The organism is Acetobacter sp. AN02 (genome assembly GCF_029759835.1).
Classification (GTDB): domain Bacteria; phylum Pseudomonadota; class Alphaproteobacteria; order Acetobacterales; family Acetobacteraceae; genus Acetobacter.
In genome coordinates, this window is record NZ_JAJJND010000001.1 from 1 (window position 1) to 57671 (window position 57671).

A 57671-nucleotide genomic window follows, 5' to 3' on the forward strand; every position below is an offset into this window, starting at 1 on the left:
ACCTGAACTCGCCTGAATACCTCTTCCGCGTAACCTTGCCCATAAACCCGTCCTCTCTCAGGCCGGTCTATAGCTTAACCCCCTGTCCAAAAAACCGGGGCCACCTCTATACGGCCTGGTCTCGCCCCATGCGCTTCGACATGATCTGCGACGCTCACGAGATCGGACATCGTCTGACGAAACCCAATCATTCCTGGACGAACGGTCAGGTTGAACGGATGAACCGGACAATCAAGGAAGCAACCGTCAAACGCTTCCATTACGATAGTCATGAGCAGTTAAGGACACACCTCAATGACTTCATGGCAGCCTATAATTTCGGGCGAAGACTCATGACCCTGAACGGCCTCACCCCTTACGAATACGTCTGCAAAATCTGGACTTCAGAGCCAGAAAGATTCATCATAAATCCAACCCATCAAAACACGGGACTAAACACCTAGGCACCTGAACGGAGCAGGGAATGTTTCTGGCTCACAGACCCGGCACCCCGGGGCATACCATCACATCCGCGGAAGAGGCAGACAAAGCCGTATGGCTGGATCTGATCACACCCACGGACACCGAGCGCGCCATGGTCTCCGCCCTGTGTGGAACACCGATCCCCTCACGCGCCAGCCTGGAGGAGATCGAAAGCTCCTCCAGACTCTACACCTCCGAAAACGCCGTATTCCTCTCCTCCCCCCTGGTCAGACGCTCGGGAGAGGATTTCGCCTCCTTCCCTCTCGGATTTGTCCTGACACAGACCCGCCTCATCACCATCCGCTATGCGGACTACAACTCCTTCGATATCACGGCCCGCCATATCTCCGAGGCCACAAGCCCCATGGCCCCCAACGAAATCCTCGTTATGCTCCTTGAAGCCATCGTGGAACGCCTCGCCGATAACCTCGAGCATATGGGCCACATCCTGTCCCGCCTCTCCCACGACATCTTCACCGGAGGCCGGCCCTCACGCGGATATCTCGCGTCCTGGCAAAAAGGAATCCTCCGCCGCGTCGGACAGGCGGAAGACACCGCCTCGCTCATCCGCGACAGCCTGCTCGGCCTAGACAGAATAGCCATCTTCCTGTCCGACACACAGGCGGAAGACATCCCCGGAGCGCTCGTTCAGCGTATCGGAACCGTCAGCCGGGACATCGCATCGCTCAAGGATTTCGTTCAGCAGATGTCCACCAAAGTTCAGTTTCTTCTCGATGCCGTCCTCGGATTTATCAGTATCGAACAGAATGACGGCATGAAGATCCTCACGATCGTCAGCTTCATCGGCGTCGCGCCCACGCTGATTGCCGGAATCTACGGCATGAACTTCAAGGACATACCCGAACTCTCCTGGCGCTACGGATACTGGTACTGCCTCACGGCCATGGCCTCCTCAATCATCATCCCGCTCATATGGTTCTGGCGCACGGGATGGATGGGCCGCTCGGAATAAAACCGGACCGGACTCCGCAGGCAGCAGCCTCACACAGCCTCAGGGGTTATGAAAGCGGTCCAGCTGCCGGGCATTGAGATCATCCGCAGACATCTCACGCCGCACCTTCGCAGGTTTCTTCTTCGGGCGGAAAGCCGGAGCCGGATCAGCATGTGGCGGCGCACCCTCATCAGGTGACGGAGACAGAACCGCCCCGGTCACGGGATCAGTCACTGCAGGAACGGACGGCAGGGACGGAGCGGAAGGCGAATCGGAAACCGACTGCACCGACGGCATTCCCGCCAGCGTGCCGTCACGCAGGGACTCCGCCGTCACCTGCACATTCCGCCTGACCGCGCCCGTCCGACCCAGCGGCGGGGAGATCAGCGTGCCGTCCGTCACTTCCAGGCCACCGGCATTGCCCACCGTCAGCGTAAACGGCCCGCCCTCATCCGGCAACGCCCAGGTGTCCCCGTCCTGGAACGTATGCTCATAGGCCACATGCCCGTCCGCCGCGCGCACCTGGACCCAGGTCGTCCCGATCGCCTTCAGACCCAGCTTCGGCGGACCGGACGGCGGCAGCGGAGAGGGCGCCGCCTGTTCAGACGGCCCCGGGGGAGCACCGCCCGCAGGCAGCCCGTCCGTACCACCGGACGAAGACACATCGGCAGAGGACCCGTCCTGCTGAGACACCCCTGACCCAAGCGCGGCATCCGGGGAAGGCTCCGGCACACCTGACAGCGCCGCATCCGCCGCAGAAGCTATTTTCTGCTGCCGCTCCGGATCATTCCCCGCTGCCGGACCGGGAACAGAAGGCCCGGAAGACGGCATCACGGACGCAACCTGAGGAGACGGCGTGGTCGCATCCTTAATCCCCGGTATGACTGAGGCAACCGAGGGAATCTTCTGCACGGGCATCGGGTCCGTCCCGACATAGCGGTACCACCCGACATAGGAGGCAACCACAACAACCAGACCCGTAATCACAACCACACTGGCCGGCAGCGTCCGCTCCGGCTTCGGCTCGGGAAAAACCAGCTCCGGCGTCCGCAGACGGCTGCGGACATCCCGGCGATACAGCGCCACCATAGCCTCAGGACTGAACCCCAGCCCCTTCGCATAGCCGCGCAGAAAACCAAGCGCATAGATCCCCGCAGGCAGCAGGTCGGAACGGTTATCCTCAAACGCCCGGAGATACTCCTCGCTGATCCGGAGCCAGGCCGAAACGGACTCCAGACTCCACCCCAAACGCTCCCGCCGCTGGCGCAGCGCCTCCCCCACCCCCAGACGCGCGGCATCCGGAAGAGGTGCGGTCCACGCATCCTCCTGCACCAGCGTCTGCTCATCCGAAGGCGGGGAGGTCTCGTTCATCAGGACGGACGGGCGTCTTTCCGGCGGAGAATCGCCTGCTCCGCCTGCTCCAGCAGATCATCAATGATCTGCTGCACAGGCTCGACCGCCCGGACCATCCCCACGGACTGCCCCGCCATCACGGAGCCGTTCTCAACATCCCCGTCAATCACGGCCCGGCGCAGCGCACCCGCCCAGAAATGCTCAATATCCAGCTGCGCCGCCTCCTTCGTCAGCTCACCCGCATGGAACCGGCGGATAACCTCCGCCTGATGCGCCACAAAACGATGGCTGCCCTCATTCTCCAGCGCCCGCACCGGAATGACCGGAAAACGCGGATCAAGCTGCGGAGACGTCACCGCATCGCGCGCCGCCGCACGGACAAACGCCTTCTTGAAATTCTCATGCGCGATGCTCTCGGCCGCCGCCGCAAAGCGCGTCCCGAGCTGCGCCCCGGCCGCCCCCTGCTCCAGACAGGACAGGATCGCATCACCCCGGCTCAGTCCCCCGGCCACAAAGACCGGAACAGCCGTGACATGCGGCAAGATCTCCTGCATCAGAACCGTCAGGGACACCGGCCCGATATGGCCGCCCGCTTCCGCACCCTCGATCACGAGCGCATCCACGCCCATCTTCACAAGCCGCTTCGCCAGAACCAGCGCCGGCGCAAAGGCAATCACCCGCGCACCGCCGTCCTTAAGAGCACGGATCGCCGTCGAGGGCGGAATCCCGCCCGCCAGCACCACATGCCCGACCTTATGCCGCAGACAGACCTGCACCAGCTCATCAAGCTGCGGATGCATGGTGATCAGGTTCACGCCGAACGGCCTGTCCGTCAGCGCCCGCGTCGCACGGATCTCCTCATCCAGACGGGCAGGCTCCATCGCACCGCAGGCAATCACGCCAAATGCGCCCGCATTGGAAATCGCAGAGACAAGCGTCCGCTCGCTCACCCAGGACATCGCCCCGCCCAGCACGGCCACCTCGGTGCCCAGGAACTCCGTCCCGCGCGCCCACAGGCGGTTCAGCTCAGCCCGGGCCTCGCCCCTGAGAGCGGCAGACACCTGCACGCCCTGATGTTCCGTCTCAGACAGCATCGAGACCATACGCCGTATGGAGGGCACGGATGGCAAGCTCGGCATATTCCGCCGCAATCAGGACAGACACCTTGATCTCGCTGGTGGAGATCACCTGAATGTTGATCCCGCGATCGGACAGGGTGCGGAACATCATGTTCGCCACACCAGCATGAGACCGCATACCGATCCCCACGACACTCACCTTCACGACATTCGTATCCGTATGGAGCTGGCCATACTGAATCTCCGGATGCGCGGCCTCCATGATGGCAATCGCACGATCCAGATCGGTCCTGGTCGTCGTGAACGTCATGTTGGTCATGTCGTCCTCACCGGTGCTCTGAACAATCATATCAACATTGATGTTCGCATCCGAAAGCGGCCCGAAAATGGCAGCGGCAATGCCGGGACGATCCGGAATGCGACGGATGGCAACCTTCGCCTCGTCCCGCGAATAGGCAATGCCCGTAACCAGTTCCTGTTCCACGATCTCGTCCTCATCCACAACCAGTGACCCGGGCAGGGCATCATCCGCCGCCGGCTCGTCATCAGCAAAACTCGACAGCACCTGAACCCGCACCCGCTCCTTCATGGCAAGCTCGACACTGCGGGTCTGAAGCACCTTGGCCCCGACAGACGCCAGCTCCAGCATCTCCTCATAGCTGATTCTGCCAAGCTTGCGGGCCGTCGGCACGATGCGCGGATCCGTGGTATAAACCCCGTCCACATCCGTATAGATATCACAGCGATCCGCCCGGACCGCCGCCGCAACAGCCACGGCAGACGTATCGGAACCGCCGCGCCCGAGAGTCGATATCCGCTCATCCGGACCGATCCCCTGGAAACCGGCAATCACCGGCACCTGCCCGTGGCTCATGCAGGCAATCAGCTTCTCGCCATCAATCCCGGTAATCCGCGCCTTGCCATGCGCGTCATCCGTCCTGACCGGAAGCTGCCAGCCCTGAAAGGAGCGCGCATCCACACCCAGCCCCTGCAGCGCGATGGCCAGAAGACCGCTCGTCACCTGCTCGCCGGTCGCCACGACAGCATCATATTCCCTCGGATCATGCAGCGGAGACAGTGCCTGACAGAAACCGACAAGCCGGTTCGTCTCCCCGGCCATGGCGGAAACGACAACAGCCACCTCACACCCGGCCTCCACCTGCTTCTTCACACGCGCCGCCACAGCACGGATGCGATCGAGATCACCGACCGAGGTGCCCCCGAACTTCATGACAATGCGTCTGGTGCTGCACGACATAATCTCTGTATAACTCCGCCTGAGACCCCGATGTCAGACCGCAACAGCACGGCCTGCCTTCCCTGCCCTGCGCCGGACTCCCCCGGGACAAGGCCCGTTGCAGAAGACGGCAAACCGCGTCACATACCTCTCACCCTTGCCCGCGTCCAGCACCGGACCCGCAATCCCGCTACCGGAATACAGGCAGCAGAGCCGGTCCGGAAGGACAGAAAAGAGCCGTTTCGATGCCTTCAGATCAGTTCCCCCCGGATATTTCCTCCCCTGCAGACAGCACGCCCCCCCCGCCTGCCTCCGTTTCCGAGGAGGAAATCGCCCGGTTCGGATCCATCGCCGCACAGTGGTGGGACCCCAAAGGCCCCATGCGTCCCCTGCATGCCATGAACCCGCTCAGAATCGGCTGGATCAGCCACTTCCTGCCCCTGCGCGCGAAAAAACAGCCCCCCCTGCGCCTCCTCGATATCGGCTGCGGCGCAGGCCTCGCCAGCGAGGCCCTGGCCACCGAAGGCCACGACGTGACAGGCCTCGACGCCTCCGGCCAGGGCATCAGCGCCGCACGCGCCCATCTGGAAGCCTGTCCGCTCCCGCCAGGCGCAGGCCCCCTCACCTACCGCACCGGCAGCGCGGAGGAACTGGTCAGCAAAGGCGCCGCCTTCGATGCCGTGGTCGCGCTGGAAGTCATCGAACACGTCACGGACCCCGCAGCCTTCATGGACCTGCTGGCCCGCCTGACCCTGCCCGGCGGGCAGGTCTTCATCTCCACCATGAACCGGACCCCCAGAGCCTGGCTGTTCGCAATACTGGGCGCGGAATACATCGCCCGCCTCCTGCCGACAGGCACGCATGACTGGAACAAGTTTCTCACACCCGCCGAACTCGCCGCCGCAGGCCGCAGCGCCGGACTGCGCATGACAGACATCTCCGGCATGGTTCCGGGGATCGGCGGGTGGAAAAAATCACGAAATCTGAACGTGAATTACATCACCCGCTTTACAAAAAGCTGAATACAGCCCGCCTGCGCGGAAAAATATTTCCGCGCCTCCTCCGCGCAGGCAGACCACACATCTGACAAACCTTTATAAATAAATAATAATTTAAAATAACTGTTTAATTTAGTTATATAAATCATTATACCTGTTTTTATGTTTTTATATTGACTCCCACGATTCCCCGTGTATGAATGAGGCCGTATTCCTGACGGAAGACATCCGGGCATCAGCCAGAGGCACACATCATGTCAGACCGAATGCGCAGCACGGCCCGATGTCGGGCCGGACGCTCCCCCGCCCCGCAGGGCACCCTCCCGAACTGAAGTCCGGCGATCATCTGCCGGCAGATTATGCTCAGAAGGCAGACTGATCATGTACGAATCACACACGCTGGAAGTCGACGGAGTTTTCGTCGGCACGATCATTCTCGAAACAGACCGGGAAAAACACCGGTTCCATGCCGTGCACGAAAGCGTGCGCCCCCTCCATAATCAGAGCCTGCAGGACCGGCACGAACTCGTGCGCCAGGCCGAATCACGCTTCCGCCGCTCCCGTCAGCTCCGGAGCCTGCATGCTTGACACGCTGCACGGGGACAGAGGCACGCCGGAAACAGCGTCTTCTGAAAATACAGGCGTTTCCCGGGAAATTTCTCTATCCCTTGAAAAACTGTGGCGCATGATGCAGAACGAGGCCCGGCTGTACGGAGATCCGTTCCTGGCCGGGCTCGTCAGAAGCTGCATCCTGGATCAGCCCGATATCGCCACAGGCCTGGCCCGGCTCCTGTCGTCAAAATTCGACAGCAGCCTCATGCCCGGCCGGTCCGTCGAGGATCTGATACAGGAATTCTACAGAACACATCCCGATACTCTGGAAAAAACCGCCGCAGACCTGGTCTCGGTGCGCGAACGCGATCCCGCAGCCTCGGATCTCATAACGCCTTTCCTGTTCTTCAAGGGATTCCACGCCCTGCAGGCCCATCGTGTCGCGCACTGGCTGTGGCATGACAACCGGACCGTCGCCGCACGCTTCATCCAGGGACGGGCCTCAGAACTGTTCGCCGTGGATATCCATCCCGCCGCCCGGCTCGGGCAGCGGATCATGTTCGATCACGGCACCGGCATCGTCATAGGCGAGACAACGATCATCGAAGATGACGTCGCCCTGCTCCAGAACGTCACGCTTGGCGGAACCGGCAAGGAAAACGGAGACAGGCACCCGAAAGTACGAAAGGGCGCACTGATCGGCACCGGAGCCAAAATCCTCGGCAATATCGAGATCGGGGAAGGAGCCCGCGTCGGTGCCGGAGCCGTCGTTCTGAAATCCGTTGATACCTACACAACAGTCGTTGGAAATCCGGCCCGCCCGGTCGGAAAACGCCACGAGAACCTTCCCTCCCTGACGATGGACCAGGCCCTGCCCCCGGAAGACTACGTCATCTGACACGGTCATAATATCCCGCGTAAAAACCATAGAAAATCCCGGACCACACACCGTCCGGACACCCGCATCCCGAACACAGCCTCCAAGGACAACCCCGGACCATGACCGCACTCCCCCCGATCAGCCGCCGCACCCTGCTCAGAACCGGCCTCGCCGCCGGTGCGGCAGCCCTCACCACGACACATTCCGCCCGCGCCGCGGATTTTTCCCTGCTGAACGTGTCATACGATCCGACACGCGAGCTTTATGCCGAAATCGACAAAACCTTCCGGACATTCTGGACAGACGGACATCCGGGCGATCATGTCGCGGTCCGCAGCTCCCATGGCGGCTCAGGCGCTCAGGCCCGCTCAGTGCTCGAAGGGGCCCCCGCCGATATCGTCACGCTCGGACTGGCCTGGGATATCGACGTCCTGGCACAGCATGGCCTCCTTGCGGCGGACTGGGAAAAACGCCTGCCCCACAATTCAACCCCCTTCACCAGCACGATCGTTTTTCTCGTCCGCAAGGGCAATCCGAAAAACATCCATAACTGGCCTGACCTGATCCGTGATGATGTGTCCGTCATCACACCCAACCCGAAAACATCCGGCGGCGCACGCTGGAACTATCTCGCCGCCTGGGGATGGTCCCTGCGGTCTTCCGGAAACTCGGAAGACAAAGCAAAGGAGTATCTGAAAAAACTCTTCGCGCGCGTCCCCGTTCTCGATACCGGCGCACGCGGCGCGACAAACTCCTTCGTGCAGCGCCAGCTCGGAGACGTCCTGCTCGCCTGGGAAAACGAAGCCCTGCTCGCAGTCCACGATCTCGGACCCGATCAGTTCGATATCGTCGTCCCCTCCGTCAGCATTCTTGCCGAACCCCCTGTCGCCGTCGTGGATAAAAACGTCAGGGCACACGGCACCGAAGCCGTTGCGAACGCCTATGTGAATTTCCTGTTCACACCCGAAGCACAGAAAATCGGGGCAAAACACTATTACCGCCCGGCCGATCCCGCGATCCTCGCCGCCAGCCAGTCAGTCAGTCTTTCCGAAAGTCGATACGTTCGATGTCGCAAGCCTGGGCGGATGGAAAAGCATCCAGAAACTCCATTTCAGTGACGGAGGAATTTTCGATCAGCTCTACAGGGGATAACCACTCCGCCGGGCGGCACGGAAAAAACGGATACGGATAAGAAATCATCCACAACAGAACCGCAGTGTTCTGAAATATCTCCTGCCGTATCCGTCCGGCCATATATAAAGGGCTTTCCGGCTGACTATCTCTGCACAGATATGTACGGAAAGCAGATATATACAGAACAAAAAACGATATTTCCGATCACGATATCGCCCGCATCCGCCCCGGGCCACCACAGATATCACGAAACCGTGAAAGCATATCCGCCTGACGCCCGCCGGAAAACATTGACCTGCCATCCGTGCAGAGTCTTACTGAAAGTCCTGCCACCAGAGAGAAAGGATACTGCCATGTCCTGGACAACACCGAAAATCACTGAGGTACCTCTGGGTGCCGAAATCAACAGCTATGTCTGCGGCCTGAAGAAATAATCCGGCCCGCAGGCCCGGCCCGGAACGCCGCCGGTCTCGCACCGGCGGCGTTTTGTGCATATAATTTCTGCCATGATTGATCTCATCGTCCTGGGCGCTGCAGCAGGCGGCGGGTTTCCCCAGTGGAACTCCGGAGCGGATGCCTGCAACAGAGCCCGCGCCGCAGACCCTCTCGCTCCCGCCCGCACCCAGGCCTCCATCGCCATCAGCGGAGACGGAACGCACTGGTTCATCGTCAATGCCTCACCCGATCTGCGGCAGCAGATCACACAGACCCCCGAACTCCACCCGAAAACCGGCCTGCGCTCCACCCCGATCCAGGGCGTCATCCTCACGGGTGCTGAGGTGGACACCATCACGGGCCTCCTCACCCTGCGCGAACGCCAGCCCTTCGACATCCTCGCCAGCCGCCAGGTGCTGGACCAGCTCGACGCCAACCCGATCTTCGAAGCTCTGAACCGCAGCATCGTCACCCGGTCCGAATTCCGCACCACAGAAACCATCGCGCTCAGGCACACCGACGGCACCCCGTCCGGACTGCAGGTGACGCCCTTCACCGTCCCCGGCAAGGTTCCGCTTTATGCCGAAGCAGGTGAAAATCCCGGAGAAATTCTCGAAAACGGAGAAACGGTCGGGCTGGAGATCGCCGACGGACAGCACCGCGTTCTCTATATCCCCGGCTGTGCGGACATGACCCCCGGCCTGCGGACCCGGCTGCAGAATGCCGATCTGGTCCTGTTCGACGGAACGCTGTGGACCGATGACGAGATGATCCGCGCAGGAACCGGAGTGAAGACGGGACGCAGAATGGGACATATGTCGGTTTCCGGTCCGGATGGCACGATTTCCGCGCTCAGAAATCTGAATATTACCCGGATGATATTCATCCATATCAACAATTCGAACCCCCTCCTGCTCGCCGATTCCGCCGAACGCGCCGAAGCCGCTGCGGCAGGATGGGAAGTCTCTTACGACGGTATGAGGATCACGCTGTGAGCGCTCCCCTTTCCCCCGACCAGCTCGAAGCCGCCCTGCGCGCCATCGGCGCGGAGCGCTATCACAACCTGCATCCGTTCCACCGGGCACTGCATGACGGACACCTGACAAAGGCCCAGGTCCAGGCCTGGGCCCTGAACCGCTACTATTACCAGGCCCGCATCCCGGCCAAGGACGCAACCCTGCTGGCCCGGCTGCCCACGGCGGAGCTGCGGCGGGAATGGCGCCGCCGGATCGAGGATCATGACGGCACAGAGCCCGGCACCGGCGGGATCGCCCGCTGGCTGCATCTGACGGACGGGCTCGGCCTTGATCGCGGCTATGTCGAATCCCTTGAGGGACTGCTGCCCGGCACGCGCTTTGCCGTCGATGCCTATGTGCATTTCGTCGGGGAACGGACGATCACGGAAGCCATCGCCTCCTCCCTGACCGAACTGTTCTCTCCGCAGATCATCTCCGAGCGTGTCTCGGGCATGCTGCGCAACTACGATTTCATCACGGAAGAGACACTGGCCTATTTCACCCCGCGCCTGACCCAGGCCCCGCGCGATTCCGATTTCGCCCTGAACTGGGTGCGCGAACACGCACGCACGACAGAGGAACAGACAGCGGTTCTCAATGCCCTGAAATTCAAATGCGGCGTGCTCTGGTCGATGCTGGATGCGCTGGATTACGCCTATGTCGCGCCGGGACATATTCCTCCGGGCGCTTTCCGGCCCGTCTCATGACCGGCATGTCGGAGCAGACGGTTCCGGCCTTTGCCCGCGGGACCCGCCTGCAGCACGACCGCGTACGCGATCAATGGATCATCCAGGCCCCGGAGCGGGCCTTCCTTGCCGATCCTGTGGCGGCGGAAATTCTCCGGCGGGTTGACGGCCATACCTCCCTGGGCGGGATCATCGACGCTCTGGCGGAGGCTTTCAGGGCCCCGCGCGAGGTGATCGCGCGGGATGTTCTGGCCATGGCCGGAGATCTTGCCGGACGCCAGGTTCTGGTGAGCGTGACATGACTGCCGCGTCGCCCCCGATGAGCCTGCTGGCTGAACTGACCCATCGCTGCCCGCTGCGCTGTCCCTACTGTTCCAATCCCCTGGCCCTGGAGCCGAAAGCCCGCGAACTGTCCACGGCGGAATGGTGTGACGTGCTCGGCCAGGCGGCGGCGCTCGGCGTATTACAGGTGCATTTCTCGGGCGGAGAACCGATGGCGCGGCGCGACCTGCCCGAACTGGTGCGCCATGCCTCCGCCGCCGGACTTTACACCAATCTGATCACCTCCGGCGTCCTGATGACACCGGAGTCCCTGACCGCTCTCTCCGATGCCGGACTGGATCACGTGCAGCTTTCCTTCCAGGATTCCGACGCGGACACGGCGGAAGTGATCGGCGGAATGAAGGGCGCGCAGCTCCGCAAGCTTGAGGCCGCACGGCTGATTGCGGAGGACGGCATGCCGATGACGTTCAATTTCGTCATCCATCGTCTGAATGCGGAGCGGGTTCCGGCCATGCTGGATCTGGCGGACGCCTGCGGGGCGCGCCGGGTGGAAATCGCCCATACGCAATATTACGGCTGGGGCCTGCGGAACCGGGCGGCTCTGCTGCCGACGCGTTCCCAGCTTGAGGCAACCGAGCGGGCCGTTGCTGCCGCACGGGAACGGTTCGGCAGCCGGATCGCCATCGATTTCGTCACGCCGGATTATTACGCCGATGAGCCCAAGCCCTGCATGGGCGGCTGGGGCGAGCGGTTCCTGAACATCACACCCGCCGGGCGCGTTCTGCCCTGCCATGCGGCCGAGACCATCCCGGGCGTGACGTTTCCGGACATCCGGACCTCGTCCCTGAAGGAGATATGGGAGGAGTCGGAGCTGTTCGGGATGTTCCGCGGCACGGACTGGATGCCCGAACCCTGCCGGTCCTGCGATCGCCGGGAGGCGGATCGCGGCGGATGCCGCTGTCAGGCTCTGGCCCTGACCGGGCGGGCGGACACGACGGACCCGGTCTGCCGCCGCTCCGCGCATCGCGGGCTGATCGACGCGCAGCTTCCGTCCGGAGATCACGAAGCGGCACCGTTCATATATCGTCCGGCCCCGTGAACGGCCGATGCAGAATGTTACATTCTGCCGAGACCCGGGGATGCGAATGTGGCGTCAGGCCGGGATATCGCCTGATCCCGCCGCCTTTTCCGGACAGGTGGCCTGTTTTACTGCTGGACAGATGACGCCCCGTATCGTCTTTGATCTCTCATGATGTCCGAGGATCTCTACACTCAAAGGATCAGTGCACTGCTGGCCCGTCTGCCCGAAAGGCTGCGGAAGGGTATTCAGTGGCTTCTGGAGCCGTCCCGGAAATGGGTGCGGATTCCCTCCGGACTGCTGTTCTGTGTCGGGGGGCTGCTCGGATTCCTGCCGGTTCTCGGGTTCTGGATGCTCCCGGTCGGAATTCTGCTGCTGTCCGAGGATTTTCCTCCGTTCCGACGCCTCAGCATGCGGGGGCTGGACTGGGTGGCCCGTAAGCGCCCGGGCTGGCTGGAGCCGCCTGCGGGCAGTCCTCCTCCGGGCAACCCGCCGGACGCGTCATCGGGCGGACCGGCGTGATCCCTGTGCATATTGAAAGAGTTCTGATCGGTGTTTGACGGCGATATCTCCACCCGAAACGGTCGTCTGCGCGCGTGGAATGACAGTCTCTTTGTCGATCATGCCGTATTCCGCCTGGTCTGGACGAATGTCCGGCCGGTCATTCCCGGCAAGGTCTGGCGCTGCAATCACCCGACGCCCGCCCGCCTGGCCCGGGCGAAGGAACGGTACGGGCTGAAAACCCTGGTCAATCTGCGCGGGCACCGGCAGTGCGGTTCGGACGCGCTGTCCCGCGATGCGGCCCGGCGGCTTGGTCTTGAACATATCGATATGGCGTTCGAGAGCCGCGGCGCCCCGCATCGCGACCGTATCCTGCGCTTTGCCGGGCTGTATGAGACCATACAGTTTCCGATGATGATGCACTGCAAATCAGGGGCGGACCGTGCGGGTCTTGCCTCCGGTCTGGCAGTTCTTTTTGAGGGTGGGAGCGCGACGGAGGCGCTCAGGCAGCTCTCCTGGCGCTACGGCCATTTCAACCGGTCCCGGACAGGGATTCTGGATGCATTCTTCCTGCGCTATCGCAGCGAGGCCGAGGGGCGGATGCCCTTTCTGGACTGGGTTCGCGACGAATATGACGAGGCCGCCCTGAAGCGGGATTTCGTTTCAGGAAAGCTTGCCTCTTTCGTGAACGACACCGTGCTCCGTCGCGAATAATTCCTTACCGTTCTGATACATTCCGCAATACCGGAAGGCATCATTCGTTTGTCCGGTCTGCCACGATCCGGTAAAATCGGTTCTTCCTTCTGACTGCTCCGGAATCAGTTCTTGCCCGCCTGTCATGGCCCGTCCGCCCTGCCCGCACTCTCCTTTCCGGCTGTCGTCCGGGCGCTCGGTGCGGCGGCGGTCTTCCTGTGTCTTATGCCCGGTGCCGCACGCTGCGCCGGGACGCTGCCGTTCACGACGGCGGTGGCACGCGCATGGGCCATCGATCCGGTCCGTGACGAGCTGATCACGAACCGGCATATGGCCGGAGAGCGGGCGGATGCCGCAAAATCATGGTTCGCGGGCGGCCCGACGCTGAACGGCACCTATCTGGACGATCATTTCATCGGCTCCAAGCAGGGCTACACCACCTATCAGGGATCTGTTTCCGTCCCGCTCTGGCTGCCGGGCCAGGCAACCGCGACGGAAAAGGTTGCGGAAGCCGAGGAAGCTGCGGCTGAAACCCGTCTGCGTGTCGAGCATATGGCGGTCGCGGTGCGCGTTCTGGATGCCACCGGCGCCATTCTGATTGCACGGCGGAATCTGGAGATTGCCAGCTCCACCGCATCCGACCTGCAGCGTCTGGAAGATCTGACCCGCCAGGGCGTTCAGTCCGGAGAGCTTCCGTCATCCGATCTCCAGGCCGCCGTGTCGGAACATGCACGGGCGCAAAGTGCCGTCGGAGAGGCCCGCGAGAAGATCATCACGACCGAAGAGGCCCTGCGCCAGCTGACGGGCAGCGATCTGGTGCCGGATATCCTGTCCTGGGACGAGGCGGCGGGTGCCGTTGCCCTGCGGCGGCTGCCCGAAGCCATCGCACGGCGGGACCCGCGTGTCCGCAATGCCCGTCAGAACGTTCTGACGGCGCGTGAGGGGATGAAGCTGGCCCGCCGGAGCTACATGCCCAACCCGGAGGTCGGGATCGACGTCCTGCGTCAGGCACAGTGGGAAAGCCCGATGGATACGCAGGTCGGCGCGCATTTCAGCGTAGCGCTTCCGAGTGACGTGCGTAATGCCCCGATCATGACGGCGGCCGCGAACCGGCTCGCGCTGGCCGGACGTGAGGAAATCCAGACGCAGCGCAACGTGCGTAATGAGGTGGCGCAGGTTCGCGCCCGGGTGGATGCCGCGAGAATCACGCTCGAGAATGCCCGGAGTTCCGAACGGGCCCTGAGCGAACGGGCCGGAATTACGGAGAAGGCATGGCGTCTGAGCGAGATGCCGCTGATCGAGGCCCTGCGCGCCCGTCAGGCAGCCTGGGAGGGCGCACGCGCCCTTAATGAGGCGGAAGTGAGCTGGCATGCGGCGCTGATCCGCCTGATTATTGCCAGTGGCGATCTCCCGGGTGTCGGCTTCCTCTGAGGCGTCAGTTCCGGACGGAGCGGCGTTCGCTGACGGCCAGGCGGCGTTCGGCCATTTTTGCAAGCCGGACGAACGGCAGCCCCAGCAGCAGATAGGCCGCACCGACCATCAGCCCCGTCCCGAAATAGTCGAAATAGGTTGAGGACAGGCGCACATAGGTCTGGCTCAGCTCCGTCAGCGTGATGATGGAAACCAGAGAGGAGTCCTTGAGCAGGGAGATGAAATCATTGGTCATCACCGGCACGACGACACGGAAGGCCTGCGGCACCACCACGTAGCGCAGGGCCTGAGTGTGCGTCATGTTCAGGGCCGTGGCCGCTTCCATCTGCCCGCGGGCAACGGACTGAAGCCCGGCCCGGTAATTCTCCGCCTCATAGGCCGCATAGTTCAGCCCCAGACCAAGTACGCCCGCCACAAAGGGAGACAGGCGGACGCCGATCGCCGGAAGCCCGTAGAAGATGAACAGGATCTGGATCAGCAGAGGCGTGCCGCGCACGACCTCGATATAAAGCCCGGCCAGAAGACCGGCCCATCCCGGGCCATAGCGGCGCAGAAGCGCCAGGATCATGCCGAGCAGCACGGCAAGGCACATGGCGCAGGCGGAAACCGCAAGCGTCATCAGTGCGCCCCGGAAGATCAGAGGCAGGAACCCGACATAGCGCTCCATCCGCGCCTTCATGCCCTGGCTCTTGCGGATGGCATTCAGATATCGCGTCCACTCATCAGGGCTGATTGCCGGTTCCGCATGATCGCCCGTCCATTCGGCCATCTCCGGCGTCCAGAGATTCCAGCGCGCGAGAATCCGGTGCAGGGAACCGTCCCGGACCATGGACTCAATGGCGGCGTCCATCTTCTGCCGCAGCAGCACGTTGGCCCCTTTACGGAAGGCGATCCCGTAGGACAGCTGCCCCACGGGAGGCCCCACGAGGCGCAGCATGGGATCGGCCTCTCCATAATACAGCGCGATGGGGCCATCGATCAGCACGGCATCCAGACGCCCGTCCCTCAGATCAGCAAAGACATTGGATTCCTCGTCATAGGTCCGCAGGGTGACGTCCGCGCGCTCACGCAGCATGCGCTCGGCCAGCGTGTCCTTCAGTGTCCCGATGGTATGCCCGCCAAGACGCTCGAACGAGTCCAGCCCGGCCTGGTCACGCCGGACCACGATACGCTCTGACGTGACATAGTACGGCTTGCTGAAATCGAGCGCCTCCATATGCTCGGGCGTCATTTCGATGCCGTCGATCACCATCTCGTAGAAACCGCGCTGGAGGCCGGGGATCAGGCCGTCCCAGTCGTTCTGCACGAATTCGGTATCCCTACCGATACGCCGGCCCAGCTCCGTGACGATATCATTCTCGAACCCGGCCATACGGCTCTGATCCGCCGGATCGTGAAAGAGATAGGGCACGTTGGACGTGCCGTCAGAGGCCCAGCGTACCGGGGCGGACCATCCCGCGGCAGGCAGCAGGCTGGCAAGACACAGGGCCAGCCGGATCAGAAAGGAGATCATCGCAGGGAAGAGCCCAGAAAGGCGCGGGTGCGCGGGTCTGTGGGGTTGTCCCACATCAGATCCGGATCACCGCTTTCCACGATCCCGCCTCCTTCCATGAATACGGTGCGGTCCGAGGCGGCACGGGCAAACCGCATATCGTGCGTTACGACGATCTGCGTCATCCCCTCCTCGTCCAGTGCCCGCATCACGCCGAGCACCTCCTCGGACATGCGGGGATCGAGGGCCGAGGTCGGCTCGTCATACAGCATCACCTCGGGCCGCATCGCGAGCGCACGGGCAATCGCGGCGCGCTGCTGCTGCCCGCCTGAAAGCGTGCCGGGATAGCGCAGGGCCGCCGCACCGAGCCCGACCTTGTCGAGCAGGTCTCTCGCCTCCGCCTCCGCCACCGGGGCCGAGGTCCGTTTGACGACGCGGGGTGCGAGCATGACGTTGTCCAGCACCGTGCGGTGGGGAAACAGGTTGAAGGACTGGAACACCATCCCGACATGCGCCCGGAGCTGATGAGCCTGGGCCTCGTCCTTTGCTTTCCACGGCCCGCGGTTCCGGCGGATCGTGTCATCGGCGATCGTGACGACGCCGTCATCGGGAATCTCAAGAAAATTCAGGCAGCGCAGGAAGGTTGATTTCCCGCAGCCGGACGGGCCGATGATGGAGATCAGCTCACCGCGCATGACGCTGAGGGAGACATCGCGCAGGACGACATGGCCGTCGAACGCCTTGCTGATATTTTCGGCCCGGAGAACCGTCTCAACGGAAAATGCCGGCCCGGGAGACCCCGGACCGGCATTCTGATCATCAGACTGTAGAATGATCTCAGGCAGCTTTGAGCATCCCGCGAAGAACATACTGGAGGATGCCACCATGCCGGTAATATTCGACCTCATCCAGAGTATCGATACGGCAGAGCAGCGGAACCTCGTCCTTCTTACCATCAGCGCGGGTGATGACAAGGGTCACGTCCATGCGCGGCGTGATTTTGTCCAGACCGACAATGTCCAGAACCTCGTCACCCTTGAGCCCGAGGGTCTCGCGGGTCGTGCCCTCCTTGAACAGCAGCGGCAGAACGCCCATGCCGACCAGGTTGGAACGGTGGATACGCTCGAAGCTCTCCGCGATCACGGCCTTGATGCCAAGCAGCAGGGTGCCTTTTGCGGCCCAGTCACGGGAAGAGCCCATGCCGTATTCCTTGCCGCCGATAACGACGAGGGGCGTGTTCTCTTTCTGATACTGCATGGCCACATCGTAGATGAAGCCCTGCTTGCCGTCCGGGAAGTGCTTCGAATAGCCGCCTTCCGTGCCGGGGCACATCTCATTCCTGATGCGGATATTGGCAAACGTGCCGCGTACCATGATGCGGTCGTTACCACGGCGTGAACCGTAGGAGTTGAAGTCCTTCGGCTCCACACCGTGCTCGATCAGATACTTGCCCGCGGGCGAGTCCTTCTTGATCGAACCGGCCGGAGAGATGTGGTCGGTCGTGATGTTGTCACCAAGCAGCGCAAGGATGCGTGCACCCTTGACGTTGCCGCTGGCCGCACCCGGCTCAGCCGTCATATCCTTGAAATACGGCGGGTCCTGCACGTAGGTGGATTTCGGATCCCATTTATAGGTCTCCGAACCGGTCACGACGTTCAGATCCTGCCATTCCTTCGGCCCTTTGGAGGCCTTGGAGTAGCGCTCGATGAACTGCTCACGGGTGATCGCGGTGCCGATCAGCTCCGCAATCTCGTGGTTCGTCGGCCAGATATCCTTCAGATAGACCGGCTTGCCGTCTCTGGACGTGCCGAGCGGCTCTGTCGTGATATCCTTACGCATCGTGCCGAGGATGGAGTAGGCCACCACCAGCGGCGGGCTCGCGAGGTAGTTCGCACGGACGTTGGGGGAGATACGCCCCTCGAAGTTACGGTTACCGGACAGGACCGACACCGCGACCAGCTTGTTGTTCTCGATCGCGTCGACGATGTTATCGGCGAGCGGACCGGAGTTACCGATGCAGGTCGTGCAGCCGTAGCCGACCGTGTTGAAGCCCAGCGCGTCGAGATCTTCCTGCAGCCCGGCACGGTTCAGATAATCCGTGACGACCCGGGAGCCGGGTGCGAGGGATGTCTTGACCCAGGGTTTCGGAGAGAGACCGAGCGCACGGGCCTTGCGAGCCACGAGACCGGCAGCGATCAGAACCGCAGGGTTGGACGTGTTCGTGCAGGAGGTGATGGCGGCGATCACGACATCACCGTTGGTGATCTCGTAATTCGTTCCGGCAACCTTCGCCTTCTTGTCCACATCAGCAGCCGGAACGCCGAGACCTGCGGTCAGCTCCTTGCCGAATGCGGTGGTCGCATCCTTGAGGGACACGCGGTCCTGCGGGCGCTTCGGTCCGGCGAGGGAAGGTACGACGGTGGAGAGGTCAAGTTCCAGCGTGTCGGTAAAGACCGGCTCCGGCGTCTCCGCCGTGCGGAACATGCCCTGCGCCTTGTAGTATTCCTCAACCAGGCGGATGCGGTGTGCGTCACGGCCTGTCTGATGCAGATACTCCAGCGTCAGCTTGTCGACCGGGAAGAAGCCGCAGGTCGCACCGTATTCCGGAGCCATGTTGGCAATGGTCGCACGGTCCGCAACCGGCAGATGGTCGAGGGCGGGACCGAAGAACTCGACGAACTTGCCGACAACGCCCTTCTTGCGCAGCATCTGCGTGACGGTCAGCACGAGATCGGTCGCGGTCGCGCCTTCCGGCAGCTTGCCCGTCAGACGGAAGCCGATCACGTCGGGGATCAGCATGGCAATCGGCTGGCCGAGCATGGCAGCCTCAGCCTCGATCCCGCCGACACCCCAGCCCAGAACGCCAAGGCCGTTGACCATGGTCGTGTGGGAGTCCGTGCCGAACAGCGTGTCGGGATAGACATAGTCCTTCCCGCCGACGGCGGCGGTCCAGGCAACCTGTGCGATATATTCGAGGTTCACCTGATGGCAGATGCCGGTATCGGGCGGAACCACCGAGAAATTCTCGAACGCTTCCTGGCCCCAGCGCAGGAAGGCATAGCGCTCGGCATTACGCTCGAACTCGATAGTGATGTTCTTCTGCAGCGCATCCGGCGTGCCGTAGACATCGACCATGACCGAGTGATCGATCACGAGGTTCACCGGAACGAGCGGATTCACCTTGTCCGGGTTGCCCTTGAGCTGCACGATGCCGTCGCGCATCGCAGCAAGGTCCACAACACCCGGAACACCGGTGAAGTCCTGCATGAGGATACGGGACGGCTTGAAGGGAACTTCCTTCGCGCTGGAGCCCTTCGGCAGCCATCCGGCGATGGATTTCGCGTCATCCTGAGTATAGGAGCGGCCATCCTCAAAGCGCAGGATGTTTTCCAGCAGCACCTTCAGGCTGACCGGCAGGCGGCTGACATCGCCGATCGTCTTTTCCGCCTCGGGTATGGAGAAATAGTGGTACGTCTTGCCGTCAACCTTGAGCTCGCGCCCGGTTTTCAGGGAATCATGCCCAACCGTCTTCATCACATTATCCTTTCACGACCACAGCATAAGCTGGTGCGTCGAACCGGCCGGGGATGCAGCGCCTCTGCTCCCCTCTCCGGAGAGATTCCCCGGCCTCTCTCAGGGCGGCCGGGTTGATCTCTGATCGGCGTCAGAACATACCAGGGCGTGCCCGTGGGACAAGCCGCGCGCCGGTTACGACATCGCGAGCAGCCGGAAAAGCACGGATGCCCGTGGTCACAAATCAGGGAACTGCGTCATTTTCACCCATTCCGCCCCTCCTGAACGCTTGCAATGCCGGAATCTGTCCGTTTTACGCGGTGACCGACTCGTGCTTGATAACGTCTCTTTCACGCTTCGTGCCGGAGAGGCCATGCTGCTCACCGGACCCAACGGTGCAGGAAAATCCACCCTGCTGAGGACGCTTGCCGGGCTCAGAAGGCCGGACGGGGGCCGGATTCTGTGGGATGACGAGGACATGACAGAGGACCGCACGGCGCATGGCCGCAGGATCGGCTGGCTTGGTCATCAGGATGCGCTCAAGCCCGGCCTGACCCTGCTGGAAAATCTCAGACTGAGCGCGAACGGTGCAAAACCTGAGGCCGCTCTGCGGGCCTTTGATCTGGACTCCCTGGCCGACCTGCCTGCCCGGATGCTGTCGGCAGGACAGAAACGGCGCTCCGCGCTGGCCCGCGTTCTGCTGGCCGATGCACCGCTCTGGCTTCTGGATGAGCCGAGCGTCGGACTGGATCAGGTCTCTGTCGGGCAGCTCGGCGTCGCGATGGCCGCGCACCGCGCACAGGGCGGGATCGTGATCGCCACCACCCATGTTCCGCTTCCGCTGGCCGGAGCCATCCCTTTTTCTCTGGCGGGGTCTCCGGCTGATTCTCCGGCGGAAACCGGAGAATACGTAGCGTGAGTGCCATGCGGATTTTTACAGGAGTGATCGGCCGGGATCTGCGCCTGGCGCTCCGGCACGGGGCAGACACGCTGGGAGCCGCTCTTTTCTTCGTTCTCACCGGGGCGCTGTTTCCCCTGGCGCTTGGCCCCTCGCCGGAACTTCTGGCGCGGATGGCTCCGGGAGTGATCTGGGTCTGTGCGCTGCTGGCAGCCCTTCTGCCGCTGGACCGTCTGTTCGGTGCGGAGCAGGAAGACGGCTCCCTGGATCAGCTGATGCTGCTTGGCCTTCCGCCCTCCCTGATCGGCCTGGCCAAGATGACGGCACACTGGCTGACGACCGGGCTGCCGGTTCTGCTGGCCTCCATACCGATGGCGATCATGCTCGGGCTGCCCGCCGCAACGCTGCCGGTTCTGCTGGCCGGGCTTCTTCCGGGCACCCTGGTTCTGTCGCTGGCCGGTGGAATGGCGGCCTCCGTCGTTCTGGGCGCGCGGCGGGGCGGCGTGCTCCTGCCTCTGCTGGTTCTGCCGCTGATCACACCCGCACTGATCTTCGGGGCTGCGGCTGTTGACAGCGCACGCAGCGGTCTGAACTGGGTGCCGGATCTTGAGCTGCTCTGGGCGTTCCTCGCCGGTGCCCTGCCGCTGTGCCCGCTTGCCGCAGGAGCCGGACTGAGGGCAGCGACGGAATAGGGTCTGACATGGCGCGGATGGCGGCGGCCTTCAGAGGGATGATGCGGAAAACGTGTCGCACTGTCCGATGTCGCCACTGTCCAGGCCACGCCGGAACCAGCGCGCCCGCTGCGCGGAGGTGCCGTGCGTGAAACTGTCCGGCACGGCATAGCCCTGTGCCTGTTTCTGCAGCCGGTCATCGCCGACGGCCGCCGCCGCATTCATGCTGTTCTCGACATCCCCGCTTTCCAGAATACCCCGCGCCTGATCTGCCCGCCGCGCCCAGACGCCGGCAAGACAGTCCGCCTGCAGCTCGGTTCGCACGGATGATCCGGCAGCCCCCGCACTGCTGCCCGCATGCCTGAGAATCCCCAGCTCATCCTGAACATGATGCCCCACCTCATGCGCGATGACATAGGCCTGCGCCGCATTCCCGCGCGCACCGAGGTGGTTCTGAAGCTCCTGAAAAAACGCCAGATCGAGATAGATCTTCTGATCCGCCGGGCAGTAGAACGGCCCTGACACCGTCTGTGCAAAACCGCAGCCCGACTGCGTGCGTCCCGTGAACAGAACAAGCCCCGGATCGTGATAGGTCCGGTTCATCTGGCGGAAATAGCTGCCCCAGACATCCTCCGTGGATGCCAGAACCCGTGCCGTAAACTGCCGTCCGGCATCGTCCGCAGGTGCACCGCCTGAAGAGGACGACGCCTGCTGCGCGGGCGCGGAACTATGCGGGGATTCCAACATGTCCAGAAAATTCATCACGATCCGCGGATCGACCCCGAAATACATCGCGCCCAGAATCAGCAGGATTCCGCCAATCCCGCCCACACGAAATCCACGCCCTCCGCCGCCTCCGGCCCCGCGCCGGTCCTCGATATTCCCGCTTTCCCGCTCATCATCCAGACGCATCGGTCCCGTATCCCGTTCTCCGGCCCCGTTCCCCCGGGGCTCATGTCATTCTTCGAAAGGACATCATGCCTTCCGCTGAGAGATTCTGACAGATGCATCCTGCGCCAGGTGCATGACTGAGGCATGACGACGACGGCGGAAAGGACGAAAAAGGGGTTTACTTGCCGGAGAATCTGCCTCCATCATGATGCTGGAATGGGAGTACCCGTTCCGTCCGGCGGACAGCCCCGTCCCCGGTCCCGACAGACCGCTTTTCCTGAAGAAGTCCTCCTGACATGATCCCCGCCCTTATGCCCGTTTTCAACCGTGCCGATCTCGCCTTTGCGCGGGGCGACGGCGCCTGGCTGACGACGACGGACGGACGACGATTCCTGGACTTCGCGGCGGGCATCGCTTCCTGCTCGGTCGGACATGCCAACCCGCACCTCGTTGCCGCCATCGCGGAGCAGGCCGGACGGGTGATGCATGTCTCCAACCTGTTCCGCATCCCCGAAGCCGAGAGCCTGGCCGAACGCCTGGTTGCCGCCAGCTTTGCGGACAGCGTGTTCTTCTGCAATTCCGGAGCGGAGGCGAATGAGGGCCTGATCAAGGCCATCCGCCGCGCCCAGGCCGGAAACGGCCATCCGGAGCGCACGCGCATCCTGTGCTTTGACGGCGCTTTTCATGGCCGCACCCTGGCCACGCTCGCGGCGACCGGCAATCCGACCTATCTCGAAGGCTTCGGAGAGGTTGCTCCGGGCTTCGATCACGTCCCGTTCGGCAATATGAACGCCGTGCGCGATGCCATCACTGCGGAAACCGCCGGAATCCTGATCGAGCCGATCCAGGGAGAAAGCGGCATCAGGCCCGCCGATATGCGCTTCCTGCAGGAACTGCGTGCCGTCTGTGATGAATTCGGGCTATTCTTGGGCTTCGATGAGGTCCAGACCGGAATCGGACGGACCGGAAAGCTGTTCGCGCATGAATGGGCCGGAACGGAGCCGGATATCTGCTCTTCCGCAAAAGGTCTTGGCGGCGGCTTCCCGATCGGTGCGATCCTGGCGAAGGAGGAGGTTGCAAAATATCTCACACCCGGATCGCACGGCTCGACATTCGGCGGAAATCCGCTGGCCTGCGCGGCTGCCGGTGCCGTTCTGGACATTATCCTCGCTCCGGGATTTCTGGAGCAGGTCCGCACACGCGCCGCCATCCTGGATGAGGGACTGGATGCCCTTCTCCGCGACTTCCCGGAGGTGTTCACCGAACGCCGTGGTCTGGGCCTGCTGATCGGCATGCGCTGTGCCGTCCCTGCGGGAGACGTCGTTACGGCCCTGCGCGAGCACGGTATGCTGGCCGTCACGGCAGGGGACAACGTGCTCCGTCTGGTTCCGCCCCTGACCCTGACGGAGGAAGACTGCACCCGTGCCCTGCTGCTGCTGCGCGAGACGGCACGGGCCGTCCCTGCAAGGACGCCCGAAGGAGCCGCAGCATGAGCGCCGTCCTGACAGATATCCGCGCCGCGACGGCAGGCTCCGCAACAGCCCCGCGCCACTTCCTCAATATCCGTGACCTGGATGCCACGACGCTGCGTCAGATCCTGGATGTCGCCGCAGGTGTGAAAGCCATGCAGCAGGGCCGCCGTCGTCCGCTGCATCCTGCCGCACCGCTGGCCGGACGGACTCTCGGCATCCTGCTCTCCAAACCCTCAACCCGGACGCGCGTATCGTTCGAGGTCGGCGTGCGGCAGCTTGGCGGGGATGCCGTCATCCTGACCTCCGCGGAAACGCAGCTCGGGCGCGGGGAGTCGGTTGCCGATACCGCGCGTGTTCTTTCGCGCTTCGTGGATGCCCTGGTGCTCCGGACGGGCCGCACCGCGGCTCTGGAGGATCTGGCGAAATGGAGCTCCGTCCCGGTCATCAACGGTCTGACGCCGGACTCCCATCCGGTGCAGATTCTTGCGGATATCATGACGTTCGAGGAGCATCGCGGACCGATCGGCGGCCGGACGGTCGCCTGGATCGGAGACGGCAATAACGTCGCATCCTCCCTGATAGAGGCCGCAGCCCGTTTCGGCTTCCGCCTGCGCCTGGCCACCCCGCCCTCTCTGGCTCCGTCAGAACGGGTCGTGGCCTGGGCCCGCGCGGAAGGGGCCGACATCACCCTGACGGATGATCCGCGTGAGGCCGTCGCCGGAGCCGACTGCGTCGTGACCGACACATGGGTCAGCATGTCGGATGAGGATGCAGCCGAGCGCATCATCCTGCTGGAGCCGTACCGCGTCGATACGGCCCTGATGGCCCGGGCCGCACCGGATGCGCTGTTCATGCACTGCCTGCCCGCCCATATCGGGGAGGAAGTCACGGCAGAGGTGTTTGAAAGCAGGGCCTCCGTCGTGTTCGACGAGGCCGAAAACCGCCTTCACGCCCAGAAGGGCCTGCTGATCTGGGCCCTGTGCGGTGATGCCTGGCAGACATACGGACAGGAAGGAGAACGCTGATGCCAGACTCTGAAAAGTCACGTTTCATACAGGCCGAACAGCCGGGAGCCACAGAGGAAGGTCCGGCCGCCCCCGGATGGCTGGAAGACAGCGTGGCGCGTGCCTTCGCGACCCTGCCTGCGACTGTCCCGTCCTCTGTCAGGAATACCTATATCGACTGCCTGGCGTCCGTCCGGCGCGGCTCGGATGTGGAAGGGACCTGGAACGCCTGTCAGGCCGGTGTCATGCGCGCCCTGGCTTCCGTGCCGGAGCTGACGGATGACCAGAGGGAAACCTTCCGTCTCCTGCTGGAGAAAATTGAAAGCGATCTGGGCGCCGAACTGTAACCTGTTCCCCCGGATACGGCGCGGGAAAAGATGACATTCCTCGTGGTCAGGGCAGCCGGTCATCTGTGGGCACGGGGTGCACCGGCCTGACCTGGCTGTCAGCGGAATATTCAGATTGCGGTCCCATATACTCGCCACTACTATGGAGCAGGATCGCAAAGCAGGAGACCGGGAAGACGAGGTGGGCCTGCGGACAGAATTGAGGACCGGTTTGCAGCTCATCATCAGTACAGAGGTTGCGGTGTCCGCAGGACACTCCAGAAGAAAGGAAGGGCTCGCATGATCGCCACCCCCGCTTTCCTCGACGGCAGCCGGCCCGACGTTCCGGATCTGGTCGTCACCCAGGGCGTGACACCCTTCTATCTCGATAACCAGCCCGTCCGCGGGCGCCTGGTGCGTCCCGGCGTGCTGACGGATGCGCTGCTGTCGCGCCATGACAATCCCTATGTGATCTCCGCGCTTGCGGGCAAAGCCCTGGCGCTGGTCGGGGGACTGGCCTCGGCCCTGAAATTCCAGGGGTCCTTCTCCCTGCAGATCCGGGGCGACGGCCCCGTCAGTATGGTTGTGGCGGACTGCACGGATGACGGTGCGCTGCGGTTTTACGTGCGGCACGACGAGGAAGAACTGGAGCAGCTTCTGGGCGAGATCACCAGCCCCACGGATCGTGATCTGGTCGGCTCGGGCTATATGGCTCTGACTGTAGATCAGGGTCCGGAAACGGAACGCCACCAGGGTATCGTGGAGATCACCGGAGACGATCTGGCCGAAATGGCCATGCATTATTTCGAGACGTCCGAACAGCACAGCGTGTTCATCCGGCTGGCCTCCGCCATGACCGACAGCGGATGGCGGACCGGCGGGCTGATCATGGAGAAAATCGCCGCCGAAGGCGGTGTGGTGGCAGAGCACATCACCGGGGAAACCTCTCCTGAAGGGGATGAAGCCTGGGAGACGGCCCTGATGCTTGCCCGCACGCTCACGGGGGCGGAACTGCTCGACGACAACCTGTCCTCTTCCGCGCTGCTCTATCGCCTGTTTCACGAACAGGAGCTCTGCCTTGGTCATGACCGGGCCCTGGCCTACGGATGCCGCTGCTCCCGCGCCCGACTGGCCGGAGTTCTCGGAGGGTTCTCGGAGGACGATCTCGATCACATGACGGAATGCGATACCATCACCATGACGTGTGAGTTCTGCAATGTCAGCTTCCGCTTCGACCGCGACGAGATCAGTACCGCCCGTGGCTGACGCAGGGATCGCAGCCGGAGAGGGCTTTCCGGACGTCATCCGCGACGGACGCCGCATCACGCGGACGGAAGAGGGCTGGCACCTGACCGGTGTGGTCCGGTGTCTCCGCCCGCTGACTGTCCTGAGTTTCCGGCACGAGGACGGCCTGCACGAAGCCTGCTGGTTCACCGGCCCGGACGGAGAGCTGCGTGCCACCGGTTTCGAGCAGCTGCCGAGACAGGATCAGGCAGAACTGCAGGAAAGCGCCACCGCGCTGTTCGTTCTGCTGGCACGGGACATTCTCATCAGTGTCTACCCTTCTCCGCCGGAGGATGCCTGGCAGCTTGCGGCCCTGTCTCCGGCCCTGCGGCTGAAACTGCTCTATCACTGGCTGTCCACCTTCCCCGCGCCGGAGATCCGGACCGGGCTGCCGGCTGAGGGATTCCGCCAGCCGCGTCCCTCGCAGGCAGAGCAGGTCGTCTCGCCTGAGCGCCTGCGGGTTCTGCTTGCCGCACCGCATGGAGTGGCCGAGAATGAGCCGCTCGTTGTGCTGTCCCCGTTCTCGGACACGCTCGTCTCCGGAGCCGAGGTTCTCGATGACGGGGAGATGCGGCTGTGGCGTTTCGCGGATCGCCGGGCGGGAAGTGTCTTTTTCCTCGGGGCCGTTCTCCCGCAATACAGTCCGGGATCACGGTTCACTCTGTTCTATTCCCCGCTCGCTTCCACCGTGTTCCTGTTCAGAACCGGAAATGATGAGCCGTTCGAGCCGGATCCGGATCTTGTGCGGATCGGCCAGTCCGTTCCCGGGCGTCTGTGCATCGCTACGGCAGCCAGCCCGTCCCTTTGCAATCAGCCCGTTCCTGCCGATAAGGCCGTGTCCGGACTGGCCGGAATGTCCCTGATCGGGCAGGTCTCCCGGCTTAAACCGGACACGGCCGCTTCCGGCCCGCTGACTGACGACCTTAATCTGCCCGCGGTCTTCGCCGGACGACAGACATGAGAGGATATATCGGCATGAAGAGTCCGGCGTCACATCGCCCGCGGAAGATCGGGCGGAAGATCGGCCTGCTGACCGGCGGCCTTCTCATCCTCGCCGCCTGTGGCGATGATCACCCTGCCGAGGTCTTCCCACCCTATCAGTTCGCGGATTCCGGGCAGATTCATCTCAACGCGGCCACGCTGGACGTGCATAACGACATCACGCCCGGCTCCGTGCCCGGCGATATTTCGGAACGCGCGCCCATCTCCCCGGTTTCTGCCCTGCATCAGCTTGCCTATGAGCGGCTCGCCGCCTCCGGCGCGTCCGGGACGGCCGTTTTCAATATCCGTCGTGCCAGTATTCTGCACGATGCCGGAGGCATGCTGCACGGGGAAATGGACGTCCGCCTGTCCCTGACCTCCGCCGACGGACAGAGCTCCGGCCAGGCTGAGGCCCATGTCACGCGCAACATGCTGCCTCCCATGACGGATGGCGATACGGACTCACCCGCCGCGCTGTACAATCTGACGAAGCAGATGACGGATGATATGAACACGGAGCTGGAGACACAGATCCGTCATCATCTGTCGCACTGGCTGGTCGATGCGGGCGGAACGCCGACAGGTGCGGCCATTGAGTCCAGCACTCTCACTCCCCCTGACGGCAGCAAGGCCGCAACGGCAGCCGGAACCGGAACGGTGGCGGCATCTGAGGCAGCCACGCCGGACAGCACGCCGCCGGCAGATACACCGGCCGCCACAGCCGCACCCGCCAGCCAGGAGCCGGATGCGATCTTCCCGACCGGGCTCGGCAGTTCCGGAAGCGATGCGGCTCCGGTGAAAAAAATGTCCCCTCCCGCCGGTGTGCTGAAACTGCCTGCAAAAACATCCTCGCCCGGTTAACCCGATATCAGGATATTCCTGCCACGGTCGTGGCAGGAGGATATCTGATGACAACGCTTCCAGCCCATCTCGGCAGTACCGGCCAGGCGCTGCTTACGCTCCGCCAGTCTTCCGCGCGCACGGCAGACTCCCCGGCCTCTCTCGCCGCAACCGGCGTGGCCGTTTCCGGCGGACACTCAAAAGGCCACTCTTTCGCCGCCATGATCGACGCGACAGGTCACGTCACCATGCAGCAGCCCCATGAGAAGGGACACAAGACGGAAGACTCCGCCGGAGCCAGTCTGTTCGGCTGACGCAGGGGTCGTCTGGTCTTCGCGCAACTCCGGACTATACTGCCCCGCAGAATTCCGGTTTGCGCGAGGTCTCCATGCGGGAGTTTCATTCCCTCTTCCGTCACGGGTTTGCCCGTGTTGCCGCCTGCACCCTGCCTGCCTCTCTGGCGGACCCGCACAGCGCGGCCACAGGAATAGCGGAGGTCGTCCGGACATGTTCGGATCAGGGGGCGGTCATTGCCGTCTTCCCGGAACTCTGCCTGTCCGGCTACGCCATCGACGATCTGCGCCAGCAGGATGTCCTGCTTGACGCCGTCAGGGACGCCCTTATCCGGCTTGCGGCCGAAACTGCAGACTGCCTGCCCCTCTTCTTTGTCGGCGCGCCTCTGTGCCACGGAGATGCCCTGTATAACTGCGCCGTCGCCATCCATCGCGGCCGGATCATCGGCGTGGTGCCCAAATCCTTCCTGCCCGGCTACCGCGAATTCTACGAGAACCGGCAGTTTACTGCAGGAGCAGGGCTGACCGGAGAAGTCCTCCGTATCGGAGATCATCAGGATATTCCCTTCGGAACGGATATTCTTTTCGAGGCCTCCGACATTCCTGGTCTCGTGATCGGCACCGAAATCTGTGAGGATATCTGGGTACCGGACCCGCCCTCCACACGCCTGGCCCTGTCCGGCGCGACCGTTATCGCCAATCTGTCGGCAAGCAACATCACGGTCGGCAAGGCGGAGGAGCGCGATCTCCTGTGCCGTTCCCACTCCGCGCGCTGTCACCTGACCTATCTCTATGCGGCTGCCGGAGAAGGCGAATCGACAACGGACGTCGCCTGGGACGGGCAGGTCAGTATTTTCGAAAACGGAAAATGCCTCGCCGCAACGGACCGGTTCCCTTCCGGACCACGGATTGCTTTTGCCGATACGGATCTTGACCTGCTGCGTCAGGAAAGACTGCGGATGACAAGCTTCGCGGCCACGGCAGACGCATATGGCCTTCCTCCCGTACGCCGCATCTCACTGACATTCGATCCTCCGGTCCTCTCCGATCTGCGCCGTGCCATTCCGCGCTTTCCGTTCGTTCCTGAAGATCCCGGGCGTCTGGCTCTGGACTGCTATGAAGCCTGTACGATTCAGGTCTCCGCCCTCAAGCAGAGGCTGAAAGCCAGCAGGAGCCGGACCCTGGTCATCGGTGTCTCCGGCGGTCTGGACTCCACGCATGCCCTGCTGGTTGCCGTCCGCGCGGCAGAGGAGCTGGGCCTCGGACGAGAGGCCGTACTCGGCTTCACGATGCCCGGTTTCGGCACCAGCGATACGACGAAATCCCTGGCGCATGAGCTGATGCGCTCGCTGGGCGTGACGGCTGCCGAACTCGACATCCGGCCCACAGCGCTCAGAATGCTGGAGGAAATGGGACATCCCTACGCAAAAGGGGAGCCGGTCTACGATATCACCTTCGAGAATGTGCAGGCCGGACTGCGAACCGACTTCCTTTTCCGGATCGCCAACCAGAAAAACGGAATTGTGATCGGCACGGGAGACCTTTCGGAACTGGCGCTCGGCTGGTGCACTTATGGTGTCGGTGACCAGATGGCACATTACAACGTCAATTCCGGCCTGCCGAAAACACTGATCCAGCATCTGATCCGCTGGTTCATCTCTTCCGGCCGTTTTTCAGACACGACCGCCCGCGTCCTGCGGGAGATCCTGTCCTGCGAAATCTCACCCGAGCTGATCCCTGCCGGACCGGACGGGGTGCAGAGCACGGAGGCGACGATCGGCCCCTACGCTCTGCATGATTTTTTCCTGTTCTACGTACTGCGCTATGGCTTCCGGCCCTCCAGGATTGCCTGGCTGGCTGAACACGCCTGGGGAAAGATCACGGAAGAAGGCTGGCCGCCGGAATTCCCGGAAAAAGACCGCAGATCCTGGACTCTTGCCGAGATCCGGCACTGGCTGAAAATCTTTCTGCAGCGCTATTTCACAACCAGTCAGTTCAAACGCTCAGCCATGCCGAACGGCCCTAAAATCGTCGCCGGTGGTGCCTTATCCCCTCGCGGGGACTGGCGCGCGCCGTCAGACGGCAATGCCCGGATCTGGCTTGATGAACTGGAGAGCAATGTTCCGACGGGAGAGGATTGAGGAACGTCCCCGCGCGCAGAAGCATTGCCATCAGAAACGTGAGCGCAGCCCTGCAAAACCGAGTGCCAGCCTGTCTCCCAGCCCGCGTGCGGCCTCTCCCGTGACCGGCTTCCGCTTCAAGTCACGCCGGGCCAGGACACGCGGAAGCGCGGCGGGGCCATGTGCCGCAGTCGCATCACGCAGAAACGCTTTTCCCTGTTCACGCAGCCAGGAAGCTGCCTCCGGCGTCGCCTCCCCGGAGCTGAATCTTTCGGGCAGCGCACGCCGGCCTGAGCGCAGTACGGCCGGAAGATGCCGCAGCAGACTGCCGGTTCCGTAAGCCGCTCCCGCAGCTTCCAGCCCGGCGAGGGTCGCCTCATCCGTCACACCGCAAAGCTCCCCCATGGCACGCTGCAGCCCTCCCGGACCGCAACGCATGGAGCGCAGCCAGGCCTCATCATCGGACAGGCCTGAAAGCTCTGCCTCGCGAGCATCCAGCACGCCCTGCAGGGTCCGACCGGAAACCTGCCCTCCGTCCAGAAGCTCCGAAAGCGGAGAAGCCACCTCATGCGTGAATCGCGCACCGCCGATAATGTCGCGCCACCACTGCAGACGGATATATCCCGCAAGTGGCCCCGCAACCTCCGAAGAGACCGCAGGCGCCAGGGCACGCGTAATCTCATGATTGAACGCAATCAGAACGAATGCGCCCCGGCGGGCAGGCTCGGACAGGAACATGGCGCAGAAAAACCTGTCCGGATCGCTGAGCCGTGCGATATTCTGGCAGATATCTGTGAACTCACCGGATGTCATGACGTTGTCTCTCTATACGAAACACCCGGCATGTCATAGGGCTGTGAAGTCCTGCTCCCTTGACGCCTGAGCACAGGGTCCATAGCTGTTTGATCTGGCAAGTCTTATGATCCGCCACAACAGAGCCTGATTTCAAGAATGAAGGAGAAAGCCATGGCTTTCGAACTCCCAGCCCTCCCGTTTTCCTACAATGCTCTCGGCGCGAAAGGCATGTGCCAGGAAACGCTCGAACTGCACCACGACAAGCATCATCAGGCCTACGTGACGGCTCTGAACGGCTTCGTTGAGGCAAAGCCGGAACTTCAGGGCAAATCCCTGGACGAGATCATCCTGGCCGTGAAGGGTGATGCATCCCAGGCTCCGGTGTTCAACAATGCCGGTCAGCACTGGAATCACATCCTGTTCTGGCAGAACCTGTCCCCGAACGGCGGCTCCATTCCGGGCACGCTTGAGTCCAAGATCAAGGCCGATTTCGGCAGCGTCGAGACGTTTAAGGACGAATTCAAGAAGGCCGCCACGACGCAGTTCGGCTCCGGCTGGGCCTGGCTCGTTCTGACGTCATCCGGCAAGCTTGCCGTCACGAAAACGGCGAACGGCTCCAACCCGCTGGCCGAAGGTCAGGGAACCGCGCTGCTCGGTCTGGACGTGTGGGAACACGCCTACTACCTGGATTTCCGCAACCGTCGTCCGGATTACATCACCAACTATCTGGATCGCCTGGCAAACTACGAGTTCGCCGAGGCCCAGCTCAGCGCAGCCTGATCTTTCGCGAAAAGGCAGCCCGACAGGCCCGGATCATCCGGGCCTGTTTTCGTTTCGGCTGCTTGTTTTTCCGGGCGGGTCACTTTATGGTGCCGCCACCGCGGAAGGGTGGCCGAGCGGTTTAAGGCACCGGTCTTGAAAACCGGCGTGCGTGTGAGCGTACCGTGGGTTCGAATCCCACCTCTTCCGCCAGTCCTGCTTCAGCAGACATCCATACATCATCATAAAGCGTTGTCGGACTGCGGTTTTTCGCGTTTCTGTTGTCCGCCGTAATGCGGAACAATCCGCATACATCCGGCACGTTTGTGGGTAAAATGTGGGTAAAGCGCTGGCAGAGATGATCGCGCCGAATGATGTGCAGTCTGTCGAACTGCCTCTGCCGCAACCGGAAGGAAGCGGTCTTCAGAACCGTTCCGCAACACTCAAAAACAGTCTTAAAAACCTGAGAAGTGACGGTCTCCGGCCGTTTGGTATGAGCGGTGCGTGCACGCGGGCAGACGGCACATTCTGCCGCAGAATATGATCTTTGTGACTGACCTCACATACTCGTATTGTTATGTTATAACATTTCATATAAGGAGACTTATATTACATGCCAGCAACAGGGTCTTGCCGTGTTTCCGTCACTCAGCCGTCCCGCCCATCTGCTCATTCTCGCCTGCCCGGCTTTCCTCTGCTGCGAGGCGATGGCGCAGACAACGACAGCCCGTTCGGTGTTTGAGGACCAGTCCCCTGACGCGGACGGTGCCAGACCGACTGAGGAACATATTGTCGTAAACGCACGGCTTGATCGCCTGCGTGCGTCCCTGCTTTCCTCTACCGGTGCGACAACATGGCGGTTCAGCCGGAAGGATATTGAAACCATTCCGGGCGGTGATAACGCTCCGCTCAATCAGGTTCTGCTTCAGGCGCCCGGGGTGACGCAGGACAGCTTCGGACAGATTCATGTGCGTGGCGATCATAACGAGGTCCAGTATCGTATCGACGGTGTTCAGCTTCCCGAGGGGATGAGTGTCTTCGGTCAGGCGCTGATGACGCGATTTGCCCATTCAATGGCGCTGACGACCGGAGCACTGCCTGCCCAGTATGGCTTTCTGACTGCAGGAGTCATTGACCTCACGACAAAGAACGGCAGTGCCGATCCGGGTGGTGATGCATCTGTCTACGGAGGCGCGCGGGATTATTTCTTCCCGTCCGCGCAGTATGGAACACATTATAAGAAATGGGATGTTTTTCTGACGGCGGATTTCGTTCATAACCGCGTCGGCGTGGAAAACCCGACCCCGTCTTTCAATGCCATCCACGATCTGAGCAATCAGTACCACTTCCTTGGCCATCTGCGTTATACAATCGACGACAATACCCGCGTCAGCTTCATCGCCGGCGCCTCCAACGCGCAGTATCAGCTTCCGAATAATCCCGGTCAGCAAAGACAGTTTGCGAGTCCGTCCTGGATCGGGAGCGCTCTGTCCGGGCAGCTTTATGGCAGCATGGACAGTGCCTCTCTCAACCAGAGGCAGAAGGAAATTACCGATTTCGGAATTCTGTCCCTTCAGAAGGAGATGGAGAACGTATCGTTCCAGACATCGGTTTTTTCAAGATACAGCTCTTTGGGATATTCGCCTGATATGACCGGCGATCTGATCTATAACGGCATTTCGCAGCACGCGGCCCGGTCGGTCATGTCCACCGGCAGCCAGACGGATTTTACCTGGAAAGCCGCACCGCGCCACACTGTCAGATTCGGTATGCAGGCTTTTATTGAAAGGACTGTTTCAAAATCTGACAGTCTTGTCTATCTCCGGACAGGCACCGATTCTGATGGCGAGCCGGACTATGATGGCAGCACGACGTCGGTTCATGACGGTTCCGGACGGACCGGCTGGATATATGGTCTTTATGCTCAGGATGAGTGGCGGCTGCTCCGTTCCCTTACTCTGAATTACGGCGTGAGATTTGACGGCGTGGACCAGTACACGCACGCGATGCAGGTCAGCCCGCGCCTGAATATCGTCTGGCATCCGTGGAAAAAAACCACGTTCCACGCAGGATATTCCCGCTATTTCACGCCTCCGCCGTTTGAACTGATCGGCGGACAGTCGCTTTCAAAATATGATAACACGTCTGCAGAGTCTGCAAACCTTCAGAATGCGACCGTGCGCGCTGAGCGGGATCATTATTTTGATGCGGGTGTGGCGCAGCAGATCATACCGGGCTGGAACGTATCCTTTGATGCCTATGTCAAACTGGCCAGAAACCTGATCGACGAGGGGCAGTTCGGTTCTCCCGTGATTATGACGGCCTTTAATTACAGGCGCGGTCAGGTGAACGGCTATGAGGTGTCCACCAGCTATGATCGCGGACCGATCGCCCTTTACGGGAATTTCGCGTGGTCACGGGCAATCGGCAAGGACATTGTCAGCGGCCAGTGGAATTTCGATTCTGATGATCTGTCTTACATCAGGGACAGATGGGTGCATCTGGATCATGATCAGCGCTGGACCGCCTCTGCCGGGGCCAGTTACACGGCATTTCGTAAAACAGATCATCCTCTGATGCTCTCTGCCACCATGGTTTACGGCAGCGGCCTGAGGAAGGATTCGACAATCCCCAACGGGGCGTCAGTGCCGCAATACGCTACCTTCAACCTTGCTGTCGTACAGAGTTTCGACCATCTGATTCCGCTTTCCTTCCTCAAACGGACGCAGATCCGTCTGGATGTCACCAATCTTTTTGACCGCAGCTATATGCTGCGCGACGGTAGCGGAATCGGTGTGGGTGCGCCGCAATACGGGCTTCGCCGTACAATCATGACGGGCATTTCCCAGAGATTCTGAGCCGGACGGAGCTGCCCTTTCCCCGCAGGCAATGATGAGCGTATGATCACCGCCCCTTTTCTGTAATATGCGACGAGAACCCTGATCATGCCTGCCTATCGTTCAAGAACCACTACCCACGGACGCAACATGGCGGGCGCACGGAGCCTCTGGCGGGCAACCGGGATGAAGGACGGGGATTTCGGCAAGCCCATCATCGCGGTGGCCAATTCCTTCACACAGTTCGTTCCCGGACATGTGCATCTGAAGGATCTTGGTCAGCTTGTCTGCGGGGCGATCGGAGAGGCTGGTGGCATTGGCCGCGAATTCAACACCATCGCGGTTGATGACGGGATCGCCATGGGCCATGGCGGGATGCTCTACAGCCTGCCTTCACGCGATCTGATTGCGGATGCCGTTGAATATATGGTCAACGCGCATTGTGCTGATGCCCTCGTCTGCATCAGCAACTGCGACAAAATCACGCCGGGTATGCTGATGGCGGCCATGCGCCTGAATATTCCGACGGTTTTCGTCTCCGGAGGTCCGATGGAAGCCGGGCGGCTGAACCAGGACGGGATCGAGCGCCGTGTGGACCTCGTGACGTCCATGGTTGCTGCGGCAAACCCGAATGTGAGCGAGAGCGAAAGCGAGAGCATCGAACGCTCTGCCTGCCCCACATGCGGGTCCTGCTCGGGCATGTTTACCGCCAATTCCATGAACTGCCTGACTGAGGCTCTGGGACTGTCGCTGCCGGGCAATGGCAGCCTGGTCGCGACACATGCGGACCGGCGTGAGCTTTTCCTGAAGGCTGGTCGTCTCGCCGTTGATCTGGCACGCCGATATTATGAAAAGGACGATGCCTCCGTCCTGCCGCGTTCCATTGCCTCACGCGAGGCGTTTGAGAACGCCATGACAGTGGATATCGCAATGGGCGGATCGACCAATACGGTGCTGCATCTCCTGGCTGCCGCACATGAGGGTGAGGTCCGGTTCTCCATGGAGGACATAGACCGTCTTTCCCGCAGGGTGCCGAACCTGTGCAAGGTGTCTCCGTCACGTTCTGACGTGCATATGGAAGACGTACACCGGGCGGGCGGTATTCCGGGCATCATGGGCGAGCTGGACCGGCTTGGTCTGCTGCACCGTGATGCCTGCACGGTGCACAGCGCCTCGGTCTCGGACTCCCTTGCGCGCTGGGATATTGCGGGAACGGGCACCGAAGAGGCCGGGGTCTTTTTCCGGGCGGCACCGGGCGGTGTCCGTACGACAGAGGCGTTCTCTCAGTCCAGCCGGTATAAGGAAGCCGATACGGATCGTGAGAACGGTACCGTTCGCAACGGTGCGCATGCGTTCAGCCAGGATGGCGGGCTTGCCGTGCTGTATGGCAATATTGCCGAGGACGGTGCCATCGTCAAAACGGCTGGTGTTGCCGAGAACATCCTGAAATTCACCGGACCTGCACGTATTTTCGAGAGTCAGGATGATGCGGTCTCGGCCATTCTCGGTGACAGGATCAGGGCGGGCGATGTGGTCGTGATCCGGTATGAGGGGCCCAAAGGCGGTCCCGGCATGCAGGAAATGCTCTATCCCACGAGCTATCTGAAATCGAAGGGGCTGGCTGAGAGCTGCGCGCTCATCACGGATGGCCGTTTCTCCGGCGGCAGTTCGGGACTGTCCATCGGCCATATTTCCCCCGAAGCGGCGGAAGGCGGTGCGATCGGCCTGCTGAAGGATGGCGATATCATCGAGATTGATATTCCGAACCGCGTGCTCCGCACCTCGGTTTCCGATGCCGAACTTTCCGAGCGCCGTCGCGAGATGCAGGATCTGGGGGACAGAGCCTGGCAGCCGGATCGCACACGCACGGTCTCCACGGCCCTGCGCGCGTATGCAGCTCTTACAACCAGCGCCTCACGCGGGGCCGTGCGCGACCTTTCGCAGCTGACACCCCGCCGCTGAGGACCGCACAGGGGCGGGATTTTCCGCCCCTGCCGATACGGTCAGGCCTTTGCCATGGACTCCAGCATCCGGGCGATAGCCTCAGCCCCCGGATCAGGAATTCCGGAAAGCTGATCCTCGGGCACGTAGGACGCCCGGCCCGCATGGGATTTTTTCATCGTCTTCGTGGAATCCGCACCGGACCGGGCAGCCGAGGCGGCTTCGCTCAGGCTGCCACCTCCTGCGAAGGCTTTGAGTGCCGGATCGATCGCATCGATCATGGTGCGGTCTCCGGGCTTGGCACCGCCAAGCTCCTGCATGGCCGCCAGACCTTCCTGAAGCGCCTCCGGCCAGTCCGCATCGCTGCGTCCGGCTGCGGTGAACAGGATTGACAGCAGTGCTCCGCTTGATCCGCCGGTATTTCGTGTCAGGACACGCGCCAGCGTCGTACAGAGATGTTTCGGGTTATCCAGCGGCAGCCTGTCGAGCGAGCGGAGAATTTCCGTGGCGGCCTCCGCGAAGGTGGAACCTGCATCACCGTCACCGATTTTCGCATCCAGCGCATTGAGGCTGTCCGCCTGATCAATCAGGGTCTGCGCGCCGGTACGGAAGAGTTTTTCAAGCGCCGGGCTGCTTCCCGGGCTGAACGCGAAGGTTTCCGGCAGATCGGGCATCTCATGAAGGGCGGGCTTGCCGAACGGTACGGTTCCGGGCCATGCGGCCGGTTCTGCCGGGGCTGTCAGCGCCTCTCTGATCTCATCCGTCAGGGCTATGACCGTGAGCGAGAACCCGTTCATGTTCAGCGCCGTCATGACAGGAGCCGGGCCTATGATGAGATCGGTTTTCCGGGCGAGGCCGGTTCCGGCAAAGGCCTCCAGCAGGAGTGTCATCTCGATCGGCGGCACGCTGCCCAGCATATTGAGCAGAAGAGCGTAGCGCGTTTTCCCCTCAGGCAGGGCCTGATCCAGCGTATCGGCGGCCAGCGCCATCAGAGCATCGGCCGTGGAGACCTCGATCTGCTTCGCTCCGGGCTCTCCGTGGATTCCGAGACCGAGTTCTGCCTGTTCTTCCGTCAGCCGGGTCGAGTGTTCCGGATCATAGGCATTGCAGTCGCTCAGGGACAGGCCGATGGAGGCGAGTCCTTCTGCAGCCGACCGGGCCTTTCTCGTCACCTCTTCGAGCGTATCTCCCTTAGAGGCTGCATGACCGGCAATTTTCTGGATCAGCGTCGTTCCGGCCAGACCCCGCGGGAAACGGCTGTCCGGCAGGGAAATGTCATCCCCGACAACGATGGTCTCAACCTTCAGACCCATATCCCTAGCCTGCTCGGCGGCCAGGGTGAAATTCAGACGATCACCGGTATAGCTCTTGATGACCAGCAGACATCCGGCCTTTCCGGTGACGGCCAGGATGGCTGCCAGAATGGCATCAACGCCCGGTGAGGCAAACACGGAGCCGCACACGGCGGCGTCCAGCATGCCTTCCCCCACAAATCCGGCATGGGCCGGTTCATGCCCGGTGCCGCCGCCTGAAATCACAGCGACGTGGTCCTTGTTACGCTCTCTGCGCAGGATGACCCTGATTTCAGGATAGCCATCCAGTCGGCAGAGATGCTGCCCCGCAGACGAACGCAGCAGGCCGTCAAGGGATTCCGTGACGACAGTTTCACGGCTGTTGAAGAAACGCTTCATGAACGCGGAGCCTCTCTGTTATTCTTATCCCGTCCGCAGGACCCTAGCACCGGTTCCGCCTTACGATCCAACTGCGGCCGGGCCTTACGGTTCACGGCGAGGCAATGACATCCGTGTGACCTGAAGGATTGTGCGGTGTGCTGCAGGCCCGGTCTGCCGCCCGTATCAGCCGCTTTGTCAAAGATTTTCGCGATATCGACATCGATATGTGCAGGATGTATAAATCCTTGATAAATTATATTTCATAATTGAATGTATCAAACCGCCCGGCCGACCGTTGCAGCCGCGCAAAGGCCGGGTACCGCGCGCGCAGCGAGGTATGTGGCGGGGAGACAAAAGACCGGAAAGTCCGAAGATTATGGTACAAAAATAATTGATGATGAGACTAAAAACATCATCGTATATCGATTTATACCGAAAACCGGAGGTTCTTTATCTCGTTTTTTTCGTGAAATACGGAGTGCATTATGAATTCTGTTCAACAAACAGGCAAAAAGCCGGGGCTTCCCGTGCTTTGTCTGGCAGTCCTGATCATCCTTCTGGGGCTGCCGCTTGTCATCATGGGAGTGCAGCTCGCGGCTCTCGGCGGCTCATTCTACTACGTTCTCTTCGGCGCGGCCATCATCGCAGCGGGCGGGCTCATGCTCTTCGGCTCCGTGAACGGCGCTTTCCTCTATCTTGTCGCATGGCTCGTCACCATTCCCTGGTCCCTGTGGGAAGCCGGTCTTGACGGATGGGGTCTTCTGCCCCGGCTCCTCGGACCGACCATCATCGCGATCCTTGTCGCGCTGACGATACCTGCCCTGCGCGGCACGTCTGCGGCTGCCGTATCTTCCCGCGGAGGACACGCATAATGCTTCGCCACTCTCTTCTTACAGCCTCCGTCCTGTGCTGCGCTGCCGGTGCCGCCCTTCCGCTCTCCGCACGGGCCGATGACACGCCGCCCTGGACGGCTCCCGGACCGGCCAGCTATCCGCCCAAGAAGCCTCTTGGCAAGTTTGATGCGCCGTCTCCCTATGCCCCGCAGGCTCCGGGTGTTAACGCCGCGGACATCCCCTCCGGCCCTCCCTCTCCTCCTTCGGAGGCAACGCCTGCGGTTGAGCAGATCAGTGCACATCCTGCACGTGAGGACTGGCCGGTATACGGGCATGACACGCAGGCCACGCGCTATTCCCCACTCAATCAGATCACTCCGGAGAACGTCAGCCAGCTGAAGCGGGCTTTCGTCTATCATACCGGCAGCAAGCCGGGTCCGGGCCAGATCAACAAATGGGCTGCTGAAACCACACCGATCAAGGTGGGTGACGGGCTTTATATGTGCTCGGCGCTGAACGACATCATGAAGCTCGACCCGGCTACCGGAAAGGAAATCTGGCGGCACAACTCGGGCGTCAAATATGACAGCATCCCCTATACGGCGGCCTGTAAGGGCGTGACGTATTACACGGCCTCGACCGTGCCGGAGGGGCAACCCTGCCACAACCGTATCGTGGTCGGCACGCTGGACATGAGGCTGATCGAGGTGGATGCGGCTGACGGCAAGCTCTGCGAGGGCTTCGGCACGCATGGCCAGGTCAATCTGATGAAGGGCATGGGCTCCTCCGTCCCCGGCTTCGTCGCCATGACGGTTCCGCCGCCGATCGTGAACGGTGCGGTCGTGGTCAGCCACGAGGTTCTGGACGGCCAGCGCCGCTGGGCGCCGTCGGGTGTCATCCGCGGATACGATGCCGAAACCGGCCGCTTCCTGTGGGCCTGGGACGTGAATCGTCCTGATGATCACGGTGAGCCGGCAGAGGGTGATCACTACAGCCGCGGCACGCCGAACTCGTGGGCGGCCCTTACCGGCGATAATGAGCTCGGGCTTGTCTATGTTCCGACCGGCAACTCCGCTGCGGACTACTACAGCTCCATGCGCTCTCCGGAAGAGAACAAGATTTCCTCCTCCGTTGTGGCTATCGACGTGAAGACGGGCTCCCCGCGCTGGGTTTTCCAGACCGTGCATAAGGACGTCTGGGATTACGATATCGGTTCCCAGGCCACCCTGTTCGAGTTCCCCGGCAAGGACGGACCGATCCCGGCCCTGTTCATGCCGACCAAGCGTGGTCAGACCTTCGTTCTCGACCGTCGCACCGGCAAGCCGATCCTGCCGGTTGAGGAACGCCCTGCCCCGCAGGAATCCGACGTTCCGGGTGAGGTCCGTTCTCCGACGCAGCCCTGGTCCGTGGGTATGCCGCGTCTGGGTGTCGCGGATCTGAAAGAGACGGATATGTGGGGCATGTCGCCGATCGACCAGCTCTACTGCCGCGTCAAGTTCCGCCGCGCGCATTATGACGGTGAGTTCACGCCGCCGCGTATCGGTCAGCCCACGATTGAATTCCCGGGTTATAACGGCGGCAGCGACTGGGGCAGCGTAGCCTACGATCCTCAGACCGGCATTCTGGTGGCCAACTGGAACGTGACGCCGATGTATGATCAGCTGGTCACGCGTAAGAAGGCGGATCAGATCGGTCTGATGCCGATCGACAGCCCGCACTTCACCCCGGCAGCCGGCGGTGCGGAGGGCAATGGCGCCCAGGCTGACACGCCTTACGGTATCACCGTGGCTCCGTTCTGGAACCAGTATACCGGTATGATGTGCAACAAGCCGCCGTACGGTTACATCACGGCGATCGACATGCACACGCAGAAGGTCATCTGGCAGCATCCGCTGGGCAGCGCCCGCGCCAACGGTCCGTGGGGATTTCCGACCCATCTTCCGCTCACGATCGGCACGCCGAACAACGGCGGTTCGACCATCACGGCAGGCGGTCTGATCTTCCTCGGTGCGACCACCGACAACCTGATCCACGCGTTTGACCTGAAATCCGGTAAGGAGCTGTGGAACGACGTGCTCCCCGGCGGTGGCCAGGCCAACACGATGACCTATGAGTACAAGGGCAAGCAGTACGTGGCCATCATGGCCGGCGGACATCACTTCATGATGACGCCTGTCAGCGATGAGCTGGTCGTCTACGCTCTTCCTGACTCCAAATAAGGAAAGCTGTCTTCCGGCGCGAATATCCGCGCCGGAAATTCAGTGAACCTCGCTGCTGACGCTTTTCTGTCAGTCGGACGGCGCCTGATCCTGATCAGGCGCCGTTCTGCGTTTCGGGAGAGGTCAGACCGCAGGCGCTGAGTGCCGTTTTCATATGTTCCGGCACCGGTGCGCTGATATCTGTCTCCGGGAGAATCAGCCTGCGTGCCAGAAGATGCAGCGGCACATCCTGCTTCTGTTCGCCGTAGACCGTATCGCCCAGCACGGGCCAGCCGGATGCGGCGCAGTGTGCACGGATCTGATGTGTCCGGCCGGTCAGGAGCTCGACCTCAAGCCACGCCAGATTTCGCTCCGGGGAATAGCCCCGCAGATGCCAGCGGGTCAGGGACGGCTGACCGTCCTGTGCGACACTCATGCGCCAGAACCGGCCCTGCTCCGTTCTTTTCAGGGGGAAACTGATATCTCCGGACTCAGCCTCCGGACGTCCCCGCACGACCACGTGGTAGATCTTGCGTATTCCGTCGGTCCGGAGCTGCTCCTGCAGGTCCAGAAGCGCCTGTTTGCGCAGGGCGATCATGAGGCAGCCGGACGTATCCTGATCCAGCCGGTGCACAAGCCACGGCCCGTCCTTTCTCCGGCTCATCAGCGGAAACCAGTCCTCCACGGACGGCCCGCCTGCTCTGGACGGATAGACCGGCAGACCGGCGGGCTTATCGATCACAAGAAAACGGTTCGTCTCGTAAAGGACCGTAAAAGGCAGCTTATGCACCGCAGGCGGAACTGCCCGGGCCGGCGGAGGCCGCATCAGTCCTCGGCCCCGCGCCCGATCAGCACCTTCCTCCGACCGACATGATCGGCCGGGGTCACGATCCCGTTCTTTTCCATCTGCTCGATCAGTTTTGCCGCACGATTATAGCCGATCGAGAGGTGACGCTGGACAAAGGAGGTGGATGCCTTCCCTTCCCGGATTACGACGGCCACCGCCTTGTCATAGAGACCACCATCCTCACCTCCGCCGCCATAGCTGCCTGTATCGGCAACAGCCGCCGTATCATCCTCGCGGTCTGAAATGACGTCCTCATCATAGATCGGCTCACCCTGCTCACGCAGGAACCCGACGACGGCCTCAACTTCGCTGTCGGCCACAAATGGACCGTGCACGCGTGTGATACGCCCGCCGCCCTGCATGAACAGCATGTCACCCTGCCCCAGAAGCTGCTCGGCGCCCTGCTCTCCCAGGATCGTGCGGCTGTCGAACTTGCTGATGACCTGGAAGGAAATGCGTGTCGGGAAGTTGGCCTTGATCGTGCCGGTAATGACATCGACCGAAGGCCGCTGTGTGGCCATGATGACATGGATGCCGGCCGCACGGGCTTTCTGCGCCAGGCGCTGCACGGCCGCATCGATTTCCTTTCCGGCTGTCATCATCAGATCGGCCATCTCATCGATCACGACGACGATATGCGGCAGCGGCTCGATCGTGAAGGACTGCTCCTCGAAAATCGGATTGCCGGTTTCGGGATCATATCCCGTCTGCACCCGGCGGGTGACCTCCTCGCCCCGGTCGCGGACCTGGATGGCCCGCTCATTATATCCCGCAATATTCCGGACCTGCAGATGCGCCATATTGCGGTAACGCCGGTCCATCTCCCGGACCACCCATTTGAGTGCGGCCACGGCTTTCTGCGGCTCGGTCACGACCGGCGTCAGAAGATGGGGGATCCCGTCATAGATCGACAGTTCAAGCACTTTCGGGTCGATCATGATCAGGCGGCACTGATCCGGCGAGTGACGGAACAGCAGCGACAGGATCATCCCGTTCACGCCGACCGACTTACCCGATCCGGTCGTGCCTGCAACGAGCAGATGCGGCATCTTCGCGAGATCGCTGAATATCGGCGCACCGGCGATATCTTTGCCCAGCGCAAGCTCCAGCACGCCGTTTGTTTTCGTCCATTCGGGACAGCGGAACAGTTCCGACAGATAAACCGTCTCTCGCACCGCGTTGGGCACCTCGATACCCATCACGTTACGCCCGGGTACCGTGGCGATGCGCACGCTCAGAACCGAGAGCGAGCGTGCGACATCGTCGGCCAGACCAATCACGCGGGCCGCGCGGATGCCCGGGGCCGGTTCAAGTTCGTAGAGCGTGACCACAGGGCCGGGATGAATACCGACGATCCGCCCCTGCACACCGAAATCCGACAGCACCGTCTCCAGCAGTCTGGCATTGGCCTGCAGCATTTCCTGCGAAGGACCGTTCTGCGCGTGCTCCGGCCCGAGCGTCCTGAGCAGGGAGAGCGGCGGGAGCTGCCAGCCGCCGTCACGACGGGGCGGCTGCTTCTCTTTCCGGGCCTCCTGCTGTGCGGCCTTATCCTGCGTGCCGCTGAACATGCGTGAGAAAAATCCTCTGGATGCAGCCGGTGCCGGATCAGCGGGCTCCTCCGGAGCAGAGGAAAACTGCTGCACCACGACGGGCTCCGGAACGGGGCGGGACAGCTCGGGCTCCGGCGGTCTGCTCGCAGCGGAGGGAGCGGCGGCCTGCGCCATTGCCGGGCCAGGCAGCGCAATCACGGGCTGCTCCTCTGCCGGAGGCGGTCCCGGGCGGACCAGAGCATCAGGGGACGGAGCCGGACGCGGGCGATCGTCATCCACGGAAATCACAGCCTGGCCTGCCGGAATTGCCGCCATCTGCGGTCCGGTCTGAGGCTGAAACCGGGACGGGGACTGAGAAACCGGGGCCACTGGAGGCGCGGTCCATGAGGTCGGGCCGCCGGACTGTGTTTCTTTCCACGCAAGAGGAGAGGCGACCGGCGAGGCCTGGGGCCGCGCAAAAGCCGCCTCGTTTCCTGTGTTGGAGGAGGCACGGATTTTTCTGACACCGGCATGCAGGAGCGCGCCACCCTGTCGGAACACGAACCTCACGGCCGCCATGATCCCGGCGGCAATCGCCCGCCATTCCTGCCGGTCAAGGCCGAGACCGAGGCCAGCCAGCGTCAGTGCCAGAATCAGACCCAGCACCCAGAGCACGACGGCGCCCGCCGGTCCGGTGGCGGCCACCCCGGCCTGGACCGCAGCCGTTGCGGCGGACAGCCCGATCCCGCCGCCAATCCCGGCATCGGACGGCCAGCGGGGCGCCTGGAACACCGTCACGAGCAGCGGCAGGGCTGCCAGCAGGGCCGCTGCGACCGGCAGCAGTGCGACCAGCGCGATAAGGCGCAGCACAAAGACGCTCAGCCTGTGCCAGCGGATGATGCGCCACCCCCAGCAGGCCAGCGCCATGACCACCAGCCATGCCGCAAGTCCGATCGAGGGAAGAAGCGTGTCGGCAACGGCAGCCCCCGGCCAGCCCAGCCAGTTGGTTGCGGGGGTTTCCGTCGCGACGCTGAAGGACGGATCGGCGGGGTTGTAGCTGACCAGCATGATCGCCAGAGACAGGGCTGCGAGCCACAGACAGACCCCTCCGGCCTCGGTCAGGCGGCGTCTGATTCCTGTCAGGCCACCTGACATTCTGGAGGAGGAAAAAACCGGACCGGGGCGCGCCAAGAGCTGAAATCCTGAAAAAGAACTGTACGGACAGACAGGGTTCTACTCCGGACCACCGTCTGCCAGAAAGGGTCTTAATCCGGTCAAACACAGAAATACGGCCCTTACGGGGCAGAATATGCCTCTTTCATTTTCTCGATTTCGTTAAGAAACCCATAGAAAACAGACCAGTCATCATTTTTCGCGATCGGCGTCCATATGGCGTCCATCGTATCGGTCAGTATGTCCGGCGGTGCCTCACGCGCGAAAAACGCGGTCCGTGTCTGAATCCCCGAAGCCGACGTGTATTCCTCAAGAATCGCCCGCAGCGGAGCAAAATCCTGCGATAGGTAGAATGACGCCCGGGGTCCCTGCAGCGCCTGCTCCGCCCGGCAGCCGCCACCGAACCAGTCAAAGGGGAAACAGGCAAAGGGCATACCGCTGGCACGCAGGAAGACCGATACTGCCTCACGCAGTGTCCGGTCCTTCTCCGCGCCCCGTGAGGCCAGCCCCAGACGCCGCAGCCAGGCCCGGTCAAGTGCGTCATGATACAGAGCCGGGAACTGTTCGAGAGTTGCGACCAGATCATCATATGAGGCAAGCTCGATAAGGCTTTCAGCCAGTCTTGCCAGGTTCCACAGCAATGTTTCGGGCTGTCTACCATAGGCATACAGACGTGAGTGGTCGAAATATGCCGCCGTAAAGCTGTCATCCCAGGAGGGGAGGAAACGCCAGGGGCCGTAGTCAAAACTCTCTCCGGTGATGTTGATATTATCCGTGTTCAGCACGCCATGGACGAAGCCTGCCGCCATCCACTGCGCGCCCGTCTGTGCCACACGCCGCGTTGTCTCCCTCAGCAGCGTGATGGCCGGAGCCTCGTCTCCGGTTCCTGCGGCCTGCGGAAAGTAGGTTTCGAGCACATAGGCCACCAGTTTTTCCAAGGCCGGTCTGTCCTGAAGGGCGGCAAGACGCTGGAATGTTCCGATCCGTATGTGTGAGTGGCTGAGTCTGACCAGCACGGAGGAGCGTGCCGGGGACGGTTCATCATGGCGCTGGAGAGCCTCTCCTGTCTCGATCAGGCTGAAGGCACGCGATGTATTCACGCCCAGCGCCTCCAGCATTCCGGCTGCCAGCACCTCCCTTACGCCGCCGCGCAGGGTCAGCCTTCCGTCCCCGGCGCGTGACCAGGGTGTCTGTCCGCTGCCCTTGGTTCCGAGATCCAGGAGACGTCCGTCCTGCAGGTCGTACAGCTGTGCGAAAAGGAAGCCGCGCCCGTCCCCCAGATCGGGGTTGTAATGACGGAACTGGTGTCCGTGGTAGCGCAGGGCCAACGGGTATTCCAGCGTGCCGGGCAGAGGCTGGAAATGCCCGAAATGACTGATCCATTCCGCTTCATCCAGGGTTTCAAGTCCTGTCTGCCGGGCTGCGGCCTGGTTACGGAAACGCAGGATATGTTCAGGGAAAACCGCGGCTCTTACCTCATCATAAAAACTGTTTCCCAGTGCAAGATGCGCCGCCGAGGGCTTGTATCGGGGAGAAGGAGGCATGATTCTGAAACCCTGTGCGCGAAAGAGGCCATGAGCATTTGACTTGTGCCACAGAACGCACTAAACGCCACATCTGCAGACGCCGTGTTATAACGCACGCTCTTCAGGCGGAGGGGTGGCCGAGTGGCTGAAGGCGGCGGTTTGCTAAACCGTTATACGGGTTAAACCGTATCGAGAGTTCGAATCTCTTCCCCTCCGCCAGTCCTGCTTCCGCAGACATCCGTGCATTATCGCAAATCGTTGCCCGCCGCAGTGCATGGCAGTCAGGATATTGTCTTCACTCGTAGGTTATCGTGAAGGTGGCCGAGGAACTCAGGCCGCCTGGCGTTATTTTTCCGGTCCGGTAATATCTGGCGGAATAGTTCAGGGAGACGGTGCCGTCGGTTGTGGTTCCTGCCGGGGCATAATCTCCCAGGGTGACCGGATTTCCTCCATCATCTGTCATCTGAATGCCCACTCCGGTGGCTGATCCGGAGACCGGAAGAAGCACGCCGGCAATGCCTGAATCCACCCCGTTGCTGTCAAATCTGATCATGATCGGCGCACCTGCGCTGCATGAGAGATTGATTTGGAAGCCCGTGCTTCCTGTTATTGATCCTGTTGCGAGCATAAGAGAGGCATCGACCGACGGGAGATTGACCGTGATGGATGTGGTACTGACGGTGCAGGCGGGATCGACGATTGTTACGTCATTATTGAGATATACATGCTCGTAGATGACATCATCCATCATGACGTCACCCAGCGGTCCTGATTTTATGACTGCATTATCTGCAATTCTTCCGGTTTTCAGAAGGGTTATATGCTGCACTGAGCCTGAGACAAGCGTGATCAGCCCCGAGGCATTGTACGGATATGTATAGCTTGCATAGGGATTATTCGGCCACGGACCAGCAAGCGCACCGGTGGTCTGTATGATCTCGAATGCCGTGCCTGAAGTTCCTGTGGGAAAGACCGTAACGTCTCCGCTCACCGTGCCTCTTGATGCATCCACCTGGAAACCGTACGGAATCGGGACCTGTACCGGACAGGTTACGGAGAGACCGTGGTCCGGCATGCCTGCGACATCCGCAGAGCTTGCCAGTTCGCTGCCTATCGCCAGGGTGTAGTTTACGGAAATCTGTGATGGCAGAGTTAAGTAAACGGTGGGAACGGTTGTCACGCCAGTAGCGCGGACGCACCCCGCAGCTCCGGCAAAAGCCGAGACAGGGAAGCAGACTGCCAGTATCAGGAGCAACAATCGGAACATAACTTATTCTGGGAAATAAGTATGATTATTTTGTTAAAATAAGTGAATAATTTATAAAAAAATCCTGAAATATTTTTTATAAATTGAGAATTTTTATTCTTCGCAAATTTCAGAAATAGCCCAGCCCACCGGCTCCATACCATTTTTTTCGAGAAATTCATTCGCCTTCGAGAAATACTGCCCGCCGAAAAAGCCGTTATGAGCTGACAGGGGCGACGGATGCACATTTTTCAGCACGAGGTGACGTGAGGCATCGACGAAGGCGGCCTTGCGCTGTGCATATGCACCCCAGAGAATGAACACGACGGGGGTGTCCTGCTCGTTCACGCATCTGATGACCGCATCCGTGAAACGTTCCCATCCTTTTTTCTGATGAGAGGCTGCCTGTCCGCGTTCGACGGTCAGGACACTGTTGAGCAGAAGAACCCCCTGCTGCGCCCAGTGTGTCAGATTTCCGTGGGAAGCCGGCGGGATGCCGAGATCGCTCTGCATCTCCTTGTAGATATTCACCAGAGACGGTGGGATTCTGATCCCTGCCGGAACGCTGAAGCACAGGCCATGCGCCTGACCTTCCCCGTGATACGGATCCTGACCGAGGATCACGACCTTCACTTTTCCCAGCGGTGTGAGATTGAGCGCACGGAACCAGTGCGCTCCTATGGGAAATATCTGCTTCCCCTGTTTTTTCTCCTCCGCGAGGAAGGCCCGGAGTTCCTGCATGTAGGCGGAATCAAACTCCTTCTGCAGGGGCGTGATCCAGCTTTCATCCAGCCGGACAGGGCGCTCACTCACGCCCTGTCCTCCGCGATCGTTCCGTCTGCTCTCATTTATCCAGAGTCCACGCGATCAGGTAGTCTCCTTCGGTCGTGCCGAAGGAGCCGTGTCCGCCCGCATAGCTGACGATGTACTGCCGGCCGTCTGCCGTGTAGGTCATCGGAGTGGACTGTCCGCCTGCGGGCAGGGCCTGTGTCCAGAGCACCTTTCCGCTTGTGACATCATAGGCGCGGATTTTCTGATCCATCGAGCCGGTGAGGAAGGCGACGTTTCCGGCCGTGACCAGCGGTCCGCCCAGTTCGGGCACGCCGACCGTCAGCGCCGGAAGCGGCAGGGCGCGGAACGGTGAGGCGTTCAGGCTGTGCTCCAGCGTGCCGTTGCGGTGCTGCCAGACGATACGGCTGGTCCGCAGATCGATCCCGGCCATATAGCCCCAAGGCGGACGTTTGCAGGGGATCGGCAGGCCGACCTTGCTCGTGACCGGGTTGAGGAAGGCGGTGATCTCCACCGCATAGGGGATTCCGTAATTCGGCTGCAGGCCGGATTCACCGCCCGTTCCGCCACCTTTTCCTTTATCGGGCCATGTCGGGTTGCCAGGGCCGCGCGGGACCAGACGGGAGACGAAGGGCAGCGCGATCGGGCTGGCGATTGCGATCTGTCTCTGCCTGTCGACGGCAAGGCCGCCCCATTCGAACATGCCGAGATTACCGGGGAAGACGAGCGTGCCTCTTTCCGAGGGAGGCGTGAAGGTGCCCTGGTAATCAAGCTGATGGAAATAGATGCGGCAGATGAGCTGATCGAAGATCGTCCCGCCCCACATATCCGCGCCCGTCAGCGGCAGTTCCGGCCGGAAGGTCAGCTCGGAGAAGGGCTGCGTGGGTGACAGGTGATCTCCCTTCGCGGCCCCCTGCGGTACGGGACGCTCCGGCGCGGGCACGACCGGCTGGCCGTCCCGGCGGTCCAGGACGAAGATATTACCTGTTTTCGCAGGGGCGTAGATCACCGGAACGACGCTGCCATCCTGCCTCGTGATATCCGCAAGGCTCATCTGGGCGGGCTGGTCCATATCCCACAGGTCGTGGTGCACGGACTGCCAGAACCAGGCCAGACGACCGGTATCGGCGTGCAGCGCAAGCACGCCCGTCGCGAAGCGCTCCATATCCGGCGTGCGGTTCCCGCCCCACTCATCCGGCGTGGCGACACCCATCGGGATATAGATGAGGCCGAGCTTCTGGTCATAGGAGGAGGTGATCCAGGAGTTCGGGGAATTCGGGACGAAGAGATGTCCGCTTTCCGGGAGCTGGCTCGGGTCCGGATTGCCCGGGTCGAAAGCCCATACGAGCTTGCCGGTGAAAATATCGAAAGCGCGGGTCACGCCGGAGGGTTCATGAACGGAACCGTTATCCATGACCGCGCCGGAGATGATCACCAGTCTGTCGGTCAGGACCGGCGGGGAAGTCGGCTGATACAGGCCTGTCTGCGTGTAGGGCATGCCGCCCTCGCGCAGGCTGAGCTCTCCGTTCGTGCCGAAGGAAGGGCACACCTTTCCGTCATCGGCATTGACGGCGAACATGCGTCCGTCGCCGGTCGGCAGGAACAGGCGGTGATGGCACTCCCCGGCGGGGGCGGGCTGTCCGTCGGATGTCAGGGCGGTGTCGTCGGACTCGTGATAGGACAGGCCGCGACAGGTCAGGTGCTGGTAATCCGGGCTGACATGGATTTTCGGATCGAACACCCAGTTGACGTGTCCGGTCGCGCCGTTGACGGAATAGATCCTGTGATGGGTGGAGCACAGATAGAGCGTTCCGTTGACGGCGAGCGGTGTGGCCTCATTGGTGGTCTCTCCCGGATCTTCCGCACGGCGGACATCTCCGGTATGTATTTTCCAGGCGACTTTCAGGTGGCTGACATTGTCTGATGTGATCTGCGTCAGCGGGGAGAAGCGGTCTCCGGCCTGAGTGCGCCCGTAGGCGCGCCAGTCTCCGGGCGGCTGATCATCGGGGAGCTGTGCGGCGGCGATTTTATCGGTCGGAAGATTTCCGGCGATGTCCTCCGGGTCCTGCATGAAGGTGACGGCCAGCAGGACCACGGCGATACCGATACTTCCACCCAGCGCGGTCTGCATCCCGCGTCCGGCCCCGAGCGGGCGCGCGACGAAGGGCAGCACCAGCCAAAGGCTGAGCAGCATAAACATGTCGGTTCTTGGCAGGAACGACCAGAAATCGAGGCCGGTCTCAAACAGGGCCCAGGCGAGGGATGTCAGCAGCAGGATGGTGCAGATCAGATAGGCCAAGGCTGAGGCGCGGACTACGAGGAAGGCGATGGCCAGCAAGGCCATACCGCTAAGGAAATAGAACGGCGTATCATGGCAGATCAGGAGCCACGCGCCTCCGGCTGCAAGATACAGGCCGCACAGGGCGAAGATTGCGGAGGTCAGCTTGACCCATATGCCGGAAGCTTTCTGCCTGGACATCAAAATTCTCTCACTTCAGTCGTATTCCGGATGCGGCCGGGGCCTGCCTGCATGGCAGGAGCCGTGAATTCTTTCCTGCCAACACATCTGCCGGGCAGAAGTTTATCGTACCGGCAACAGGACGGTTTCGTTCCTGTATATCACGATATCTACACGCGGCGCAAAGCCGGAAAAAGCGAATTTACGGGCAGCGAGCCGCGGAGTCCGGCGGGGAACAGGCCGGAAACAGACGTAACGCAGGGCGGATATCGGTCTGTGGCGGTTCCGTCGGCGCGACGTATCCGGTAGTCTGCGCCGGATTACGGGTTTTCCATGGCTCTGCGGGTTTCGGGGTTCTGTCCATGATGTTTCGTGCTGGTCTTTCTGCGTTTCTCCTGGCTCTGCTGCTGCCGCTTCCGGCGCTTGCGGCCGGGGAGGATGATCCGGCAACGGCGGCCGTGCGGGAAAGCATCCGCAAGCTGAGCGCTCATCCTGAGGACGTGGTGTTCGGTAAGATCACGACTCATGCCCGCAAGGGTGAGGAGGTGAGCTGCGGGGAGGCCCGGCTAGTTCCCCTGGGGAAGAAGACAGACGAGTCCGTTGTGTTCGGGGTCAGCGCGGCCTCGGGCGGGCCGGTGCTGTTCGAGACGCTGCCGATTCCGGAACGGCTGGATTTCAGGGAGGTGAATGAGTGGCTCAACCGCAGCGTGGCGCTTGAGGACCTGGAGGAGTTGGGCTGCGTGCCTCAGGGCAGCTACAAACGCTACAGGAGACATCTGAATCATGTGATGGAGCAGCGTAAGGACACGTCCGGCTGAAGAATACCGGAACTGCCGGGAGGCATCCCGGACTGGAAAAACGCGGCCCGGCACATCATGCCACGATCTCCTTCCCTGGTCCGCAGAGCAGTTCCGGGCAAGAACGGGCTTGCGCGGAGCTGCGGGTTTGCGTAGGCCTGTGGCTGATATCCCTGACAGCAGGGCCGGCCTGTCTCCGCCCGGTCCTCTTCCGTTTTACCGGAGCCCATGATGTCCGAGCAGATTCTTTCCACCAGACCTGACGCCCCTTCCGGTGCATCGCATCGTGCGCTGCGGGTCGTTCTTGCCGGGCCGCGCGGTTTCTGCGCGGGTGTGGACCGTGCGATCCGTGTGGTGGAGGAGGCGATCCGCCGTTATGGCGCGCCGGTCTATGTGCGGCATGAGATCGTCCATAACCGCACCGTGGTTGAGGAGCTGGAGGCGAAGGGGGCCATCTTTGTCGAGGAACTCGATGAGGTGCCTGCGGATGGTCATGTGGTGTTTTCCGCCCATGGCGTGCCCAAGACGGTTCCGGCCGAGGCCGAGCGCCGCAACCTGCTCTATCTGGATGCGACCTGCCCTCTGGTGTCCAAGGTGCATCGCGAGGCCGAGCGGCATTATGCGGACGGAGGCCCGGACAGCCGCCATATCCTGATGATCGGCCATGCCGGGCATCCGGAGGTGATCGGCACGATGGGGCAGCTTCCGCCGGGCGCTGTTACGCTGATCAATGATGCGGACGAGGCACGGAGCGTTCAGCCTGCCGATCCCGCGCGTCTGGCGTTCATCACGCAGACGACGCTTTCGGTCGATGATACCGCGGAGATCGTGGACATCCTGCGCACGCGCTTTCCTCTGATCGAGGGACCAAAGCGCGAGGACATCTGCTATGCCACGACCAACCGGCAGGAAGCGGTCAAGGCGATTGCTCCGGAATGTGATCTGGTGATCGTGATCGGATCTCCGAATTCCTCCAACTCCCAGCGTCTGCGCGAGGTTGCGGAGCGTTCGGGCACGAAGCGTGCGCTGCTGGTGCCGAAGCTGTCGGCTCTGGACTGGTCCGTTCTGGACGGTGTGGAGACGCTGGGCATCACGGCCGGGGCGTCTGCTCCCGAGGCCCTGGTGCAGGAGATGGTGACGGAGCTGTCGAACCGTTATGCGCTGAAGATCGAGGAGCGGACGGTCAAGGAAGAGAACGTCACTTTCCGTCTGCCTGCGCCGCTCGGCTGATTCCGGGTGGCTGTCTATACCGAGGTCAGTGACGCGGCGCTTGTCGCGTTTCTCGCGGAATACGATATCGGCACGCTTACGGCCTTTCGCGGTATTGCGGAGGGTGTTGAGAACTCGAACTATGTCCTGCGTACCACCGGCGGGGATTTCATTCTCACCCTGCATGAGAAGCGGGTTGATCCGGGCGACCTGCCCTGGTTTCTCGGTCTGATGCGTCATCTGGCGCGGCAGGGGGTGGTCTGCCCCCAGCCCGTGGCCGGACGTGACGGGGAGACGCTGCGGGAGCTGGCTGGCCGGCCGGCGGCGATCACGACCTTTCTTGAGGGGGTATGGCCGCGGCAGGTTCAGACGGCGCATGGTTTTCCGCTCGGTGCGGCTCTGGCGCGGCTGCATCTGGCCGGGGAGAGCTACACCACGCCGCGCCCCAATGCGCTCGGACCGCAGGCCTGGGCGCCTCTTCTGGAGGCCAGCCGGGCACGAGCCGATGAGGTGCAGCCGGGGCTTGCGGCGGAGCTGGATGCGGCTCTGGCGCGTATTCTGCCTGCCTGGCCGGGAGCGGGCGATAATCCCGATCTGCCGCGCGGGCAGATTCACGCCGATCTCTTTCCGGATAATGTGTTCTTCCTCAACGGGACGCTGTCCGGGCTGATCGATTTCTATTTCGCCTGTACCGATATCCTGGCCTATGACATCGCGATCTGCCTGAATGCTTGGTGCCTGGATGACAGAGGGCAATTCAGCGTGACATGCGCGCGCCGGATGCTGGAAGGGTATGACAGCGTGCGGCCTCTGTCCGGGGCGGAACGCGATGCGCTGCCGGTTCTTGCGGCCGGGGCGGCGATGCGGTTCTGCCTGACGCGGCTTTATGACTGGATCAATACGCCTGCAGGAGCGATGGTGACGCGGAAGGATCCGCTGGCCTATCTGCGGCGGCTGCGTTTCCACCTCTCCGTATCCGGTGCGGGTGATTATGGGGTCTGATCCGGAAGAGGCCGAGGAGGTTCCCGTCGAAATCTGGACGGATGGCGGCTGTCGTCCGAATCCCGGGCCGGGCGGCTGGGGCGTGCTGCTGCGCTATAAGGGCCGGGAGCGTGAAATGTCCGGCGGAGCGGCCGAGACCACCAATAACCGCATGGAGCTGACGGCGGCGGCGGAGGCGCTTGAGGCGCTGAACCGTCCGTGCCGTGTCGAGCTGCATACCGACAGTGAATATGTCCGCAATGGCATCACGCGCTGGCATACGGGCTGGGTCCGGAAGAACTGGCGCAACTCCTCCGGCGATCCGGTGAAGAACATGGATCTGTGGCAGCGTCTTCTGGCGGCTGCGAAGAAGCATGACGTGTCCTGGCACTGGGTGAAGGGCCATTCGGGCGTGCCGGAGAATGAGCGGGTTGATGAGCTGGCGACGGCGGCGCGTGTGGAGATGGAAAACGGCGGCCGGGATCTGCCGGAAGAGGGCTGATCTTCCGAGCCGGATCTGCCCGTGCGGTGATCCGGGGCGTGAGGAAATCACGCGCTCTCTGATCTGCCGGTTCCTGTTTTCCCGTATCGAATTTTCCGGCGGACTGACCGGCCATTACTTCGGGTTTACTGAAGACGAAGGTGTCCGGGGAGCCTGGCGGGGATTCCGGACGCTCTGCGGAGCGAGGTCAGGCCGCGCGCGCCATGATGCGGTTGAGGGAGGCCTGGCGGAGGCTGCCCGTGAGGACGACGACATGCAGGCCCATTTCTGATGTCATGATGTGCTGCCCTGCCCTTTCATCCGTATGCATCATGGGATGAGACGCATACGGAGGTCGGGTTTTTTTACGCTGCCGGAATGCCCCCGAATTTTCCGGCGCGGAATTCGTCGATGGCGGCCCGGATCTCGTCCTGGGTGTTCATAACGAACGGGCCGTATCCTGCAATCGGCTCGTTGAGCGGCTGTCCTGTGAGCACGAGGAAGCTGGTTTCGGTTCCGGCTCTGAGGGGCACGCTATGGCCTTCGGTGCCAAGCAGAACGAATTTCGCGCTGCCGGCCTTTTCCTTATCCCCGACCGCCAGCTCCCCTTCGAGGCAGATGACTGCGGCGTTGTGGCCTTCGGGCAGCGGCATGGTGACCTGTGCGCCCTCATGCAGCACGCCGTCCCAGACGTTGAGCGGGGAGAATATCCGGGCCGGGCCTTTCGTGCTTTCATACTCTCCGGCGATGACCCGCAGACGGCCTGCCTGATCCGGCAGGGCGACCTCAGGGATGTCGGCTGCCGTGATCGTCTGATAGGAGGCCGGGGTGCCCTTGTCCTTTGCCAGGAGGTTCACCCAGAGCTGCACCATGCGGAACGGGTCGCCCTTTCCGGCATAGGCGGCGAAATGGAATTCCTGGTGCAGGATGCCGTTTCCGGCCGTCATCCACTGGACGTCTCCCGGGCCGATCACGCCGCCCCCGCCGGAGGAATCCCTGTGCTCGACCTCTCCGTCATAGACGATCGTCACGGTTTCGAACCCTTTATGGGGGTGTTCGCCCACGCCGCGCCGCGTCTGTGTGGGGGTGAATTCGTGCGGGCCTGCATAGTCCAGGAGCAGGAACGGGCTGAGCTGCTTTCCGAAATCGCTGTAGGAAAACAGGGAGCGGACGGGGAAGCCGTCTCCGACCCAGTGGCCCTGATCATTACCGTAAAGGCCGAGGACAGTCTTGTGCATGACAGGTCTCCCTGTTTGCTTTCCGCGGGTTTTCTTCCCGTGGAGATAGGGTTTTACCGGCGGAGATGAAAGCCCCGGGAGGGATGGTCTGTCACAGGAGTATTTTCCGGTGGCACCTGGTCCGGCTCCGGGATATGCGTATCCGGCACAGTGATTTCTGACGGACGGACAGGGTGATGACAGAGCAGCCGGTCATTTTCATTGACGGAGAGGCCGGGACGACGGGGCTGGGCATTCGCGAGCGTCTTCGCGACCTGCCGGTGCGGCTGCATTCCGTTGATCCGGCCCGGCGCAAGGATCCGGCAGCCCGTGCAGAGGCAATGGCGGCGGCGGACCTCGTGGTTCTGTGTCTGCCGGACGAGGCGGCGCGTGAGACGGTCGCGCTGCGGGAGACGCTGTCCGGGGATGCGCGGCCACGTCTGCTGGATGCGAGCACGGCGTTCCGGACGGATGATGCCTGGGCGTACGGGTTTCCGGAGCTGAGGCCCGGCCAGGCGGAGCACATCGCCCGGGCGGATCTCGTTTCCAATCCCGGCTGTTATCCCACCGGCGCTCTGGCCCTGCTGCGGCCGCTGATTGCCGCCGGTGTGATGGAGGCGGGTTTTCCGGTCTGCATCAATGCCGTGAGCGGATATTCCGGCGGCGGGAAATCCATGATCGCGGCGCATGAGCAGGAAGGCGGTCCGGCTTTTGAGCTGTATGGTCTGGGGCTGGAGCACAAGCATGTTCCTGAGATCATGAAGCATGCGGGGCTGACGCGGCGTCCGGTTTTCGTGCCGTCGGTGGGGCATTTCCCCCAGGGGATGATCGTTTCGATCCCGCTGCATCTGGCGGAACTGAAGGGCGGCGTGAAGGGTGGTGATCTTCAGACGCTGCTGGAGCGGGCCTATGAGGGCTGCTCCATGGTGCGCGTTCTTCCCCCTGAAGCGAAGCTGATCGGGGAGCCCCTGGCCGGACGGGATGATCTCGAGCTGCGTGTTCATGCGAATGACGCGCATGGCCAGGCGGTGCTGACGGCGCGGCTGGATAATCTTGGCAAGGGAGCGTCCGGAGCGGCGATCCAGAATATCCGCCTCATGCTCGGGGTCTGATGGTCCGTTCTGCGGGACGGCTATACCGGAAGGCGACAGGCGGAGACGACGAACTGAGAACGACAGGCGGGAACTTTTCGCGTCCTGTCTTTCCTGATAGGACTGCCGGGGTTGCGAGCGTGACGGAATGGCAGACGTAGTCGGCTCAAAATCGACCGCCGCAAGGCATGGGGGTTCGAGTCCCCCCGCTCGCACCAGTCTGAACATAAATCCGGCAGGCCGATGTCACTGACTTCCGCATCCCGGGCCCGGCAGGGGGTTCGCCCGTCTGTCCGCCCGGCCAATCCCCGTTTTTCCTCCGGTCCCTGCGCCAAGCGTCCGGGCTGGAGCCTTGAGGCCCTGTCCGGTGCGCTGCTGGGTCGTTCGCACCGTGCGCCGGAGGGGCGTGCCCGTCTGGGAGAGGTGATCGAGCGGTCCGCATCGATCCTGCAGATGCCGAAGGACTGGCGTCTGGGCATCGTTCCGGCCTCTGACACCGGCGCTGTCGAGATGGCGCTGTGGTCTCTGCTCGGTTCGCGGCCGGTTGACGTTCTGGCGTTCGAGAGTTTTTCCGCCACCTGGGCGGCGGACATCACGAAGCAGCTTGCGCTTGATGCGCGGGTTCTGACGGCTGAATACGGGCATCTGCCGGATCTGTCTCAGGTGGACTGGTCCCGCGATGTGGTTCTGGCCTGGAACGGCACGACATCGGGGGTGTGTTTTCCCGGTGCGGAGGC

Annotated in this window: 50 protein-coding genes, 3 tRNA genes and 1 pseudogene (1 of these 54 running past the window's edge); 38 read left to right on the forward strand and 16 right to left on the reverse strand. The window is 62.1% G+C overall.

Features of this window, described 5'->3' with window-relative positions; translation table 11 throughout:
• Both LOC54_RS00005 and LOC54_RS00010 read left to right on the forward strand, forming a co-directional pair.
• Nucleotides 1–443: integrase core domain-containing protein (locus LOC54_RS00005; RefSeq protein ID WP_279311764.1), on the forward strand; the 443-nt coding region annotated here is incomplete at its 5' end.
• 20 nt (nt 444–463) lie between these two features.
• Nucleotides 464–1435: a magnesium transporter CorA family protein gene (locus LOC54_RS00010; RefSeq protein ID WP_279311765.1), complete on the forward strand. Its 972-nt coding sequence runs from the start codon at nt 464–466 to the stop codon at nt 1433–1435.
• A gap of 39 nt (nt 1436–1474) precedes the next feature.
• On the opposite strand, the gene LOC54_RS00015 is transcribed toward LOC54_RS00010, so the two are convergent.
• The 3 genes from LOC54_RS00015 to LOC54_RS00025 are packed head-to-tail and all read right to left on the reverse strand — an operon-like array spanning nt 1475 to nt 5104.
• Nucleotides 1475–2785, reverse strand: a complete 1311-nt coding sequence (locus LOC54_RS00015; RefSeq protein WP_279311766.1) for a helix-turn-helix domain-containing protein — start codon at nt 2783–2785, stop codon at nt 1475–1477.
• Entirely contained in the window at nt 2785–3861 is a 1077-nt protein-coding gene (locus LOC54_RS00020; RefSeq protein WP_279311767.1) for a nitronate monooxygenase, read from the reverse strand. Before LOC54_RS00020 ends, LOC54_RS00015 begins: the two co-directional genes overlap by 1 nt.
• On the reverse strand, nt 3851–5104 hold the full coding sequence (locus LOC54_RS00025) for an aspartate kinase (protein ID WP_279311768.1): 1254 nt from the start codon (nt 5102–5104) through the stop codon (nt 3851–3853). Before LOC54_RS00025 ends, LOC54_RS00020 begins: the two co-directional genes overlap by 11 nt.
• A gap of 224 nt (nt 5105–5328) precedes the next feature.
• Between LOC54_RS00025 and ubiG the strand changes: the two genes are divergently transcribed.
• From ubiG to LOC54_RS00085, 12 genes and pseudogenes are all read left to right on the forward strand, one after another.
• A complete protein-coding gene (gene ubiG / locus LOC54_RS00030) occupies nt 5329–6105 on the forward strand; it encodes a bifunctional 2-polyprenyl-6-hydroxyphenol methylase/3-demethylubiquinol 3-O-methyltransferase UbiG (RefSeq protein WP_279311769.1) in 777 nt (258 codons plus the stop codon).
• A gap of 357 nt (nt 6106–6462) precedes the next feature.
• Complete coding sequence (locus LOC54_RS00035; RefSeq protein ID WP_279311770.1) at nt 6463–6669, forward strand: hypothetical protein; 207 nt, start codon at nt 6463–6465, stop codon at nt 6667–6669.
• Complete coding sequence (cysE, locus tag LOC54_RS00040) at nt 6662–7531, forward strand: serine O-acetyltransferase (RefSeq protein ID WP_408740258.1); 870 nt, start codon at nt 6662–6664, stop codon at nt 7529–7531. The genes LOC54_RS00035 and cysE overlap by 8 nt, the downstream gene beginning before the upstream one ends.
• A gap of 101 nt (nt 7532–7632) precedes the next feature.
• Nucleotides 7633–8665 (forward strand): annotated as a pseudogene (locus LOC54_RS00045) (sulfate ABC transporter substrate-binding protein).
• A gap of 335 nt (nt 8666–9000) precedes the next feature.
• The gene (gene pqqA, locus LOC54_RS00050) at nt 9001–9081 is read left to right on the forward strand and encodes a pyrroloquinoline quinone precursor peptide PqqA (protein ID WP_279311817.1); all 81 of its coding nucleotides are present in this window, start codon (nt 9001–9003) and stop codon (nt 9079–9081) included.
• 72 nt (nt 9082–9153) lie between these two features.
• Nucleotides 9154–10077 (forward strand): pyrroloquinoline quinone biosynthesis protein PqqB, encoded by a 924-nt coding sequence (gene pqqB / locus LOC54_RS00055; RefSeq protein WP_279311818.1) that lies wholly within the window; start codon nt 9154–9156, stop codon nt 10075–10077.
• Entirely contained in the window at nt 10074–10805 is a 732-nt protein-coding gene (gene pqqC / locus LOC54_RS00060; RefSeq protein ID WP_408740259.1) for a pyrroloquinoline-quinone synthase PqqC, read from the forward strand. The genes pqqB and pqqC overlap by 4 nt, the downstream gene beginning before the upstream one ends.
• 5 nt (nt 10806–10810) lie before the next feature.
• Entirely contained in the window at nt 10811–11086 is a 276-nt protein-coding gene (gene pqqD / locus LOC54_RS00065; protein WP_279311819.1) for a pyrroloquinoline quinone biosynthesis peptide chaperone PqqD, read from the forward strand.
• Nucleotides 11083–12165, forward strand: coding sequence for a pyrroloquinoline quinone biosynthesis protein PqqE (pqqE, locus tag LOC54_RS00070; protein WP_279311772.1), 1083 nt, complete (start codon nt 11083–11085; stop codon nt 12163–12165). Before pqqD ends, pqqE begins: the two co-directional genes overlap by 4 nt.
• A 150-nt stretch (nt 12166–12315) precedes the next feature.
• Complete coding sequence (locus LOC54_RS00075; protein WP_279311773.1) at nt 12316–12666, forward strand: hypothetical protein; 351 nt, start codon at nt 12316–12318, stop codon at nt 12664–12666.
• A 30-nt stretch (nt 12667–12696) separates the two neighbouring features.
• Nucleotides 12697–13359, forward strand: a complete 663-nt coding sequence (locus tag LOC54_RS00080; RefSeq protein ID WP_279311774.1) for a protein tyrosine phosphatase — start codon at nt 12697–12699, stop codon at nt 13357–13359.
• 111 nt (nt 13360–13470) lie between these two features.
• The gene (locus tag LOC54_RS00085) at nt 13471–14769 is read left to right on the forward strand and encodes a TolC family protein (protein WP_279311775.1); all 1299 of its coding nucleotides are present in this window, start codon (nt 13471–13473) and stop codon (nt 14767–14769) included.
• A 4-nt stretch (nt 14770–14773) separates the two neighbouring features.
• On the opposite strand, the gene LOC54_RS00090 is transcribed toward LOC54_RS00085, so the two are convergent.
• The 3 genes from LOC54_RS00090 to acnA are packed head-to-tail and all read right to left on the reverse strand — an operon-like array spanning nt 14774 to nt 19795.
• Nucleotides 14774–16282, reverse strand: a complete 1509-nt coding sequence (locus tag LOC54_RS00090) for an ABC transporter substrate-binding protein/permease (RefSeq protein ID WP_279311776.1) — start codon at nt 16280–16282, stop codon at nt 14774–14776.
• Nucleotides 16279–17130, reverse strand: a complete 852-nt coding sequence (locus tag LOC54_RS00095) for an amino acid ABC transporter ATP-binding protein (RefSeq protein WP_279311777.1) — start codon at nt 17128–17130, stop codon at nt 16279–16281. The genes LOC54_RS00090 and LOC54_RS00095 overlap by 4 nt, the downstream gene beginning before the upstream one ends.
• A complete protein-coding gene (acnA, locus tag LOC54_RS00100) occupies nt 17099–19795 on the reverse strand; it encodes an aconitate hydratase AcnA (RefSeq protein ID WP_279311778.1) in 2697 nt (898 codons plus the stop codon). The genes LOC54_RS00095 and acnA overlap by 32 nt, the downstream gene beginning before the upstream one ends.
• Before the next feature lie 238 nt (nt 19796–20033).
• Here acnA and ccmA point away from each other — a divergent pair, with 238 nt between their 5' ends.
• Both ccmA and ccmB read left to right on the forward strand, forming a co-directional pair.
• Entirely contained in the window at nt 20034–20693 is a 660-nt protein-coding gene (gene ccmA, locus LOC54_RS00105; protein WP_279311820.1) for a heme ABC exporter ATP-binding protein CcmA, read from the forward strand.
• A gap of 5 nt (nt 20694–20698) precedes the next feature.
• The gene (gene ccmB, locus LOC54_RS00110) at nt 20699–21364 is read left to right on the forward strand and encodes a heme exporter protein CcmB (RefSeq protein ID WP_279311821.1); all 666 of its coding nucleotides are present in this window, start codon (nt 20699–20701) and stop codon (nt 21362–21364) included.
• 30 nt (nt 21365–21394) lie between these two features.
• On the opposite strand, the gene LOC54_RS00115 is transcribed toward ccmB, so the two are convergent.
• The gene (locus LOC54_RS00115) at nt 21395–22255 is read right to left on the reverse strand and encodes a zinc metallopeptidase (RefSeq protein WP_279311779.1); all 861 of its coding nucleotides are present in this window, start codon (nt 22253–22255) and stop codon (nt 21395–21397) included.
• 275 nt (nt 22256–22530) lie between these two features.
• Here LOC54_RS00115 and LOC54_RS00120 point away from each other — a divergent pair, with 275 nt between their 5' ends.
• The 8 genes from LOC54_RS00120 (at nt 22531) to LOC54_RS00155 (ending at nt 30575) form a co-directional block, all read left to right on the forward strand.
• A complete protein-coding gene (locus LOC54_RS00120; RefSeq protein WP_279311780.1) occupies nt 22531–23727 on the forward strand; it encodes an aspartate aminotransferase family protein in 1197 nt (398 codons plus the stop codon).
• Nucleotides 23724–24731, forward strand: coding sequence for an ornithine carbamoyltransferase (gene argF, locus LOC54_RS00125; RefSeq protein ID WP_279311781.1), 1008 nt, complete (start codon nt 23724–23726; stop codon nt 24729–24731). The genes LOC54_RS00120 and argF overlap by 4 nt, the downstream gene beginning before the upstream one ends.
• Nucleotides 24731–25057 (forward strand): hypothetical protein, encoded by a 327-nt coding sequence (locus LOC54_RS00130; protein ID WP_279311782.1) that lies wholly within the window; start codon nt 24731–24733, stop codon nt 25055–25057. The genes argF and LOC54_RS00130 overlap by 1 nt, the downstream gene beginning before the upstream one ends.
• A gap of 279 nt (nt 25058–25336) precedes the next feature.
• Nucleotides 25337–26302, forward strand: coding sequence for an Hsp33 family molecular chaperone HslO (locus LOC54_RS00135; protein WP_279311783.1), 966 nt, complete (start codon nt 25337–25339; stop codon nt 26300–26302).
• Complete coding sequence (locus LOC54_RS00140; protein ID WP_279311784.1) at nt 26295–27281, forward strand: hypothetical protein; 987 nt, start codon at nt 26295–26297, stop codon at nt 27279–27281. Before LOC54_RS00135 ends, LOC54_RS00140 begins: the two co-directional genes overlap by 8 nt.
• Before the next feature lie 14 nt (nt 27282–27295).
• Entirely contained in the window at nt 27296–28162 is an 867-nt protein-coding gene (locus LOC54_RS00145) for a hypothetical protein (RefSeq protein ID WP_279311785.1), read from the forward strand.
• A 47-nt stretch (nt 28163–28209) separates the two neighbouring features.
• Nucleotides 28210–28455, forward strand: coding sequence for a hypothetical protein (locus tag LOC54_RS00150; protein ID WP_279311786.1), 246 nt, complete (start codon nt 28210–28212; stop codon nt 28453–28455).
• Between the two features lie 74 nt (nt 28456–28529).
• Nucleotides 28530–30575: an NAD(+) synthase gene (locus LOC54_RS00155; protein WP_279311822.1), complete on the forward strand. Its 2046-nt coding sequence runs from the start codon at nt 28530–28532 to the stop codon at nt 30573–30575.
• 30 nt (nt 30576–30605) lie between these two features.
• Here the strand turns inward: LOC54_RS00155 and LOC54_RS00160 are convergent, their stop codons facing one another.
• Nucleotides 30606–31367, reverse strand: a complete 762-nt coding sequence (locus LOC54_RS00160; protein ID WP_279311787.1) for a squalene/phytoene synthase family protein — start codon at nt 31365–31367, stop codon at nt 30606–30608.
• Between the two features lie 153 nt (nt 31368–31520).
• Here LOC54_RS00160 and LOC54_RS00165 point away from each other — a divergent pair, with 153 nt between their 5' ends.
• The 4 genes from LOC54_RS00165 (at nt 31521) to ilvD (ending at nt 36907) form a co-directional block, all read left to right on the forward strand.
• On the forward strand, nt 31521–32129 hold the full coding sequence (locus tag LOC54_RS00165; RefSeq protein WP_279311788.1) for a superoxide dismutase: 609 nt from the start codon (nt 31521–31523) through the stop codon (nt 32127–32129).
• A gap of 102 nt (nt 32130–32231) precedes the next feature.
• A tRNA-Ser gene (locus tag LOC54_RS00170) sits at nt 32232–32321 on the forward strand.
• 494 nt (nt 32322–32815) lie between these two features.
• On the forward strand, nt 32816–34966 hold the full coding sequence (locus LOC54_RS00175) for a TonB-dependent receptor (RefSeq protein ID WP_408740262.1): 2151 nt from the start codon (nt 32816–32818) through the stop codon (nt 34964–34966).
• Nucleotides 34967–35053: 87 nt separating this feature from the next.
• Complete coding sequence (gene ilvD, locus LOC54_RS00180; RefSeq protein WP_279311790.1) at nt 35054–36907, forward strand: dihydroxy-acid dehydratase; 1854 nt, start codon at nt 35054–35056, stop codon at nt 36905–36907.
• 41 nt (nt 36908–36948) lie between these two features.
• Here the strand turns inward: ilvD and LOC54_RS00185 are convergent, their stop codons facing one another.
• Nucleotides 36949–38577 (reverse strand): dihydroxyacetone kinase subunit DhaK, encoded by a 1629-nt coding sequence (locus LOC54_RS00185; RefSeq protein ID WP_279311791.1) that lies wholly within the window; start codon nt 38575–38577, stop codon nt 36949–36951.
• A gap of 467 nt (nt 38578–39044) precedes the next feature.
• Here LOC54_RS00185 and LOC54_RS00190 point away from each other — a divergent pair, with 467 nt between their 5' ends.
• Nucleotides 39045–39431, forward strand: a complete 387-nt coding sequence (locus tag LOC54_RS00190) for a glycerol dehydrogenase (protein WP_279311792.1) — start codon at nt 39045–39047, stop codon at nt 39429–39431.
• Entirely contained in the window at nt 39431–41611 is a 2181-nt protein-coding gene (locus tag LOC54_RS00195; protein WP_279311793.1) for a pyrroloquinoline quinone-dependent dehydrogenase, read from the forward strand. Before LOC54_RS00190 ends, LOC54_RS00195 begins: the two co-directional genes overlap by 1 nt.
• Before the next feature lie 94 nt (nt 41612–41705).
• On the opposite strand, the gene LOC54_RS00200 is transcribed toward LOC54_RS00195, so the two are convergent.
• The 3 genes from LOC54_RS00200 to LOC54_RS00210 form a co-directional block, all read right to left on the reverse strand.
• Nucleotides 41706–42416, reverse strand: coding sequence for an RNA pseudouridine synthase (locus tag LOC54_RS00200; protein WP_279311794.1), 711 nt, complete (start codon nt 42414–42416; stop codon nt 41706–41708).
• Nucleotides 42416–45121 carry a DNA translocase FtsK gene (locus tag LOC54_RS00205; RefSeq protein WP_279311823.1) on the reverse strand — a complete coding sequence of 902 codons (2706 nt, stop codon included), beginning with the start codon at nt 45119–45121 and terminating at the stop codon, nt 42416–42418. The genes LOC54_RS00200 and LOC54_RS00205 overlap by 1 nt, the downstream gene beginning before the upstream one ends.
• Before the next feature lie 140 nt (nt 45122–45261).
• Nucleotides 45262–46683: a protein adenylyltransferase SelO family protein gene (locus LOC54_RS00210; protein WP_279311795.1), complete on the reverse strand. Its 1422-nt coding sequence runs from the start codon at nt 46681–46683 to the stop codon at nt 45262–45264.
• A 109-nt stretch (nt 46684–46792) separates the two neighbouring features.
• Between LOC54_RS00210 and LOC54_RS00215 the strand changes: the two genes are divergently transcribed.
• Nucleotides 46793–46884 (forward strand) — tRNA-Ser (locus LOC54_RS00215).
• Nucleotides 46885–46960: 76 nt separating this feature from the next.
• Here the strand turns inward: LOC54_RS00215 and LOC54_RS00220 are convergent.
• From LOC54_RS00220 to LOC54_RS00230, 3 genes are all read right to left on the reverse strand, one after another.
• Nucleotides 46961–47932, reverse strand: a complete 972-nt coding sequence (locus tag LOC54_RS00220) for a fimbrial protein (protein ID WP_279311796.1) — start codon at nt 47930–47932, stop codon at nt 46961–46963.
• A 93-nt stretch (nt 47933–48025) separates the two neighbouring features.
• Complete coding sequence (gene ung, locus LOC54_RS00225; RefSeq protein WP_279311797.1) at nt 48026–48724, reverse strand: uracil-DNA glycosylase; 699 nt, start codon at nt 48722–48724, stop codon at nt 48026–48028.
• 31 nt (nt 48725–48755) lie between these two features.
• A complete protein-coding gene (locus LOC54_RS00230) occupies nt 48756–51179 on the reverse strand; it encodes a membrane-bound PQQ-dependent dehydrogenase, glucose/quinate/shikimate family (RefSeq protein ID WP_279311798.1) in 2424 nt (807 codons plus the stop codon).
• 341 nt (nt 51180–51520) lie between these two features.
• On the opposite strand from LOC54_RS00230, the gene LOC54_RS00235 reads away from it, so the two are divergent.
• The 4 genes from LOC54_RS00235 to rnhA all read left to right on the forward strand — a co-directional run bounded on the left by LOC54_RS00235 (nt 51521) and on the right by rnhA (nt 54647).
• The gene (locus tag LOC54_RS00235) at nt 51521–51976 is read left to right on the forward strand and encodes a hypothetical protein (RefSeq protein ID WP_279311799.1); all 456 of its coding nucleotides are present in this window, start codon (nt 51521–51523) and stop codon (nt 51974–51976) included.
• Between the two features lie 210 nt (nt 51977–52186).
• Complete coding sequence (gene ispH, locus LOC54_RS00240; protein WP_279311824.1) at nt 52187–53185, forward strand: 4-hydroxy-3-methylbut-2-enyl diphosphate reductase; 999 nt, start codon at nt 52187–52189, stop codon at nt 53183–53185.
• Nucleotides 53186–53191: 6 nt separating this feature from the next.
• Nucleotides 53192–54166 carry a homoserine kinase gene (locus LOC54_RS00245; RefSeq protein WP_279311800.1) on the forward strand — a complete coding sequence of 325 codons (975 nt, stop codon included), beginning with the start codon at nt 53192–53194 and terminating at the stop codon, nt 54164–54166.
• Complete coding sequence (gene rnhA, locus LOC54_RS00250; protein WP_279311801.1) at nt 54156–54647, forward strand: ribonuclease HI; 492 nt, start codon at nt 54156–54158, stop codon at nt 54645–54647. Before LOC54_RS00245 ends, rnhA begins: the two co-directional genes overlap by 11 nt.
• Nucleotides 54648–54991: 344 nt before the next feature.
• On the opposite strand, the gene LOC54_RS00255 is transcribed toward rnhA, so the two are convergent.
• The gene (locus tag LOC54_RS00255; RefSeq protein ID WP_279311802.1) at nt 54992–55864 is read right to left on the reverse strand and encodes a pirin family protein; all 873 of its coding nucleotides are present in this window, start codon (nt 55862–55864) and stop codon (nt 54992–54994) included.
• 176 nt (nt 55865–56040) lie between these two features.
• Here LOC54_RS00255 and argC point away from each other — a divergent pair, with 176 nt between their 5' ends.
• The 3 genes from argC to LOC54_RS00270 all read left to right on the forward strand — a co-directional run.
• The gene (gene argC / locus LOC54_RS00260) at nt 56041–56955 is read left to right on the forward strand and encodes an N-acetyl-gamma-glutamyl-phosphate reductase (protein ID WP_279311803.1); all 915 of its coding nucleotides are present in this window, start codon (nt 56041–56043) and stop codon (nt 56953–56955) included.
• 113 nt (nt 56956–57068) lie between these two features.
• Nucleotides 57069–57152, forward strand: a tRNA-Leu gene (locus LOC54_RS00265).
• A gap of 25 nt (nt 57153–57177) precedes the next feature.
• A protein-coding gene (locus LOC54_RS00270; protein WP_279311804.1) for a phosphoserine transaminase crosses the window boundary here: on the forward strand, nt 57178–57671 show its beginning. It continues 691 nt past the right edge of the window; only the first 494 of its 1185 coding nucleotides appear in the window; its start codon is at nt 57178–57180; the stop codon falls past the right edge of the window.

Excerpts from the sequence above, each read along its gene's own strand:
- acnA (WP_279311778.1), bottom strand. The coding sequence starts at position 19,795 with ATGAAGACGGTTGGGCATGATTCCCTGAAAACCGGGCGCGAGCTCAAG.
- LOC54_RS00010 (WP_279311765.1), top strand. The coding sequence starts at position 464 with ATGTTTCTGGCTCACAGACCCGGCACCCCGGGGCATACCATCACATCC.
- LOC54_RS00035 (WP_279311770.1), top strand. The coding sequence starts at position 6,463 with ATGTACGAATCACACACGCTGGAAGTCGACGGAGTTTTCGTCGGCACG.
- LOC54_RS00200 (WP_279311794.1), bottom strand. The coding sequence starts at position 42,416 with ATGCGGCCTCCGCCGGCCCGGGCAGTTCCGCCTGCGGTGCATAAGCTG.
- argF (WP_279311781.1), top strand. The coding sequence starts at position 23,724 with ATGAGCGCCGTCCTGACAGATATCCGCGCCGCGACGGCAGGCTCCGCA.
- LOC54_RS00115 (WP_279311779.1), bottom strand. The coding sequence starts at position 22,255 with ATGCGTCTGGATGATGAGCGGGAAAGCGGGAATATCGAGGACCGGCGC.
- LOC54_RS00165 (WP_279311788.1), top strand. The coding sequence starts at position 31,521 with ATGGCTTTCGAACTCCCAGCCCTCCCGTTTTCCTACAATGCTCTCGGC.
- LOC54_RS00190 (WP_279311792.1), top strand. The coding sequence starts at position 39,045 with ATGAATTCTGTTCAACAAACAGGCAAAAAGCCGGGGCTTCCCGTGCTT.
- ccmB (WP_279311821.1), top strand. The coding sequence starts at position 20,699 with ATGCGGATTTTTACAGGAGTGATCGGCCGGGATCTGCGCCTGGCGCTC.
- LOC54_RS00025 (WP_279311768.1), bottom strand. The coding sequence starts at position 5,104 with ATGTCGTGCAGCACCAGACGCATTGTCATGAAGTTCGGGGGCACCTCG.
- ispH (WP_279311824.1), top strand. The coding sequence starts at position 52,187 with ATGTCCGAGCAGATTCTTTCCACCAGACCTGACGCCCCTTCCGGTGCA.
- LOC54_RS00075 (WP_279311773.1), top strand. The coding sequence starts at position 12,316 with ATGATGTCCGAGGATCTCTACACTCAAAGGATCAGTGCACTGCTGGCC.
- cysE (WP_408740258.1), top strand. The coding sequence starts at position 6,662 with ATGCTTGACACGCTGCACGGGGACAGAGGCACGCCGGAAACAGCGTCT.
- LOC54_RS00155 (WP_279311822.1), top strand. The coding sequence starts at position 28,530 with ATGCGGGAGTTTCATTCCCTCTTCCGTCACGGGTTTGCCCGTGTTGCC.
- LOC54_RS00015 (WP_279311766.1), bottom strand. The coding sequence starts at position 2,785 with ATGAACGAGACCTCCCCGCCTTCGGATGAGCAGACGCTGGTGCAGGAG.
- LOC54_RS00020 (WP_279311767.1), bottom strand. The coding sequence starts at position 3,861 with ATGCTGTCTGAGACGGAACATCAGGGCGTGCAGGTGTCTGCCGCTCTC.
- LOC54_RS00090 (WP_279311776.1), bottom strand. The coding sequence starts at position 16,282 with ATGATCTCCTTTCTGATCCGGCTGGCCCTGTGTCTTGCCAGCCTGCTG.
- LOC54_RS00210 (WP_279311795.1), bottom strand. The coding sequence starts at position 46,683 with ATGCCTCCTTCTCCCCGATACAAGCCCTCGGCGGCGCATCTTGCACTG.
- pqqA (WP_279311817.1), top strand. The coding sequence starts at position 9,001 with ATGTCCTGGACAACACCGAAAATCACTGAGGTACCTCTGGGTGCCGAA.
- LOC54_RS00255 (WP_279311802.1), bottom strand. The coding sequence starts at position 55,864 with ATGCACAAGACTGTCCTCGGCCTTTACGGTAATGATCAGGGCCACTGG.
- LOC54_RS00195 (WP_279311793.1), top strand. The coding sequence starts at position 39,431 with ATGCTTCGCCACTCTCTTCTTACAGCCTCCGTCCTGTGCTGCGCTGCC.
- LOC54_RS00235 (WP_279311799.1), top strand. The coding sequence starts at position 51,521 with ATGATGTTTCGTGCTGGTCTTTCTGCGTTTCTCCTGGCTCTGCTGCTG.
- LOC54_RS00130 (WP_279311782.1), top strand. The coding sequence starts at position 24,731 with ATGCCAGACTCTGAAAAGTCACGTTTCATACAGGCCGAACAGCCGGGA.
- LOC54_RS00095 (WP_279311777.1), bottom strand. The coding sequence starts at position 17,130 with ATGTTCTTCGCGGGATGCTCAAAGCTGCCTGAGATCATTCTACAGTCT.
- LOC54_RS00160 (WP_279311787.1), bottom strand. The coding sequence starts at position 31,367 with ATGACATCCGGTGAGTTCACAGATATCTGCCAGAATATCGCACGGCTC.
- LOC54_RS00185 (WP_279311791.1), bottom strand. The coding sequence starts at position 38,577 with ATGAAGCGTTTCTTCAACAGCCGTGAAACTGTCGTCACGGAATCCCTT.
- pqqD (WP_279311819.1), top strand. The coding sequence starts at position 10,811 with ATGTCGGAGCAGACGGTTCCGGCCTTTGCCCGCGGGACCCGCCTGCAG.
- ubiG (WP_279311769.1), top strand. The coding sequence starts at position 5,329 with ATGCCTTCAGATCAGTTCCCCCCGGATATTTCCTCCCCTGCAGACAGC.
- argC (WP_279311803.1), top strand. The coding sequence starts at position 56,041 with ATGACAGAGCAGCCGGTCATTTTCATTGACGGAGAGGCCGGGACGACG.
- LOC54_RS00220 (WP_279311796.1), bottom strand. The coding sequence starts at position 47,932 with ATGTTCCGATTGTTGCTCCTGATACTGGCAGTCTGCTTCCCTGTCTCG.
- LOC54_RS00175 (WP_408740262.1), top strand. The coding sequence starts at position 32,816 with ATGGCGCAGACAACGACAGCCCGTTCGGTGTTTGAGGACCAGTCCCCT.
- LOC54_RS00145 (WP_279311785.1), top strand. The coding sequence starts at position 27,296 with ATGAAGAGTCCGGCGTCACATCGCCCGCGGAAGATCGGGCGGAAGATC.
- LOC54_RS00120 (WP_279311780.1), top strand. The coding sequence starts at position 22,531 with ATGATCCCCGCCCTTATGCCCGTTTTCAACCGTGCCGATCTCGCCTTT.
- rnhA (WP_279311801.1), top strand. The coding sequence starts at position 54,156 with ATGGGGTCTGATCCGGAAGAGGCCGAGGAGGTTCCCGTCGAAATCTGG.
- LOC54_RS00135 (WP_279311783.1), top strand. The coding sequence starts at position 25,337 with ATGATCGCCACCCCCGCTTTCCTCGACGGCAGCCGGCCCGACGTTCCG.
- pqqE (WP_279311772.1), top strand. The coding sequence starts at position 11,083 with ATGACTGCCGCGTCGCCCCCGATGAGCCTGCTGGCTGAACTGACCCAT.
- LOC54_RS00150 (WP_279311786.1), top strand. The coding sequence starts at position 28,210 with ATGACAACGCTTCCAGCCCATCTCGGCAGTACCGGCCAGGCGCTGCTT.
- ilvD (WP_279311790.1), top strand. The coding sequence starts at position 35,054 with ATGCCTGCCTATCGTTCAAGAACCACTACCCACGGACGCAACATGGCG.
- LOC54_RS00205 (WP_279311823.1), bottom strand. The coding sequence starts at position 45,121 with ATGTCAGGTGGCCTGACAGGAATCAGACGCCGCCTGACCGAGGCCGGA.
- LOC54_RS00230 (WP_279311798.1), bottom strand. The coding sequence starts at position 51,179 with ATGTCCAGGCAGAAAGCTTCCGGCATATGGGTCAAGCTGACCTCCGCA.
- pqqB (WP_279311818.1), top strand. The coding sequence starts at position 9,154 with ATGATTGATCTCATCGTCCTGGGCGCTGCAGCAGGCGGCGGGTTTCCC.